The sequence below is a fragment of the Miniphocaeibacter halophilus genome (assembly GCF_016458825.1).
GTDB classification, from domain to species: Bacteria; Bacillota; Clostridia; order Tissierellales; family Peptoniphilaceae; genus Miniphocaeibacter; species Miniphocaeibacter halophilus.
Genome location: NZ_CP066744.1, coordinates 1,043,087 through 1,100,251, shown reverse-complemented (window position 1 = coordinate 1,100,251; position 57,165 = coordinate 1,043,087). Strand labels below are relative to the sequence as shown.

The 57,165-nt window shown below is 27.9% G+C and carries 65 protein-coding genes and 1 pseudogene (2 of these 66 only partly in view); 30 read left to right on the top strand and 36 right to left on the bottom strand.

Translation table 11 applies throughout. The features are described from left to right. Window positions 1-371 carry the start of a DUF1846 domain-containing protein gene (locus JFY71_RS05425; RefSeq protein WP_243662027.1) on the bottom strand. The gene continues 1,108 nt to the left of window position 1, outside the view, so 371 of the gene's 1,479 nt are visible here — the first part of the coding sequence; it begins with the start codon at window positions 369-371; its stop codon lies beyond the left edge, outside the window. Between the two features lie 144 nt (window positions 372-515). Here JFY71_RS05425 and JFY71_RS05420 point away from each other — a divergent pair, with 144 nt between their 5' ends. After that, complete coding sequence (locus tag JFY71_RS05420) at window positions 516-1,340, top strand: GNAT family N-acetyltransferase (RefSeq protein WP_243662026.1); 825 nt, start codon at window positions 516-518, stop codon at window positions 1,338-1,340. A gap of 247 nt (window positions 1,341-1,587) precedes the next feature. Here the strand turns inward: JFY71_RS05420 and JFY71_RS05415 are convergent, their stop codons facing one another. Then, window positions 1,588-1,950, bottom strand: coding sequence for a helix-turn-helix domain-containing protein (locus JFY71_RS05415; protein WP_243662025.1), 363 nt, complete (start codon window positions 1,948-1,950; stop codon window positions 1,588-1,590). Between the two features lie 238 nt (window positions 1,951-2,188). Here JFY71_RS05415 and JFY71_RS05410 point away from each other — a divergent pair, with 238 nt between their 5' ends. Beyond that, window positions 2,189-2,998, top strand: coding sequence for a formate/nitrite transporter family protein (locus tag JFY71_RS05410; protein ID WP_243662024.1), 810 nt, complete (start codon window positions 2,189-2,191; stop codon window positions 2,996-2,998). Window positions 2,999-3,100: 102 nt separating this feature from the next. Further along, window positions 3,101-3,613: a GNAT family N-acetyltransferase gene (locus JFY71_RS05405; RefSeq protein ID WP_243662023.1), complete on the top strand. Its 513-nt coding sequence runs from the start codon at window positions 3,101-3,103 to the stop codon at window positions 3,611-3,613. Here JFY71_RS05405 and JFY71_RS05400 read toward each other — a convergent pair. Then, on the bottom strand, window positions 3,560-4,180 hold the full coding sequence (locus tag JFY71_RS05400) for a helix-turn-helix transcriptional regulator (RefSeq protein WP_243662022.1): 621 nt from the start codon (window positions 4,178-4,180) through the stop codon (window positions 3,560-3,562). The genes JFY71_RS05405 and JFY71_RS05400 overlap by 54 nt on opposite strands. A 305-nt stretch (window positions 4,181-4,485) precedes the next feature. Between JFY71_RS05400 and JFY71_RS05395 the strand changes: the two genes are divergently transcribed. Continuing rightward, entirely contained in the window at window positions 4,486-5,079 is a 594-nt protein-coding gene (locus JFY71_RS05395; RefSeq protein ID WP_243662021.1) for a pentapeptide repeat-containing protein, read from the top strand. A 61-nt stretch (window positions 5,080-5,140) separates the two neighbouring features. Next, window positions 5,141-5,938, top strand: a complete 798-nt coding sequence (gene hdhA, locus JFY71_RS05390; protein WP_243662020.1) for a 7alpha-hydroxysteroid dehydrogenase — start codon at window positions 5,141-5,143, stop codon at window positions 5,936-5,938. A gap of 120 nt (window positions 5,939-6,058) precedes the next feature. Here hdhA and JFY71_RS05385 read toward each other — a convergent pair whose 3' ends face one another. The 3 genes from JFY71_RS05385 to JFY71_RS05375 form a co-directional block, all read right to left on the bottom strand. Further along, a complete protein-coding gene (locus tag JFY71_RS05385; protein WP_243662019.1) occupies window positions 6,059-6,271 on the bottom strand; it encodes a zinc ribbon domain-containing protein in 213 nt (70 codons plus the stop codon). A gap of 82 nt (window positions 6,272-6,353) precedes the next feature. Beyond that, window positions 6,354-6,749 (bottom strand): hypothetical protein, encoded by a 396-nt coding sequence (locus JFY71_RS05380; RefSeq protein WP_243662018.1) that lies wholly within the window; start codon window positions 6,747-6,749, stop codon window positions 6,354-6,356. 37 nt (window positions 6,750-6,786) lie between these two features. Beyond that, complete coding sequence (locus JFY71_RS05375; protein ID WP_243662017.1) at window positions 6,787-7,848, bottom strand: hypothetical protein; 1,062 nt, start codon at window positions 7,846-7,848, stop codon at window positions 6,787-6,789. 263 nt (window positions 7,849-8,111) lie between these two features. Between JFY71_RS05375 and JFY71_RS05370 the strand changes: the two genes are divergently transcribed. The 3 genes from JFY71_RS05370 to JFY71_RS05360 are packed head-to-tail and all read left to right on the top strand — an operon-like array spanning window position 8,112 to window position 9,626. Then, window positions 8,112-8,663 (top strand): RNA polymerase sigma factor, encoded by a 552-nt coding sequence (locus JFY71_RS05370; protein WP_243662016.1) that lies wholly within the window; start codon window positions 8,112-8,114, stop codon window positions 8,661-8,663. Next, complete coding sequence (locus tag JFY71_RS05365; protein WP_243662015.1) at window positions 8,656-9,354, top strand: DUF4367 domain-containing protein; 699 nt, start codon at window positions 8,656-8,658, stop codon at window positions 9,352-9,354. Before JFY71_RS05370 ends, JFY71_RS05365 begins: the two co-directional genes overlap by 8 nt. 8 nt (window positions 9,355-9,362) lie before the next feature. After that, window positions 9,363-9,626 (top strand): hypothetical protein, encoded by a 264-nt coding sequence (locus tag JFY71_RS05360; protein WP_243662014.1) that lies wholly within the window; start codon window positions 9,363-9,365, stop codon window positions 9,624-9,626. Between the two features lie 124 nt (window positions 9,627-9,750). Here JFY71_RS05360 and JFY71_RS05355 read toward each other — a convergent pair whose 3' ends face one another. The 10 genes from JFY71_RS05355 to JFY71_RS05310 form a co-directional block, all read right to left on the bottom strand. Beyond that, window positions 9,751-10,440: a DUF554 domain-containing protein gene (locus JFY71_RS05355; protein ID WP_243662013.1), complete on the bottom strand. Its 690-nt coding sequence runs from the start codon at window positions 10,438-10,440 to the stop codon at window positions 9,751-9,753. A 145-nt stretch (window positions 10,441-10,585) separates the two neighbouring features. Further along, window positions 10,586-12,331 carry a DUF4153 domain-containing protein gene (locus JFY71_RS05350; protein ID WP_243662012.1) on the bottom strand — a complete coding sequence of 582 codons (1,746 nt, stop codon included), beginning with the start codon at window positions 12,329-12,331 and terminating at the stop codon, window positions 10,586-10,588. Between the two features lie 107 nt (window positions 12,332-12,438). Then, the gene (locus JFY71_RS05345) at window positions 12,439-14,166 is read right to left on the bottom strand and encodes a DUF4153 domain-containing protein (RefSeq protein WP_243662011.1); all 1,728 of its coding nucleotides are present in this window, start codon (window positions 14,164-14,166) and stop codon (window positions 12,439-12,441) included. Between the two features lie 26 nt (window positions 14,167-14,192). After that, window positions 14,193-14,786 (bottom strand): hypothetical protein, encoded by a 594-nt coding sequence (locus JFY71_RS05340; RefSeq protein ID WP_243662010.1) that lies wholly within the window; start codon window positions 14,784-14,786, stop codon window positions 14,193-14,195. Between the two features lie 9 nt (window positions 14,787-14,795). Continuing rightward, window positions 14,796-15,008 (bottom strand): helix-turn-helix domain-containing protein, encoded by a 213-nt coding sequence (locus JFY71_RS05335; protein ID WP_338041873.1) that lies wholly within the window; start codon window positions 15,006-15,008, stop codon window positions 14,796-14,798. Between the two features lie 8 nt (window positions 15,009-15,016). After that, window positions 15,017-15,499 carry a DUF2975 domain-containing protein gene (locus JFY71_RS05330; protein WP_243662009.1) on the bottom strand — a complete coding sequence of 161 codons (483 nt, stop codon included), beginning with the start codon at window positions 15,497-15,499 and terminating at the stop codon, window positions 15,017-15,019. A 1-nt stretch (window position 15,500) separates the two neighbouring features. Next, window positions 15,501-15,953 carry a hypothetical protein gene (locus tag JFY71_RS05325; protein WP_243662008.1) on the bottom strand — a complete coding sequence of 151 codons (453 nt, stop codon included), beginning with the start codon at window positions 15,951-15,953 and terminating at the stop codon, window positions 15,501-15,503. 11 nt (window positions 15,954-15,964) lie between these two features. Beyond that, window positions 15,965-16,708 carry a hypothetical protein gene (locus tag JFY71_RS05320; RefSeq protein ID WP_243662007.1) on the bottom strand — a complete coding sequence of 248 codons (744 nt, stop codon included), beginning with the start codon at window positions 16,706-16,708 and terminating at the stop codon, window positions 15,965-15,967. 12 nt (window positions 16,709-16,720) lie between these two features. Continuing rightward, window positions 16,721-17,194: a DUF3139 domain-containing protein gene (locus JFY71_RS05315; RefSeq protein WP_243662006.1), complete on the bottom strand. Its 474-nt coding sequence runs from the start codon at window positions 17,192-17,194 to the stop codon at window positions 16,721-16,723. Between the two features lie 17 nt (window positions 17,195-17,211). Continuing rightward, window positions 17,212-17,715: a hypothetical protein gene (locus JFY71_RS05310; protein WP_243662005.1), complete on the bottom strand. Its 504-nt coding sequence runs from the start codon at window positions 17,713-17,715 to the stop codon at window positions 17,212-17,214. A 300-nt stretch (window positions 17,716-18,015) separates the two neighbouring features. Here JFY71_RS05310 and JFY71_RS05305 point away from each other — a divergent pair, with 300 nt between their 5' ends. The 10 genes from JFY71_RS05305 to JFY71_RS05260 all read left to right on the top strand — a co-directional run bounded on the left by JFY71_RS05305 (window position 18,016) and on the right by JFY71_RS05260 (window position 27,000). Next, window positions 18,016-20,547, top strand: a complete 2,532-nt coding sequence (locus JFY71_RS05305; RefSeq protein WP_243662004.1) for a ribonucleoside-diphosphate reductase subunit alpha — start codon at window positions 18,016-18,018, stop codon at window positions 20,545-20,547. Between the two features lie 9 nt (window positions 20,548-20,556). Then, window positions 20,557-21,600 carry a ribonucleotide-diphosphate reductase subunit beta gene (locus JFY71_RS05300; protein ID WP_243662003.1) on the top strand — a complete coding sequence of 348 codons (1,044 nt, stop codon included), beginning with the start codon at window positions 20,557-20,559 and terminating at the stop codon, window positions 21,598-21,600. Between the two features lie 73 nt (window positions 21,601-21,673). After that, window positions 21,674-22,717: a hypothetical protein gene (locus tag JFY71_RS05295; RefSeq protein ID WP_243662002.1), complete on the top strand. Its 1,044-nt coding sequence runs from the start codon at window positions 21,674-21,676 to the stop codon at window positions 22,715-22,717. Between the two features lie 59 nt (window positions 22,718-22,776). Further along, window positions 22,777-23,055: a DUF4190 domain-containing protein gene (locus JFY71_RS05290; RefSeq protein WP_243662001.1), complete on the top strand. Its 279-nt coding sequence runs from the start codon at window positions 22,777-22,779 to the stop codon at window positions 23,053-23,055. Between the two features lie 231 nt (window positions 23,056-23,286). Beyond that, on the top strand, window positions 23,287-23,673 hold the full coding sequence (locus tag JFY71_RS05285) for a hypothetical protein (RefSeq protein ID WP_243662000.1): 387 nt from the start codon (window positions 23,287-23,289) through the stop codon (window positions 23,671-23,673). A 165-nt stretch (window positions 23,674-23,838) separates the two neighbouring features. Next, the gene (locus JFY71_RS05280) at window positions 23,839-24,825 is read left to right on the top strand and encodes a pirin family protein (RefSeq protein ID WP_243661999.1); all 987 of its coding nucleotides are present in this window, start codon (window positions 23,839-23,841) and stop codon (window positions 24,823-24,825) included. Between the two features lie 36 nt (window positions 24,826-24,861). Further along, window positions 24,862-25,446 (top strand): NADPH-dependent FMN reductase, encoded by a 585-nt coding sequence (locus tag JFY71_RS05275; protein WP_243661998.1) that lies wholly within the window; start codon window positions 24,862-24,864, stop codon window positions 25,444-25,446. Between the two features lie 12 nt (window positions 25,447-25,458). After that, window positions 25,459-25,995 (top strand): NADPH-dependent FMN reductase, encoded by a 537-nt coding sequence (locus JFY71_RS05270; protein ID WP_243661997.1) that lies wholly within the window; start codon window positions 25,459-25,461, stop codon window positions 25,993-25,995. An 82-nt stretch (window positions 25,996-26,077) separates the two neighbouring features. Continuing rightward, a complete protein-coding gene (locus tag JFY71_RS05265; RefSeq protein ID WP_243661996.1) occupies window positions 26,078-26,590 on the top strand; it encodes a GNAT family N-acetyltransferase in 513 nt (170 codons plus the stop codon). Between the two features lie 8 nt (window positions 26,591-26,598). Continuing rightward, on the top strand, window positions 26,599-27,000 hold the full coding sequence (locus tag JFY71_RS05260; RefSeq protein WP_243661995.1) for a GNAT family N-acetyltransferase: 402 nt from the start codon (window positions 26,599-26,601) through the stop codon (window positions 26,998-27,000). A 70-nt stretch (window positions 27,001-27,070) separates the two neighbouring features. Here JFY71_RS05260 and JFY71_RS05255 read toward each other — a convergent pair whose 3' ends face one another. From JFY71_RS05255 to JFY71_RS05245, 3 genes are all read right to left on the bottom strand, one after another. After that, window positions 27,071-27,667 carry a hypothetical protein gene (locus tag JFY71_RS05255; RefSeq protein ID WP_243661994.1) on the bottom strand — a complete coding sequence of 199 codons (597 nt, stop codon included), beginning with the start codon at window positions 27,665-27,667 and terminating at the stop codon, window positions 27,071-27,073. A 129-nt stretch (window positions 27,668-27,796) separates the two neighbouring features. Further along, complete coding sequence (locus JFY71_RS05250) at window positions 27,797-30,697, bottom strand: insulinase family protein (protein ID WP_243661993.1); 2,901 nt, start codon at window positions 30,695-30,697, stop codon at window positions 27,797-27,799. A gap of 10 nt (window positions 30,698-30,707) precedes the next feature. Further along, window positions 30,708-31,301 (bottom strand): hypothetical protein, encoded by a 594-nt coding sequence (locus tag JFY71_RS05245; RefSeq protein ID WP_243661992.1) that lies wholly within the window; start codon window positions 31,299-31,301, stop codon window positions 30,708-30,710. Window positions 31,302-31,562: 261 nt separating this feature from the next. Between JFY71_RS05245 and JFY71_RS05240 the strand changes: the two genes are divergently transcribed. Next, window positions 31,563-32,714 (top strand): glucosaminidase domain-containing protein, encoded by a 1,152-nt coding sequence (locus JFY71_RS05240; protein ID WP_243661991.1) that lies wholly within the window; start codon window positions 31,563-31,565, stop codon window positions 32,712-32,714. Window positions 32,715-32,843: 129 nt separating this feature from the next. Here the strand turns inward: JFY71_RS05240 and JFY71_RS05235 are convergent, their stop codons facing one another. The 5 genes from JFY71_RS05235 to JFY71_RS12030 form a co-directional block, all read right to left on the bottom strand. Beyond that, window positions 32,844-33,623: an HAD family hydrolase gene (locus tag JFY71_RS05235; RefSeq protein WP_243661990.1), complete on the bottom strand. Its 780-nt coding sequence runs from the start codon at window positions 33,621-33,623 to the stop codon at window positions 32,844-32,846. Window positions 33,624-33,756: 133 nt separating this feature from the next. After that, window positions 33,757-33,891: an HAD family hydrolase gene (locus JFY71_RS12185; protein ID WP_243662136.1), complete on the bottom strand. Its 135-nt coding sequence runs from the start codon at window positions 33,889-33,891 to the stop codon at window positions 33,757-33,759. 14 nt (window positions 33,892-33,905) lie between these two features. Further along, on the bottom strand, window positions 33,906-34,520 hold the full coding sequence (locus tag JFY71_RS05225; RefSeq protein WP_243661989.1) for an HAD hydrolase family protein: 615 nt from the start codon (window positions 34,518-34,520) through the stop codon (window positions 33,906-33,908). Window positions 34,521-34,857: 337 nt separating this feature from the next. Next, the gene (locus JFY71_RS12035) at window positions 34,858-35,466 is read right to left on the bottom strand and encodes a transposase (RefSeq protein WP_263457754.1); all 609 of its coding nucleotides are present in this window, start codon (window positions 35,464-35,466) and stop codon (window positions 34,858-34,860) included. Next, on the bottom strand, window positions 35,457-36,161 hold the full coding sequence (locus JFY71_RS12030) for a transposase family protein (protein ID WP_263457753.1): 705 nt from the start codon (window positions 36,159-36,161) through the stop codon (window positions 35,457-35,459). Before JFY71_RS12030 ends, JFY71_RS12035 begins: the two co-directional genes overlap by 10 nt. A 192-nt stretch (window positions 36,162-36,353) precedes the next feature. On the opposite strand from JFY71_RS12030, the gene thpR reads away from it, so the two are divergent. From thpR to JFY71_RS05205, 3 genes and pseudogenes are all read left to right on the top strand, one after another. Next, window positions 36,354-36,875, top strand: coding sequence for an RNA 2',3'-cyclic phosphodiesterase (thpR, locus tag JFY71_RS05215; RefSeq protein ID WP_243661988.1), 522 nt, complete (start codon window positions 36,354-36,356; stop codon window positions 36,873-36,875). Window positions 36,876-36,884: 9 nt separating this feature from the next. Next, window positions 36,885-37,352 (top strand): HAD family hydrolase, encoded by a 468-nt coding sequence (locus JFY71_RS05210; protein WP_243661987.1) that lies wholly within the window; start codon window positions 36,885-36,887, stop codon window positions 37,350-37,352. Window positions 37,353-37,530: 178 nt separating this feature from the next. Continuing rightward, window positions 37,531-38,267 (top strand): annotated as a pseudogene (locus tag JFY71_RS05205) (IS30 family transposase). 172 nt (window positions 38,268-38,439) lie between these two features. Here JFY71_RS05205 and JFY71_RS05200 read toward each other — a convergent pair. The 3 genes from JFY71_RS05200 to JFY71_RS05190 form a co-directional block, all read right to left on the bottom strand. Beyond that, window positions 38,440-39,132: a FadR/GntR family transcriptional regulator gene (locus JFY71_RS05200; RefSeq protein ID WP_243661986.1), complete on the bottom strand. Its 693-nt coding sequence runs from the start codon at window positions 39,130-39,132 to the stop codon at window positions 38,440-38,442. Window positions 39,133-39,239: 107 nt separating this feature from the next. After that, window positions 39,240-40,160, bottom strand: coding sequence for a ketopantoate reductase family protein (locus JFY71_RS05195; RefSeq protein ID WP_243661985.1), 921 nt, complete (start codon window positions 40,158-40,160; stop codon window positions 39,240-39,242). A gap of 12 nt (window positions 40,161-40,172) precedes the next feature. Beyond that, the gene (locus tag JFY71_RS05190; RefSeq protein WP_243661984.1) at window positions 40,173-40,871 is read right to left on the bottom strand and encodes a cyclase family protein; all 699 of its coding nucleotides are present in this window, start codon (window positions 40,869-40,871) and stop codon (window positions 40,173-40,175) included. Window positions 40,872-41,129: 258 nt separating this feature from the next. Here JFY71_RS05190 and panB point away from each other — a divergent pair, with 258 nt between their 5' ends. From panB to JFY71_RS05175, 3 genes are read left to right on the top strand one after another with little or no spacing between them, the layout of a single operon-like run. After that, the gene (gene panB, locus JFY71_RS05185; RefSeq protein ID WP_243661983.1) at window positions 41,130-41,960 is read left to right on the top strand and encodes a 3-methyl-2-oxobutanoate hydroxymethyltransferase; all 831 of its coding nucleotides are present in this window, start codon (window positions 41,130-41,132) and stop codon (window positions 41,958-41,960) included. 27 nt (window positions 41,961-41,987) lie between these two features. Next, window positions 41,988-42,956, top strand: a complete 969-nt coding sequence (locus tag JFY71_RS12180) for a bile acid:sodium symporter family protein (RefSeq protein WP_420846430.1) — start codon at window positions 41,988-41,990, stop codon at window positions 42,954-42,956. 40 nt (window positions 42,957-42,996) lie between these two features. Continuing rightward, window positions 42,997-44,085, top strand: coding sequence for an iron-containing alcohol dehydrogenase family protein (locus JFY71_RS05175; protein ID WP_243661981.1), 1,089 nt, complete (start codon window positions 42,997-42,999; stop codon window positions 44,083-44,085). Between the two features lie 656 nt (window positions 44,086-44,741). On the opposite strand, the gene JFY71_RS05170 is transcribed toward JFY71_RS05175, so the two are convergent. The 9 genes from JFY71_RS05170 to rpmH form a co-directional block, all read right to left on the bottom strand. Next, a complete protein-coding gene (locus JFY71_RS05170; RefSeq protein ID WP_243661980.1) occupies window positions 44,742-45,119 on the bottom strand; it encodes a DUF6483 family protein in 378 nt (125 codons plus the stop codon). A 118-nt stretch (window positions 45,120-45,237) separates the two neighbouring features. Further along, window positions 45,238-45,945 carry a 16S rRNA (guanine(527)-N(7))-methyltransferase RsmG gene (gene rsmG, locus JFY71_RS05165; RefSeq protein WP_243661979.1) on the bottom strand — a complete coding sequence of 236 codons (708 nt, stop codon included), beginning with the start codon at window positions 45,943-45,945 and terminating at the stop codon, window positions 45,238-45,240. Further along, window positions 45,938-47,836, bottom strand: coding sequence for a tRNA uridine-5-carboxymethylaminomethyl(34) synthesis enzyme MnmG (gene mnmG, locus JFY71_RS05160; RefSeq protein ID WP_243661978.1), 1,899 nt, complete (start codon window positions 47,834-47,836; stop codon window positions 45,938-45,940). Before mnmG ends, rsmG begins: the two co-directional genes overlap by 8 nt. Before the next feature lie 8 nt (window positions 47,837-47,844). Then, complete coding sequence (gene mnmE / locus JFY71_RS05155; protein WP_243661977.1) at window positions 47,845-49,215, bottom strand: tRNA uridine-5-carboxymethylaminomethyl(34) synthesis GTPase MnmE; 1,371 nt, start codon at window positions 49,213-49,215, stop codon at window positions 47,845-47,847. Window positions 49,216-49,319: 104 nt separating this feature from the next. Continuing rightward, the gene (gene jag / locus JFY71_RS05150) at window positions 49,320-50,186 is read right to left on the bottom strand and encodes an RNA-binding cell elongation regulator Jag/EloR (RefSeq protein ID WP_243661976.1); all 867 of its coding nucleotides are present in this window, start codon (window positions 50,184-50,186) and stop codon (window positions 49,320-49,322) included. After that, on the bottom strand, window positions 50,187-50,990 hold the full coding sequence (locus JFY71_RS05145; protein WP_243661975.1) for a YidC/Oxa1 family membrane protein insertase: 804 nt from the start codon (window positions 50,988-50,990) through the stop codon (window positions 50,187-50,189). 16 nt (window positions 50,991-51,006) lie between these two features. Then, window positions 51,007-51,219, bottom strand: a complete 213-nt coding sequence (yidD, locus tag JFY71_RS05140; protein WP_243661974.1) for a membrane protein insertion efficiency factor YidD — start codon at window positions 51,217-51,219, stop codon at window positions 51,007-51,009. A gap of 4 nt (window positions 51,220-51,223) precedes the next feature. Then, the gene (gene rnpA, locus JFY71_RS05135) at window positions 51,224-51,556 is read right to left on the bottom strand and encodes a ribonuclease P protein component (RefSeq protein WP_243661973.1); all 333 of its coding nucleotides are present in this window, start codon (window positions 51,554-51,556) and stop codon (window positions 51,224-51,226) included. 33 nt (window positions 51,557-51,589) lie between these two features. After that, complete coding sequence (gene rpmH / locus JFY71_RS05130) at window positions 51,590-51,724, bottom strand: 50S ribosomal protein L34 (protein ID WP_243661972.1); 135 nt, start codon at window positions 51,722-51,724, stop codon at window positions 51,590-51,592. 516 nt (window positions 51,725-52,240) lie between these two features. Between rpmH and dnaA the strand changes: the two genes are divergently transcribed. The 5 genes from dnaA to gyrB form a co-directional block, all read left to right on the top strand. Further along, window positions 52,241-53,635 (top strand): chromosomal replication initiator protein DnaA, encoded by a 1,395-nt coding sequence (gene dnaA / locus JFY71_RS05125; protein ID WP_243661971.1) that lies wholly within the window; start codon window positions 52,241-52,243, stop codon window positions 53,633-53,635. Window positions 53,636-53,874: 239 nt separating this feature from the next. After that, complete coding sequence (dnaN, locus tag JFY71_RS05120; protein ID WP_243661970.1) at window positions 53,875-54,975, top strand: DNA polymerase III subunit beta; 1,101 nt, start codon at window positions 53,875-53,877, stop codon at window positions 54,973-54,975. Next, the gene (yaaA, locus tag JFY71_RS05115; RefSeq protein ID WP_243661969.1) at window positions 54,975-55,181 is read left to right on the top strand and encodes a S4 domain-containing protein YaaA; all 207 of its coding nucleotides are present in this window, start codon (window positions 54,975-54,977) and stop codon (window positions 55,179-55,181) included. The genes dnaN and yaaA overlap by 1 nt, the downstream gene beginning before the upstream one ends. A gap of 9 nt (window positions 55,182-55,190) precedes the next feature. Further along, entirely contained in the window at window positions 55,191-56,303 is a 1,113-nt protein-coding gene (gene recF / locus JFY71_RS05110) for a DNA replication/repair protein RecF (protein ID WP_243661968.1), read from the top strand. Between the two features lie 16 nt (window positions 56,304-56,319). Beyond that, window positions 56,320-57,165, top strand: the beginning of a protein-coding gene (gene gyrB / locus JFY71_RS05105; protein WP_243661967.1) for a DNA topoisomerase (ATP-hydrolyzing) subunit B. Its footprint extends 1,068 nt past the window's final position; the window shows 846 of its 1,914 coding nt (coding positions 1-846); it begins with the start codon at window positions 56,320-56,322; its stop codon lies beyond the right edge, outside the window.

The window sequence follows — 57,165 nt, the reverse complement described above, 5'->3', positions numbered from 1 at the left end:
AGGTCGGCACTTTGTTGACCGGTATATTGGGTAATTACAACAGAACTAACATATAGTCCATTATTTTTAAAAGCCTCAATAAGCCTTAAAACATCAGTATCATATGTTATTCCCAAATCTCCTCTAACCTTGTTTTTTTCTATATCCTTAGCATTAATAGTTATAATAATTTCTATTTCTTCAGACAATTCCTTTAATAATTTCAATTTACTATCCGGTTGAAATCCAGGCAAAACCCTTGAAGCATGGTAGTCGTCAAATAATTTACCACCAAATTCCAGGTACAATTTATTATCAAATTGATTTATTCTCTCTCTAATATGAGATGACTGTAATTCTAAATATTTTTGGTTGTCAAATCCAATTTTCATCTTATAACTCCCTTATGCAAAATAAAATATATACCTATAGCATACTACAAAATATACTTAAATTTAAAGATATTTTTTTAAAAACATTAAAAATTTATTTATTTTAGTATAATATAATTATAGAACTGAAATAAGGAGAAAATAATGGATATAATTACTAGAACAATTACTGATTCAGACAGAGAAGAATGTATATATGTTGAAAAAGGTGCTATGCCCCATAATCGTTATATAAATGACGTTTGGAATATGTTCCTACATGAAAGTGATGGCGATTTAATTGGCGCCTTTGTAGATGGAAAACTACAGGGAATGGGAAAATTAACCAGACTCTATAAAGATTATGGATGGCTTGAAACATTAAGAGTACATCCGGATTTTCAAAATTTAGGTATAGGACAAAAAATCTATGACGCTTATTTTGAACATATAGAAAAATTAAATTTAAAATCTGTTGGTATGTACACTGAAATGTACAATACAATTAGTAAACATCTAGCTGAAAAAAATGGCTTTGAAGTAAAAGCAGAATACACAGAAATACTTAAGCCAATTAGAAATATAAATACAAATCCTGAAAAATTCAAATTAGTTTCAAAAGAAAATGGAGAGGAGTTTTTATCTCAATATTATGACTATATGGATGACTATATAGTTATAAATAGGACATTTTATCCAGTTAATAGCGGTTTAGGTGAGTTTTTAGCTAGTAAAAATTGGATTTATACCGATGACAAAGAAAATGTTTTAATAGGTGGATATAGATTTCAACCTGAAAAGGCCTTTCATATTCCTTTTATAAAAGGCGATATCGATAAAATCCTTGACTTTGCTAACTATTTAGGCTGTAAAGCAGGCAGTAAAAATTTATCTATGTTAAAACCTGCAAATAGCACCTTAATAGACCTGTATGTAAATAAGGGATTTTCTATAGACGATAATTATATGACCTTGTGGATAGATTTGTAAAGGATAGCCTTACAATAACCATGGGAAAAATTAAAAAAATGTTAAGGACCTGCTTTTCATCAGGTCCTTTAATAATATTATCCAGTTATAAAAAATATTATTCTTACATCTATTTCATTTTATACAAGAAAAAACATATTACAACTCAAAATAAAATTTAACATCAAATGCTCTTTTAAAGCCAAAGAAAAATATATAGTACTCTTACAAGGATGATTTTTCTAGTTTAAAAGACACATTTTCCCTTTTATTTATTTAAATATATATTAGTATCCACTTGCCTTAATAATTCTTCCAAGCTTAAATCAAAAAGATTTGCCAGTAATATTAAATTACCCATAGTAGGTTCAGAATTTCCATTTTCCCACTTTGACACTGCCTGCCTACTGACTCCCAGTTTTTCTGCAATAAATTCCTGAGTCATTTTATTTTTAATACGATTTTCTTTAATTACCTCATTAAGTGGCTTTTTATCCATTACTATATTATCTTGAAAATATTTAGGTTTAATATATTTTTCAAAGAACTTCTTAAAAGATTTCTTAATTAAAAAAATAATTCCTACTATAATTCCTATGGAAATAATTAAGTAAGTCATAGAGCCTGTCATATTTCTACCTCCTTTTTATTTATTATAAGTCTATTATATTTATCCAAAATAAGCCACCAACTATTAGGCAACTATAGGTTGCTTTCAGTTGCCTATATTGAAATTTTCCTTTTCCACTTAAATAAAGCAAATGTGACTCACTTAACTGATAATCTGTTTCAATTAGAGTAAAATGTGTATATATAGAAAGAGTAGATTTTTATATAAAATATAATAAAATAATTAAGGAGTATTTGTTATGAATTTCTATCAAGGAAATGAAACAATTGATATATTATCTAAAAAGGCAGAAGAAAAAAATAAAATGTCTTTTATTAGATTATTTTTACTAGGCATACTTGGTGGAGCCTTTATTGCCTTAGGATATTTAGCCTACTTAAGAATAGTAGGTGCAATGTCAAAAGAATTAAATGGAATAGGACTGTTCTTAGGAGCATCTATATTTCCTATTGGATTAATATCCATATATTTAATGAATGCAGAACTTGCAACAGGAAATACCTTAACAATGACTTTGGGATATTTAGACAAAAAAGTAAAAATATCCCAGGTTGTTTATAACTGGTTAGTAGTAGCCATAAGTAATATTTTAGGAGCTGTATTAGTCGCTTATTTTTTTGGCCATATTGTTGGCTTAACAGAAGGAGCCTATTTAGAAACAACTCTTAATATAGCTAACTCTAAAATAGAAGCCTCTACAATGTCAGCATTAATTTCTGGACTAGGCGGAAATATATTTGTATGTACTGCTGTTTGGATTGCAACATCAGCTAAAACGTTAGCCGGAAAAATATTTGGACTATGGTTTCCGGTAATGATATTTATAGTTATTGGATTACAACATGCAGTGGCTAATGCTTTTATAATACCTGCAGCAATATTTTCCGGACAAGCAACAATAACAATTTTAGATTTTTTAACTAACTTCCTAACGGTCTTTCTTGGAAATGCCCTTGGTGGAGCAATAGTAGTTGCAATACCTGTGTTTATGTCAAATAGAAAATGTAATTCCTTAAATACCTGCGAATTACCATATTCAGGGGACTAATATATATCATATTTTAAGTATTTAGCTACTATATTATTTATAAATATAGTAGCTAATACTTATAATTAAATTTTGCTATAATCTATATAAGGAGAAATACATATGACTATAAAATTACTACCTTATACAAGAGAAAAAGCCCATGAATTTTATAAAAATTACATATCAGACCCTGCTATATTTTCTTCCAATGAAAAATATAAATCCTATGAATATAAAGCCTACCAGGTAGATGATTTTTTTAATAGCCATGTAGGACTAAAAAGCAGAAAATATTTTGCTATCGATTTAAATGGTAGGACCATAGGGGAAATCTCTTTAAAATTCATTAATAAAAAAGAAAAATCAGCCACCTTGTCTATTGCCTTAATAAATGACTCTGTAAAAGGATTAGGCTACGGGACAGAGGCAGAAAAATTAATTATTGAATACGGCTTTACTAGCTTAGGCTTAAATATAATCTATGCCGATACAATTTTACGAAATAAAAGAAGCCAACATGTACTGGAAAAAGTCGGCTTTAAATACATAAAAACAGATAAGGACTTAAAATATTATGAACTAAAAAAAGAGGCTTGGTTTTATACTACTAACTTTAATATTAGAGTTCTCTGAAGAAATTATCGGGTCCCACTGTACACCCTTTTTATATCCTTCGTTAAAAGAGCGTACAATACTAGGCATACTTGTTACTATTGAAATCATAGCTGAAATTACTATTACCTTCAAAATTTTATTAGCCTTTTTAGTTAATTGAATACTATCTTTTTTTAATTGTCCAGATAAAACCATACTGCCAATTATTACAATAATAACAAATATCTCTGAAAAATAATCTAAAAAATCTATCATATTATCCTTACCTCCTATAAGTCCTGTTATTAAAACAGCCATTGCTAAAACAGAAAATATTATCAAATTTGAAAAAGTTGTACTACGTCTAACTTCATCTTCCATAGACTCCTGTAACTTTTTAGTTTCTTCAATATTGTTTTTTAAGAGCCCATCTAAAGAAATATTATATAGTTGAGACAGCAAAACCAAATTCTCAATATCCGGGTAGCTTTTTCCATTTTCCCAATTTGATATTGTCTGTCTTGAAACCATAATTTCCTTTGCAACTTCCTCCTGAGTTAAATTTAATTCTGTTCGTTTTTCCTTTAAACTTTTTCCTATTTCCAAACTTACACACCTCTTTCTTACAAGTACCATTCTACAGAAAAATTACAATTTTTCTAGAATAAATGCTTTTACATTTAGTTTTTTAACCTAAAATTCCATGTCTAAAGTCTTTTACATAAGATTAAAGCCTTGAAATTTAGCCATTTATTAAAATCTATTTTAAACATGAAATATTTCCAATATATTTTTATAAAAATTTATTATGAATTTGTTAACTTGTTTTTCCATTAGTTTTCCTTAATTTAAAATATAATTTTCTATTTGCTGTATACTATATTATAAATCAAATAATTATAGGAGTAGTTATGAATGAAATAATAGAATTAATAGATGATGGATTAGTATCCTTTGAAAACTTTAATAATTTAGAAATTACAGACTATGATTTTTCTAAAATAGAATTTGAAAATATAGAATTTAGGAATTGTATTTTTAATAACTGTAAATTTAATAAGGCTTATTTTTATCAAACAGAATTTTATAATTGTGACCTTTCCAATAGTGACTTTAAGGACTCTTATTTTAAAAATGTAAAAATCGTAAGTTCTAAGGCCGTTGGTACAAATTTATATAATTCTATATTTAGAAATTTACATATAGATGACTCCGTTTTCAAATACTCTAATTTTTCAAGCAGTTTGTTTGAAGATTCAAGACTGGAGAATACAGATTTTTCAGAGTCTATTTTTTCCAGCTGTAAATTTAAAAAATCCAAAATAAAGGAAGTCAATTTAAAAAGAGCTGAAATATTTAAGGCAAAATTAACCAACTTAGACTTTTCCGACTCAAATATTGAGCAGTTAAGAATTTCTGAAGATTTAAGGGAATTTAGGGGAAGTAAAATAAATTCATTTCAGGCTATAGAGTTAGTTGGTTTGCTGGGAATAAGGGTTATTTAAAAATACTTACGATTTTTTATTTAATTATGGTAAACTACTACTATAGAAAGAAGGGGGTATTATGAATTTACAAAATAAAGTAGCTATTGTAACTGCAAGTACTAGAGGAATAGGTTACGCTATTGTAGAACGTTTCGCTAAAGATGGTGCTTTAGTTTATATTGCAGCAAGAAATATGGAACTTGCTAAAGAGAAAGCCAGTATACTTAATAATCAGGGTCTTAAGGTTAAAACGGTATACAACGATGCTTATAAAAACGAATCCTATGTTGATATGATTGAGGAAGTTATAAAAAATGAAGGTAAAATTGATATTCTTGTAAACAATTTTGGAACAAGTAATCTGAAAAAAGATTTAGATATTGAATCTATTTCCTATGAAGACTTTATTAATACTGTAAATGTAAATCTAACAAGTGTATTCCTATCATCACAAGCTGTTATTCCACATATGAAGAAACAAGGTGGTGGAAGTATTATTAATATTTCAAGTATCGCTGGTCTTGTTCCAGATATTTCACAACTTGGATATGGTACAGGAAAAGCAGCAATTAACTATCTTACAAAAGAAATGGCAGTTCAACTTGCTAAATATAATATTCGTGTAAATGCTGTACTTCCTGGTATGACTGCTACAGATGCTGTTAAAGATAATTTAACACCAGAATTTAAAGAATTTTTCTTAAAACATACACCAATTAAACGTATGGGAGATCCTAAAGAAATAGCAGGCACAGTTGCTTATTTTGCTAGTGATGACTCAGCATATACAACAGGACAGATAGTAGATGTATCAGGTGGCTTTGGACTACCAACTCCAGTATATGGCGATATGCTTTTAATGAAAGAAAAAAGATAATTTCAATATTTTCAAATAAATACGATTCCGAATAATATAAGAAAAATTAAAACAAGCAGGTATTATATCTGCTTGTTTTAAAAATATTTTACTTATATTAAAAAATATATAAATCAGTATTTAACCTCCTATTAAAAAGTCTAAAATATTCCAGCCGTCTGATGTTTCTGACTTGTAAAGCTCCGTATAACCACATCTGGAACAACTAACAGTTACAAATTTCTTGTTTTGAACATCAAAAATCTTTGCAAAATTTCCACCGGTAGCTTGAAACTGGTCTGAAATATAATGTTCATTACCACATTTTTCACAAATATATTGTTTCTTTTCCATAATTTCTCCTTGTATAATAAAATTTATTCCTTTACTATATTTTAGTATATATTAGGCAAATAGTATATTATAAAATAATTTTTCAATTTTCTATTTTCTTATTATAGCCTTTGTGGGCACTGTACCAAATTAACAATATATTTATTATTATATGGGGGACAAAATATAAAAAATCCTTTGCTGTAGTCATTCCCATAATAACAACCATTTGATAAAAAGCATTAATTACCAACATAATATAAAATATCCATCTCATAATAAATTTATTGTAGGTTAGTATGAAAACAAAAAATAATACATATAATATATAAGGTGCTGTAATAATTATATTTATATGTTTTCCAACATAAATATTTCCAAGAAAGGTATCATAAATATCAATATTAAATACCATTGCTATTATAAAATCAACTAAATAATATAGTGTCGGAATTATAAAACAAATTGTTCCTATAATTCTTTTATTTTTATTGCTCATAATCTTCTCTCCTTGTATAATGAACCAAGTCAACTTATTAATTTACAAAAAAACTAGAGGGGTAAAACTGTTCCTCAGTTTGGCTTCTAATATTAACTTCTTCAAGTTTTTCTACTTTATTTAAAGATAATAAATACTTACTAATAGTTTCCCCACTAAAAATATATAAAATATCATTTTTTATTTCTATTTGTATACTAGGGCTCTCTGTAGAAATTTCCTTAATAGAACCATTTTTTATATCGATAATAGAAACCTTTGAACCACTACCATCTACTAAATCTGTATGGGTTACATATAGATTATTCTTATAATAGGCCACATCTCCAAGTTTATTTTCTTTTGTAACAATTTTTGAAAAATCCTTACTTTGAAAATTATAAATTCCTATAATGTTATTAAAATTATCAAATTTATCTGTTGAATTTAAAAAATATATACTACTATCAATGACGATAGATTTATGCCTTGAAAAACCATATTCTGTAGTATCGATTTTTTCTTCTATTTCTAAATTATTGCTTAAAATATACATGTAACTTTTATTATACAAATCATTGTTAATTGTAGCTGTAAATAATATTACTTTACTTTCATCATTTTTTTCATAGTTATTTATACTTTCGATAAATTCATCTTTTAAATTTAAGGTGTTTGTTTTTTGCTTATCTTTACTTATTTGAGTAAGAGTAGAAACCCCATTAAAAGTATTAGATACATAATAATTATTTGAGTCAAATGAAAACGAAACAGGTGCTAAGATTCCTGTTTTATATTCAATAATTTCTCCAGAATTAAGATTCAAATTTATCAATTTGCCTAAATCTTTTTTCTTAAATAAACCTCTCGGTATCATAATTAAATTATCATTATCTATCTTTGCATTTTGAAAATAGTCAGATGAATCCCCATAGTCTAATTTTTTTATATTTACAATATGGTTATCTTCATTATAAAATGTAATTATAGTTTTATTTTTGTCACCTCTTGTTTCAATAACTCCACATTCGAAGTTCTTGTCAAAGTCTCTTCCTTTACAACTTGCTAAACTAAAAAAGGTAAAGATACACACTACTAGTAATAAATAATTCTTTCTCATCTTCCCTCCTTAACTATAAGTATAATTCATATATATTCTTGTAGACTAACAGTTTTGTTAGTTTGAATATTAAAACCCTTCATATTTCTTCTAATACATTTATCCCATAATCTTTTTCATATCTTACTCCTTCATACAGTCCTATAAATTAATACAAATCCAATATGACTTTTGTTACAAAAGTAAATATTTTTTATTTACTACTATATAGGATTATTTTTTTAATATATAATGAAGTCATAAGGGAAGTTTGGAGGAAGTTTATGTTTATTTTATTGTCTTTAGCCGATGAGAATGGCATAGATATAAAACAATTTGAAAAGGTTTATAAGCAATATAAAAATTTAATGTTTTCTGTTTCCTTTTATATTTTAAAGGATAAAATGCTTGCTGAAGATGCTGTTCAACAAGCCTTTATAAAAATAATTGAAATATTTAATAAAATAGAATTTGAAAATTGTAACAAAACAAGAAATCTATTTGTATTAATTTGTAAGAACATTTCTATTAATATGTATAATTCCAGAAAAAATAAGGCTGCTATAAATTTAGAGGAAAGTATTTTTAACAATTTAAAAGACCCTAAGAGCCAACTTGACTACGACAATATAGAAAATGAAGTAGAAGGTGCTATAAAAAGTCTTCCTAGTATTTATTCCGATGTTATATATTGCAAGTATGTTCTAGGCTACAGTAATTCTGAAATTTCCAAATTATTAAATATATCAGTTGGAAATGTACGTCAAAGAATAAGTCGGGGAAAGGAAAAGTTAAGGAAAATATTAATAGAAGAAGGAGTTGAAATCTATGAATAAAAAAGACTCCCTAGATAGTTTACTCTACCAATATGCAGAAAAAGCCTTAGATGATAAATATGAAAGTGAAATAGACCATTATTTAAATAAGCTAGAAGAAGAAAATCTTAGTATGGATATTTCCTTTAAGGAGTTTTGGGAAAATAGGAGTAAGTATGAAAATAGTCCGACTATAATAAGAAAAAAGAGAAAGAAACTGGCCTTAACCCTAGTAGCTTCCTTAATATTTGCTGTAATTCTTATTGGTCCAAGTAGGGTAGCTACTTATGCCGACTATATATACAATAAAATAGTAACTGTCTTTAAGGAAGGAACAAATATTAACTACAAGGATGATTTTTCAAGTAAGAAATTTATTGTACAGAAATTAAATTATATTCCAGAAGGATTTGAATTAGTTGAAGAAAACAATATTAAAGAAATTCCAAGAGAATATGATGCATATTATATAAACAAAAAAACCGAAAAACATATTTCCTATATTCAAAGAATTGTTAGTAAAGATAGCGTAACTTTAGATACCGAGGATGCTAAAACTTATGAAAAGAAAATAGACGATAAAAAAGCTTTTATTATTGAAAAAGGAGATTTTAATACTATTTTAGTTGAATATAATAATTATATATACCTACTAGATGGAAACATTCCCCTAGAAGAACTGGAAAAAATGTTTATAAGTATATTTGAATAGGAGAAAAAATGAAGAAAAATTTAAAATATTCAAAGGGCCATGTTTTGTATGTCTTATTTAATATTATATTAGTAATATTACTAACAACCTTGCTATATGTTTATAATAATATTTACTCTAATATAATTATGGTCTTAATTCTGTTAGCTATTCTTTTATCTTCCAATTTTATAATGGAAAAATATTTGTATAAAAAATATAAGCTTAAAATTAAGGATAAAAAACCATATAATTTTTTAATTATTATTCCTAATATTTTACTTAACCTATAATAAAACTTGACTCTTAACCTTATATGCTGTAATAATAATTGCCATATTTTTATATATAAGCTACAAAAGTATTCTTCAATACAATAAATAAGAAAAAGCTATTCTCTTACTTGAGAGTAGCTTTTTAAAATATAAATCCAAATAGACTTTGTACTCCATACCATACTATTGGAATAAACATAGCCGGCAGGTAGTCCAGGGTTTTAAAATCCTTAATTTTCATAAGTCCTAGTCCCATTCCTATTAAAAGAACAGAACCTATTGCTGAAAATTCGTTTATAACTTCCGGAGTTAAGAAGTTCCCTAAAATATTTGCTAGTAAAAAAATTGAACCTTGATAGATAAATAGGGCAAAGGCTGCAATATAAATAGAAACACCATAAATAGAGGCAAAGATTAAACCGCTAACTGAATCCAATATAGTCTTAAATTGTAGTAAACTAGGATCCCCCTTTAAGCTCATATTCATTGCTGCTAATATACTTAAGGAACCTGAACATTGAATAATAATTATAGTAATTGCATTTTTTATAACGTCGCTATTAACCTTAGCTGAAGAAAATTTATTGGCTAAATTTTCAGTTCGGTCATGTATTTTTAAGCTAGTTCCAATAAATGTACCTACTGTTAAGGAAACCAACATTAACAACATACTGTTAATTTCTAAGGCTCCTTGAATTCCCATTACTATTATTACTAAACCTAAAATTAAAATAAGGGACTCCCCTTGTTTTTTTGAAATAAATTTATTTAATATCATACCAAAAGTACCGGCAATAGCAATTCCTACTGCATTAATCAGTATCCACAACATTTTACACCTCAAAAAATATATTACTACTACTATATTGCTAATATTTTACACTGTCAACTTAAAACTATTTATATGTTTTTATTTATATGTTTTAGCTAGATAAATTAAAAACCGCCGGTCTTAATCTTAAGACCGGCACTTCTAATTAATCTGTAAATAAAAGTAAGGTTGCCATAAAGCTTTCAGGCTCATTTGATGAGGCATTTATCATATAAAATAATATTTTTATTTTCCCATCTGAAAATTCCAATTCAAATTCTAAGGATGAAATACTTGTATTGATTTTCTCATTTATTTCATCAAAGGAAATAGCTTGTATTTCTTCATTTTTATGAATTTCTAAATTATCATCCTTAACAACAAAGGTATAATCTCCAATAATACTATTGTTAAAAACAGTCTGTAAGTCCATATGCTTATATTCTTCAATATTGTCCACTTCTACCTTATCCGGCTGGTAGCTTATTCCTATTCCGGTTTCCGGTTCCGGATTTTCTTCCATTTCATATTCATAGGAGTAGTAGAAATCAAAGCCTAAATACTTACCTGTATCTAGCGTAAAATCATCGCCAATTTCTACAATATAAGGTAATTCTTTTTCATCTTTATTATAAATAAAATACTCTAAAATATTTGTTATTTCAAGTTTATCTTCCTTGGAAACATCACTATTTGGAACCAGTTTTTCATCTTGTAACATGTTATTTTTATTTAAATAATATTCCAGTCTGGACTTTTGACTCCTTGTTGAAATATTATAGGCACTTAATGGTCCAACAGTTCCAATTAAGGTAAGTAGGGAAAATACCATTAAAACGGGCAAGTTATTTTTATATTTATTAACAATAAAATAAATCGATGAAAACAAGAGCCATAATCCTATTAAAACTACAAAGTATCTGTTTTCTGTTACACCATAATTATTTATTCTTCCTCCCATTGAGTAAAACAACATTCCCAATAGTGGAATTATGGATATTGGCGCTATTTTCATATAGGTCGTTTTAAATTTATTATTATCTACAATATTTAAAAGCATTAAGGTTCCTATGGTAAAACCACCATAAACAATTACTAGGTATGCAATTTGCCTTACTAAAATACGCCTTTGAATTAAAATCATTGCAAAATAAATATATAAAATTAAACCAAATATTATTAACAAAACAACTACTATGTTAATTAATAGTTTTTTAAAAAATTTAGGTACAATATAGTCCTCGTATATGCTTGCCTTTGGATAATTAGACAAAAATACTATTAAGTTAACTAAAATCATAATTAAATTAATATTGGACATAAAATACCTATAGTCTATAAAATCAAAAAACAAGATAGATAGGGCATAGAGTATTAGCTGTGTTCCTACTAGTATAACTATAGAAAATATTACAGATATACCAATTGCCCTTATAATCTTATAAATGTAAATATCAGTTCCCCTTGGATTATTTAGCTTTTCTATGTATAGGGATGAAACTATAAAAAAGACTATTAATCCATACACTATGGTTCCAAATTTTTTAGTTAAGTATAATAAGTCTATAAAGAATACACTAGGGTATATATAATTAGTTAAATTACTATTTTTCCCAAAATAATATAGCCCTATTAATATTACTATTCCTAGTAAATTAGTTAAATACTTATAATATGCCTTGTTGAAAACAGTCTGTAGAAAACTATTTAGTAGGGATATAAAAATAAAGAGAAATATTCCCACAGTAAAAACAGCTAGTAAAACTGTGTATCTGTAGGTAATCTCCTCTTGGAAATTACCATAAATCGTTACAATAGTAAGGAGTATAGCCGATAATATAGCTAGGGGAAATCTTAAAATTGTATATTTTAAATCTGAAAAATTATTTTTCAAAATATCTTTAATAGTCATATTTGCTCCTTATAAGCTTAATATATTTAAGCAAGTTTAATATATTTTTTGTAAACAGATAATATTAATTTTTTTATTTATAATCAGAAAAATAATTCTTCCAAGAACTATTTTTCAAATATTTTTATTTTAGCATCAAGTCTTGTGTTACCAAATTGTACATACAAGGATCTTATAGCTACTTTAATATCTTTTCCATCTATAATTAAGTCAAAATCAATGGTATAATCATTATTTCTTTCCAGTAACTTCTTTTCAATATCCTCAAAACTAATATATTTTTTATCTCCATTTTTTTCTACAAACAAATTATTGTTTTCAACATCTATATAATAACCATCAACACTATCTCCTGGAATACTTATTTCTATTGAGTTTTTAAATTCTTCAATATTTTCTATTTTAAAATATTCATCACCAAATTCTATGTATCTTTGAGCATGATTTTCCTCTACTGTTAAATCAGGGTCATAATAAAATATATCAAATCCAAAATATTTTAAAGTATTTTCGTAAAATTTTTTATCAGTATTATAAATTAAATCTATATCCTTAATATCTTTATTAAACCAATTATCAATACCATAAAAATAAAACAAAATATTTCTTATTTCTCTTATATATTCCATAGAGGTAATATTATTAGATATAATTTTTCCATCTTTAATCATATTGTTTTTACTTAAGTAATGCTCAAGTCTTTTTTCCTGACTGTTTAAAGAAATATTATAGGCTGAAGCTGGTCCAATAGAACTTATTAATACTAAAATAGACGCCATTATTATTATTGGGATATTGTTTTTATATTTATTAAAAATAAAATATATTGCAGAAAATAAAATCCAGATTCCTATTATAATAAGAAAATATCTATTTTCAATTACTCCAAAATCTTTAATTTTTGTCCACATTGAAAAAAGCAATAATCCAACTAAAGGAATCATAGTTATTGGTAGAATTTTAGAATAAAGGTTAATTTCCCTATTACTTTTTTTAAGTCTAAACATCATTAAATTTAATATTGCTAGAATGCAATAAAATATTATAAAATAATTAGTCGTCTCCATGGAAATTTTTTTCTGTATTAAGTCTATTATAGACCTAAAATACAGTATAATTCCAAAGATTGTAATAATAATTGGAACTATAACTCCTACAATTAATTCTATATAGTTTGGAATATTATATTCTTCATATTTTTTTGCCTTGGGAAAAAAACTTAAAAATATAAATAAATTTACTGTATTCATTATTACAAAACATGCTATATCATAAGGTGCCCAAGTAGGTTCGAAAAATAATGAAATTATAATGTATGCTATTAATATTGTTCCTATTAAGATTATAATAGAACAATACATTGAAATACAAAAAGACCTAATAATTCCATATAAATATACATCTAAACTTTTTGGGTTATTTAAAATTTCAATATATAAGGAACTTAGTATAAAAAATATTACAATACCCGAATGTATCAAATAAATTTTAGTTCCATATACATGCCCCTGTCTCCTTGTTATAAAAAATAACCCTATAATAAAAGCAATACCAACTATATTAGTTATAAATTTATAATAGGACTTTTTAAATATAGACTCCAAAAAACTATTTAATAAAGCTATAAATATAAACATAAATACAGCTATAAAAAGTACCCGCTCCAATAAAAGTGACATACTGCTTCTACTTGCCATAATTCCTCCACCACTTTTAATTGTGCCAATAGCATAAACAGAACTTAAAAGTATTGAAGAAATTATTGACAAGGGAAATCTTTTAAAGATTAACTTAAAATTATCTAAACTGTTTCTCAAAATATCTTTAATAGTCATATTTGCTCCTTGCAAGTCTATTAGCTTTATTTATTATTAGTTTCATGTATTTTTTGCCAATCCTTCAAGCTATATTCCTTATTATAAAGTAATCCATGAGTTACTCTAAAATCTTCTGGAGAAAATCCTCCATGAACAATAATTAAATTTTCATTATTGTTGAATAAATACATAAATTCTATATTTGAATAATCACCCATTTTTGCATCGTAAATAATATAATCCTTATTTTCATATAAATTTAATCTAACATATTGTTTATTTGAATCCTTAACATCATATTCAAGGCCGATTATAATCTCTGCAATTTCAGATTCTTTATTTTCATAGGCTTCTAATAAATCCGGATAATCCTTTTTTAGAATTTTTTTAAAATCCTTTAATTTTATTATTTCCTTATTATCAGAATCATCATCTGATGCAAAAATCTGCATAGTATGCCCGGCTATCATTCCATCCTGATTTTTATCCCCTGAAGATGGATAAAGGCTTAAGGCATTCCATTGTAAACTTAAATCATTATTAATTTCTTCTTTAGTATTATTTTTACAAGCAGTTAAGGTAAAAGCCAACAACAATATTAGTAATACAAAGCTTAATTTGAAATTTTTCTTTATCATAAGGTCCTCCTATTCTTCTTCATCGGGAATATATTCTAAAATATCTCCCGGCTGACAGTCTAAGGCTTTACAAATTTTATCCATAGTTTCAAAACGAAAGGCCTTTGCCTTGCCATTTTTTAAAATGGATATATTTGCCATAGTAATTCCTACCCTTTCAGAAAGTTCCGTTACAGACATCTTTCTCTTTGCCAACATTACATCTATATTAACTCTTATCATATTATCACCTATACCGTTAAATCCTGGTCTTCTTTTAATTCCACGCCATTTTCCATTATTTCAATTACTATTTTTAGCACCAGGTGAACAATAAGAAGTATTAGTAAATAGGCAAGGTGTAAAATTATAAAACCTATGTTGTAGACTAGGTAGAAATATATGGACAAAATATTGGCAAGTAGAACTATTAAAACTAAAATAAAAACTATTTTATCTATTAGTCTTATTAATCTAAGATTTTCCCTTGTAAAAATCTCGTTATTTCCAATATTTTCATATAACTTAATACAAATTAATCCACATAGAACAATTGGCAATCCTTCAACCCAAAACATTATAAGCCAAGGATAAATAAATTGTTGAAATTGTTTATAATCAGCAACTATTTGAACGGAAATTCTAGGTGCAAAGTTAAAAAGAATATATATTATAGCCAAACATAGAATAACTGAAACAACCTGTAATATATTTGTAAGTTTTTTAAGTTTCATCTTACACCTCTTTATCTTCATATTCAACAATATAAAGCAAATTATCATATTCTATAAAATATGAAAGAACTATTTTTCCCTTACTATCCTTTGGAATGTAGTATGTCCAAGTATGGGCAATTGTATAACTTGTAGTAAGTTCATTATCACCAACGGCTAATAAATTCCTTTCTAAATCATCAAAAACTTTATCCTTACTATGTTCTTCCCACTGAACCCAATCCTTAGACTCTAAAATCTTTTCAGAACTATCATCTGTTGTTTTTATTTTATATGCCTTTAAATTTTTATTATCTAATGAAAATTCTCCATATTCTGTAGAGTAGTCTAAAGGACTAAGCTCAAGATAGACATATTCACTATATTTATTGTTTCTTGTATAAAATACTGCAAATAAGCTAATGGCAAACAGAATAAAAACTACTCCTAAAACCATTAATTTTTTATTTTTCATAATCCGCTCCTTTAATTGCCATTACTACTTTCTTCTATATCCTCTAAAAATTTCTTTTCGGCCATCTTTGAATCAACAATATATTCTAGATAATCTTCATAGGTAAATGTACTTTCTAAAGTCCCCTCTTTAACTAGGTCTTTATATAGTTCTCTTAAATTATTATATGTTTTTATTTCATCTACTTGACCATCCTCATAATAATAGTCCATTAAATCATTAGTATCCTGTATAAATTCTTGTACCTCTTCTGAATTTTCATCGTATTCATAATCCTTTATCCATGGTAGTTCTGTCAATAAATTACCACTTTTATCCAATTGACCTTCATGTATTTTTTCTTCTTCCTTGCCAAATTCCCCAAATATAATTTCACCTTTATAGTTTAAATTATAAAAATTAACTCCCTTATACAGATTAGGGTTCTTCTCTATGTTTGATTTATAATCTATTAAATTAACCAGTGGTAGTGCCGGAAATCTTCTTCCTGAAGTTTCATAGACAAAATGGGTTCTAAAATTTTCCGTATATATAATTTCCCTTTTTAATTTTCCTCTTAAAAAGAAATTATCGTTAGTTAATTCAGGTTTTTCAGTTGTAGCTTCATTTTTTAAACCTTGGGCCTCTACATATTCATCAAAACTAGCATTAACAAATTTCCTATAAAAATATAAATCTACAAGTAATAAAATAATATATGTAAACATTAAAATTATTATTATTTTAATTTTATTGTTTTTTAAAAACTTTTTCATAATGTACTCCTCTTAATCTTTCCAAGGTATTTCTCTTAATAATTTCCCATTTTTGTCCAAATCTCCCTCAGATATTTGATTTTCATCTATTTCCAATTCTAAGGTTTCCAAATTTATTACGGAAAACATAACTTCTTCATAAATATTTGAATTTAATAAGCGTATAGTGTTCTGAAATGGTATTAATATAAAAGGAAGATACTTAAATCTTCTACCTAAAATTGAATATTCATACTCTTCCTTAGGATTATTTTTAAAAATTATAGTCCTCCTACATACATTAACATAGGCGAATAGGTGGTCATCACTTAACCCTGTATCACTTAAAACCTCTTCATTTTTTAATCCTTGCGTTTCTATATACCTGTCTATAGCATTATTTGCTAGATGCTCATATATAGGTTTTTCTATAATAAGTAATACAAGATAAACTAATAAAATCACAAAAAATATTTTTGTCTTTTTATATTTAACTTCCTTTTTCATATTTTACTCCTTCACTTCTAACTATCAAATTGGAAAACATATATGTAATTTTCTTCACTATGGAAAAAAGTAAAGGTAAAATTCCTTATAGTATTATCTTCCCCAATATTTTCAGTTCTATTTTCAAATTTCCAGTAACTTTCTTTCATTATTTCAATAATAGAATTACCAAGTTCATAAGTTAATATAGAAAGTACATATTCCTTATTCTCATCTACCTCACATGGACTTTCCCATGAAGAATCATTTTTTATATATTCATATATTTCTCCATCTACTTTAATTTTTATAAATACATCTCCATCTCCTAACCAGTTATCTTTAGTGTTTATTAATTCCTCATAATCTACATAAAAATCATTTAATTTTTCTTTTGCTATAGTCCTATTAACTAAGTTTTTTGTATGCTCACTATTTGGTACATTTGAAAATGTATTCCCTAATGACGATAATAAAATAATGGGTATGAAAATAAATTTAATTATATTTAAAAATATAACTTCAAATAATTTTATAAACATTAGAATAGTTCCTCTCTTTTATTATAGTATAACAATTATTTATCGTAAGTCAATAAATATTTATTGTTTTATCTATTAATAAAAATATTTTTATTGTTTATATAATTGTTATAAAATAGATAATGGAAGAATATTACTGTAATTTGTTTTTTAAAAACTTGAAATTTAGTCATTGCTTTAAAAATATTTTTTTATTTTATAAGATTTTTACTAATATTGTTTTATAAAAGTACAATATGTTTTATGAACCTTTAAATATGGTACTATATATAGTGTATTTTAATTAGTTAGGAGAAAAGAATGGAAATTATAAAAAGAGATGGCAGCCATGTAGAATTTGACATTGAAAAGATAATTCGTGCTATGGAAAAAGCCTTTAATTCTGTAAATAAAACTATTTCTCGTCAAGAGTTGGAAACAATGGCAAATATTGTGGAAAATACTCTTAAAACAAAATATCCTAAGGGACATATTCCTACGGTAGAAGAAATTCAAGACTTAGTAGAGTTAACTTTAATTGACCACAACCATTATGCTGTTGTTAAAAGCTATATTCTTTACAGGGCTCAACATAGTATGGACAGAAAAGTCGTTGAACAATTTGAAGATTATATTACAGATCAAAATATTTTAGAAATAATAAAAAGTATTCAAGACGATTATGATAGAACAAGATATGAAATTGAACAATTATATATAAAATTTACTTCCTTTGTTAAGTCAGGAATGAATAACAAGGATTACTTAAAGGTTTTAATTAGGGCTTCTTCTGAATTAACCAGCAAGGAAGCACCGGATTGGGAATATATTTCTGCCAGATTTTTTTGCTATGATTTAAATATTTCCATTGAAGAAGAGTGTATAAGATACGATATTCACGATTTTAAAGGAAAAATTAAATTCCTGGAAGAAGAAGGTCTTTATGGAAAATATATAAGAGAAAATTATACTAATGACGAAATAGACATTCTCGACAAATATATGAACAGTTCAAGAGACAGCTTGTTTACCTATAGTTCTATTGAGTTAATTTCTAAAAGATACTTAATAAAAACTCACGATAATAAAATTATGGAAACACCTCAGGAGATGTTTATGGGAATAGCAATGCATTTAGCCCTTCCGGAAGGTAATAATAAGGTTGAATGGGCTAAAAGATTTTATGATATATACAGTAAATTACAAGTTACTGTAGCTACGCCTACTATGAGTAATGCTAGAAAGCCATTCCACCAGTTAAGTTCATGTTTTATTGACACTGTACCTGACAGCCTTACAGGAATTTATCGCTCAATTGATAACTTTGCCCAGGTTTCAAAACACGGTGGTGGTATGGGAATGTATTTCGGAAAAGTTCGAGCTACCGGTTCGGATATTAGAGGTTTTAAAGGTGTTGCCGGCGGTGTTATTCGTTGGATTAAACTTGCAAATGATACTGCTGTAGCTGTAGACCAACTAGGGGTTAGGCAGGGTTCTGTTGCTGTTTATTTAGATGTTTGGCATAAGGATATACCTGAATTTTTACAAATTCGTACAAATAGCGGTGATGACAGATTAAAGGCCCATGATGTTTTTCCTGCTGTCTGCTATCCGGATTTATTTTGGAAGTTAGCTAAAGACGATATTAATGCTAATTGGTATTTAATGGACCCTCATGAAATTATGACAGTTAAGGGTTGGTCTTTAGAGGATTCCTATGGTGATGAATGGGAAGAAAAATACTGGTCCTGTGTAAATGATCCAAATATAGATAAGAGAATAATATCTGTTAAAGATTTAATAAGACTGGTAATTAAATCCCTATCGGAAACAGGAACTCCTTTTGCCTTTAACAGAGATACTGTAAATAAAATGAATCCAAATAAACATAAGGGAATAATTTATTCCTCAAACCTCTGTACAGAAATTTTACAGAATATGAGTGAAATAGAAACAGTTTCTCAGGAAATAAAAGATGAAAATGGCGACACTGTTGTTGTTACAAAAACAAAGTCCGGTGATTTTGTAGTATGTAATCTAGCTTCCTTAGTCCTTGGCAATATAGATGTAAATAATCAGAAAGAATTACAATACATTGTTGAAACAGCTGTAAGAGGATTGGACAATGTTATAGACTTAAACTATTATCCTGTTCCATATGCTAAAATAACAAATAAAAAATATCGTTCCATTGGACTGGGGACTTCCGGTTACCACCACGCCTTAGTAAAAGAGGGAATTATGTGGTCCGATATTGATAAACACACAGAATTTGCCAATGAATTATATGAAAATATAAATTATTATGCAATAGAAGCAAGTATGAAAATAGCTAGGGAAAAAAATTCTTATGAATATTTTGAAGGATCCGACTGGCAAACAGGAGAATATTTTTCAAAAAGGTCCTACACATCTAAAAGATGGAAGGAGCTGGAAAGTAATATAGGAAAATATGGACTTAGAAATGGTTATATAATGGCTGTTGCTCCTACAGGCTCAACATCTATTATAGCCGGAACTACTGCTGCAGTAGACCCTGTTATGAACAGGTATTTCCTAGAGGAAAAAAAGGGTTCCATTGTTCCAAGAGTTGCACCGGGACTAAACCCTCACACTTTTTGGACCTATGAAAATGCCCACGATATTGACCAAGGTCTAGTTGTAAAAGCAGCAGGTATAAGACAAAGACATATTGACCAAGGTCAATCTATTAATCTTTATATAACAACGGATTTTACAATGCGTATGATTTTAAACCTTTATATTAAGGCTTGGGAAGAAGGAGTTAAAACCATATATTATGTAAGAAGTAAATCTTTAGAAGTAGAAGAATGTGATTCTTGTTCAGCATAGGAGGAAATAATGGCAGATTTAAAAAGAAAAGGTCTCTTTAATGAAAATGGAGACATAGAACTTAGTAAAAGAAGAATGATAAACGGAAATACAACTAATCTTAACGATTTTAACAATATTAAATATACTTGGACTTCCGATTGGTACAGACAGGCTATGAATAATTTTTGGATTCCTGAAGAAATAAATCTTACTCAAGACATTAAGGACTACAGAAAATTAGACGAACATGAAAGAAGAGCTTACGACAAAACCCTTTCTTTCCTTGTTTTTCTAGACAGTATTCAAACAGCTAACCTTCCTAATGTTGGAGAATATATAACAGCTAATGAAGTTAATTTGTGTTTGACTATACAGGCCTTTCAAGAAGCTGTACACAGCCAAAGTTATGGCTATATACTAGATACTATTTGTTCACCTGAAGAAAGATCTGAAATATTATACCAATGGAGGGATGACCCTCATCTACTGGCAAGAAATAAATTCATAGGCGATTTATACAATGAATTTTTAGACAATAAGTCAAAAATTTCCCTAGTAAAGACCATGGTAGCAAATTATATACTTGAAGGTATATATTTCTATTCCGGCTTTATGTTCTTCTACAGCCTTGGAAGAATTGGGAAAATGCCGGGAACCGTTCAGGAAATAAGATATATTAATAGAGATGAAAATACACATCTATGGTTGTTTAGGTCCATACTATTGGAACTGAAAAAAGAAGAACCTGAAATATTTACTCCTGAAAATATAGAAATGTTTAAAAACATGATTAAACAAGGAGTAGAAGAGGAAATTGCCTGGGGACAATATGTTCTAGGTGACAATATTCAAGGAATTAATATGAAAATGATAGAAGAATATATTAAATACCTTGGTAATTTACGCTCAACAGGTTTAGGTTTTGGGGTAATATATCCTGGATTTGAAAACGAACCGGAATCTATGAAGTGGGTAAGCGAATATTCAGACCCTAATCAAGTAAAAACAGACTTCTTTGAAGGTAAAGTAACAGCTTATGCAAAAAGCTCCATAATAGAAGATGATTTATAATCTTAAGAACTGGAAAAATCCAGTTCTTTTTTATATTAAATATATTATATAATTAAATAGGGAGGTTACATATATGAAAAAATTTATTTTAGTTTTAATTCTTATATTTTTAGTAGCTTGTTCCTCTAAAGAAAATTCCTTAACTACTAGAAATATAGATATTTCAAAGGAAACAATAAAATCACAGGAAAAATCTACAGAGTTAGAAAAAAATGACTTATTAAAAAGAATATATTTAGCATTTTTAGAGAGTTATCCTGAATATGAAAAAGAAAATATTAATGACATAAGGATTTATATCGAAGATAAAAACTACTATTTTAAAGGTAGAATCGACTCTTTGAATGGTGGAGCAATAAACGCTTTTAGCCTTATTGATTTTGAACTGGAAAACAATGGAAATATTAGGTTTTATGTTGAAACCAACTCTCCAATAAGCTTAGATGGCACCGAAGAAACTGCAAATATTTTTTCAGTTGATAGTAGTAAACTGAGTAAAGTAAGAAATGGCTTAGACGATTTAGTCTATGATTTAAACAGCGAAGACAGAGTATCCTATTTTATAAATACCATTACAGAAAAATATAATATTAAAATGTCCGTTGTGGAAGGACCTAGCTATGTTTTTGAAATATTAACTCCAGATAAAATGGACGAATATCAAAAAGAATATATTGATACTGGATATGATTTCGATTATATTGCTCAAATTGGTACAGTTTATTTTGGAATTAAAGATGGTCAAATTTACAATGGAAGTTTTACTTTCGTTTATGATGATCCTGTTGTTTGGAATTTTAATGAAGTTTATACCGCTGAATTAATGGTGTTTCTAAACAGGGATACGGTTTTAGAAAATCCTGAGGAAATTTTAAAAAATATACTAAATAAAAGATCGGATTTAGACCAGGACCTTAATAATTGGACTATAACTCAAAACTTAGAATTTGAATATAATACTTATGACTATGGATTTTTATGGAGTGATTCCAGTTATTCAATAGCAATAGATAATAATGGAGTATATACCTATGTCGTTAATCCTTATGAGGATAGTGGAACTATTTTTTTAATAAACTATGACTTAACTAAATATTTCTTAGAAGAATTAAAATAAATATATTAATCTTCTTTGAGGTATAATTAATATACTATTAACTGAAATGAGGAAGGTAAATGAATAATCGTGGTGGAACAAATACTAAGGCAACTATCTCCATGGTTCTTGGAATAGTATCCCTAATCTTTGATATTACTTTTATTGTAGGGATTATTGCAATAGTTCTTGGGATTATGGCAAAAAATGAAATAAAATATTCTAATGAAGAAGGTGACGGCTTTGCAACTGCCGGAATTATCACCGGCATATTAGGCATAGTAGGACATTTAATCTTTTGGATATTAATGCTTGTTTTTGGAATTTCATTTTTTTCTATATTTAATTTTATATTTTAAATCGGTATTTATTACCGATTTTTTTAATGCAGATTTTACATAGTCCTAATATGGATTTAAACAAACTTAGAGATAATATAGTAAAGATAAGGGAACTGTTTAAGCTATGAAAGGAGAGTATATTATGAAGGCTTTTAAATTAACTTTAAAGATTATGATTCCCTTTATTATATTATTAATAATTTTAAAACTATTAATGATTAATTAACTAAATCTATAGAAAGGAAATGTATGATAGAAAATTTAAATAAAATAAAAAAATTATTAGAGGTGGATTTAATATGTCATTCTCTAAATGGCAGAATTAAATACGAGTTTTCTCGAAATTTAGAGAATGACAATTTAATTAGCATTACAATTTATGCCGATAATGAAAAAATTACTGAAGAATTTATACCTAAGGATTTAAATTTACAGGAGTTTATTAAAAAATACTCTAGAAATAATATTCATTATAAAATAAATTCTACTAACTCTTTAGAAAAAATATTATTATTGCTGAATAATGATATTGGAAAAAACAGTATTAAGAAAATTAAAAATTCAATGAATGAAGAACCTGAGTGGATACAATATTTATATAAATTAAGGGTAGAAGCTGAAGGATTTACTCTTTAATAAATTTAGCAGACTAGTGATAACACTAGCTTTTTTTATTTGTAACAATATGTTTGTTATTACTAACTAGGGGTATAATCTTTATGTGAATAAGTTAACTACACTAACTATATTTATGGATAAAATCAAATATATAGTTAGCTTTTTAATATATTGGAGGCATTGATGAAAATTTTACAAAGAGGTGAGTTTAGTAGGCGATTAGAAGTCCAAAGTCCTTTTATATTGGCTGCTTATCATGATGATAGATACCCTAAGGGCAATGGAAGTCTTGGTCCAATTGAAGATAATACAGGAAAATGGAGCATGTATTATGGAAAAAATGTTCCCGGTTTTCCTAAACATCCCCATAGGGGATTTGAAACTGTTACCTATGTTGAAAGAGGTGTTGTCGACCATTCCGATGGCCTAGGTTCAAATGGAAGGTATGCCAACGGCGATGTTCAATGGATGACAGCCGGCAAGGGACTTCAGCACTGTGAAATGTTTCCATTATTTAATACAGATAGGGATAATCCTTTAGATTTGTTTCAAATTTGGCTTAACTTAGATAGCAAGAACAAAATGGTTGAACCTGATTATAAAATGCTATGGGCTGAAGAAATACCTGTTATTGAAAAAAAGGATACTAACAATAAGAATATAAAAATAGTTTTAGTTGCCGGAAGTGAAGATAATATTGATGCACTAAAACCAACAAAAAATTCATGGGCTTATGAGCCGGAAAACCATGTAGGAATTAAATTCATCACTTTAGAATCAGGGGCAGAATATTCCCTACAAAAGAAAACCAACACTTTAAATAGAGCTATATATTTCTATTTTGGCAATGAAATTACTCTTGATGATGTTTCATTTTCAGAAAGGGAATATGCTTTTGTAAAAGGAAATGAAACTCTTACAATAACTAATACCGGAAAAGAAGAGGCTAAAATTCTTCTATTGGAAGGTGAACCAATTAAGGAGCCAGTTGTTGCTTACGGACCTTTTGTTATGAATACAAGGGAGGAAATAAAGCAAGCCTATTTAGACTACGAAAATACTGAATTTGGTGGCTGGCCTTTTTATGATGACGAAGTTGTTCATAGTATAAATACTAAAAGATATGCAAAATATTCTGATGGAATAATAGAATATCCTAAAGAAAAATAATTTAATAGTTACTAAATATAATATGAGAGGTAAAATATGTTTAATGTAAGTAAAAATGAAAATGTAAAAATACTATTAGTTGTTGGTAGTAGTAGAAAAGGCTCCTATAACCAGCTAATAGCTGACTATTTAAGGGATAAATACGGTAATATTGTAGACTTTAGACAAGCTGATTTAAAATCACTGCCTGTTTATTCTGAAGATATTGAAAACGAAGACTTTCCTTCTGTAACTAAGTTACGAGAGGATGTTAATTGGGCTGACGGTGTTTTATTATTAACTCCTGAGCATAATTTTACAATGTCGGTTTTAATGAAAAACTTTATAGATTGGTGTTCCAGAGTAGAACATGTCCTAAATGGAAAACCAACAATGGTAACCGGTGCTACTCTAGGTCATTTAGGAACGGTAATGGCTCAAAGTCATTTAAGACAGGCCTTGCTTTCACCTGGTGTTAAGGCAATAGCTGTTCCAAATACAGAAGTCTACATTAATGCAATTCAAGACAGAATTAAAGATGGAAAACTATTAGAGGATAAGGCAGAATCTTTAAATACTGCCTTTATAAATTTTATTGACTATATTAAACCAGGCAATGGTTATTGTTTTAGTTGTAATTAAACAGGAGGTTTTATGAATATTTTACTTGTAGTAGGTAGCACAAGAAAAGGGTCTTATAATCAAATGATAGCAAATTATATTATGGAAAAATATAAGGATGATTATACCTTTAAACAGGCTGACATTGCTACAATACCAATGTTTTCAGAGGATATAGAAAAGGATGATTGGCCTATTGTAGACAAGGCTAGAGAAGATGTTGAATGGGCTGATGGCATAATTATAGTAACTCCGGAAAACAACTATTCCCTTCCTTCTGTCTTAAAAAATTACCTTGACTGGTGCTCCAGAAAGAAAAGGGTATTTATTAATAAACCTGTTATGATAACAGGAGGTTCCATGGGCCATTGGGGAACTATTAGAGCTCAAGGCCATTTACGACAAGTATTAAGATCCAACGGACACAAAGCGATAGTTGTGCCGGGAATAGAGGTTTATTTTCCAAAAGTTCAAGACAGTGTAGAAAACAATATGCTAAGGGAAGATAAGGCCGGTTCTTTAAATAAAAATTTTGCTATTTTTGTAGATTATATAAATAAAATGAATTAATATTAAAATAAGAGCAATTTGTAAATACAAAATGCTCTTATTTTAAAAGCTACTATTAAAACAAATTAAAAGAGGGAGTTTTATGAATTACACAATTGATAGGGCAAAAGTTGAAGATGCTAAGGATTTAATTGAATATTTGAAAATAATTACAGGAGAAAGCAACAATTTAACTATAACTCCTAAACAAGTAAAGGAATTAAATGTAAAAGATGAAGGGTTAATAATTGACTCCTATAACCATAGTCCTACAAGTATAATGTTAGTAGCAAAATTAAATAAGGAAATAATAGGAATGGGAAGTTTAAAGGGTTATAATATTGATTCTATTATAGGTCATAGGGTTTCTTTAGGGGTTTCCGTAAAAAAAGATTATTGGAACAAGGGTATCGGTAGGGAAATAATCGATGCTCTTCTTTCCTATGCAGCAAATAATGAATATATTGAAATAGTAGAACTTGAAGTAAAGTCAGATAACTACGCAGCCATTAGCCTATACGAAAGATTCGGATTTGAAGAAATAGGATTTTTTGAAAATTATTTTAAATATGAAGATGGCTATGGAGACGCTATTTTAATGACTTTACAGTTTTAGAGGACATTATGGAAATACTATTTACTAAACCAAGTGCCTCTGAATATATAAATTTAAGAAAAAGTTCCGGAATGGGTGGAGAAAAAAGCCTTAACCGTACGGAAATAGCTCTGAAAAATTCTCTCTTTATTGTATCTATCTATGATAATAATAAATTAATAGGCTTTGGACGAATTGTTGGCGACGGGGCAATAACCTATGTAGTTTCCGACATTATGGTTGACAAGTCCTACCAAGGAAAGGGCCTTGGCAAAATAATAATGGCAGAAATCGATAAATATTTTGAAGAAAATTGTAATGAGGAAGCTTATATTTCATTAATTGCAAATAAACCTGCCGATAAACTCTATTTTAAATTTAAATTCGATTATTTAAAGGACTTTGAAGTAGCTATGAAAAGGAAAAAATAATTACTTTACAAGTGAAAATAGATTTATAAATATGGATAAAGAAAAAGCCTGCTTTATTAAACAGGCTTTTTTAATTAATACTATACTTTTCCATTAATTCATCGATTTTCTCTTTTGAAACATCATATTTGAAATTCTTTAAATTTTCCATTTCTTCTTCTAAGGTTATTTTTTCTTCAGGTAAATGTTGATTACTATGTAATTTTTCAAAATCCTCCTGCTTTAAAAACATTTCTTCCCAATTTCCATGGTCTGAATTTAATTGAAGAACTTTCCAACTGTTATTATCTTTTTTTAATAGTGCAGAACAATTCGATGAGTAGGCTGAATTATCATTTAATTCTTCTATTGTATATTTATAATTTACCAATACATAATCCTTTTGGAAATAAATATCCTGAAAATCAAATTTACTTTTATATTTCATACCTTTTTCTATATACTCTTTTAAATTATTACCTGCAATTTCATTTCTAGCTTCTAACATATTTCTTAAGTTGTCACCATCTTTATGTATTAAAGAATAATTCGGGTTTTTTATAGATAAGAATATATCAAAAGTATTTAAGGTAAAATCCTCAGTTGCTTTCTTTACTTCCTCATCACTACTTTTTCCACATGATGTTAATGTAATTATTAGTAATAAAATTAATAAGATTTTTTTCATAAAAACCTCCTTTAAATATATTATATCTAAAATAAGACCTTTAAATAGATACAAAAATTCAAAGTTTCTTCCCATATAAAAATACATCTAAAGTAAGTTTTTAAAACCTATTTTAGATGTATTTTTAATTTATTTCTTCAATTGTCTTATTTCTTCAAACAGTTCTTTGTTTTCCTTTATTTGTTCTGTGTTTCCGATTGTTGCCATATAATTTTTCTCCATTGCATAATCAATATCCTTTGCAAATTCCTTTAATTCATCTAAATTGGTATTTATAGCTTCTTCCAAGTTCTTTCTTAAATCATCGGAAGTCTGTCCTGATATATACATGGTTAAGGCTACTTTTCCCTTTGTAGGATTTGTTGCAGGTGGGTCAAATTTAGTAACTGAACCAATAATAAATTGTGTTAGTTCTGTACTGTCTAATTCCAAATTCCTTAAAAATTCCCCTGTTTTATTATATACATCAATTGTATTTTTTATATTAGGATCCCTGTAGGAATAGAAGAATATGTTTCCAGAATTATTTACTCCCATTCCTGTTCCATAAGCTCCACCTTGTGCTCTAATATTGTTATATAGGTAGGAACTGGAAATAATATTGGATAAAACTACATGACTACCATTATATTCATAGCCTATTTCTTTTAAATTATATGATTTAATTACATAGTTAACATTTGAAGATGTCATTATTCCCTCGTTTTTCTTTTCTAAGGTAAATACTAAATCATGTTTTTCCAATTTTTCTTGAGATAATTTAGAAATTAAATTTTCACTTAATTCTATTAGCTTATCCTTTTCTTCTTCATCTGTAGTAATATTAAAAATCATATTATTGCTGTTAAATACTTTTCCACTAATGGCTTTTAATTCTTCTTGTAGGGAATCGAATTTATCTTCTAAGTTTTTCTCTAAGTCTACAATAAAGTCATAATAAGTTATTCCATTAAGGTTTTCATTGTATTTTCCCTGTTGTGAATAATAACTATTAGTTAAGTTAATACCGTATTGGTGGCCATTTTCCACTATATCGGATTCAAACTTCAATTTAATTATCTGTAAGATTTCTCTAATTCTCTTTATATTATCGAACTTAGAATTGAAGATAATCTCCTCAATTAAATCAAACATCTTTTCAGTTTTATCAACAGTGGCCTTACTTGAAACCATTAATTTCTTAAAGTATCCGCCTTCTTTTCTAAAATTATATATTGAAGAAGCTGTAATATTAATTCCACCGGTATCTAAGAAAATTCTAGTATCCAAGTCAGTATAAGGATATTTTTTTGTATCGACCATTGTTAGTAAATCACATAATAAGGCTAAATACTTTATTTCTTCTTCCTTTATAAATTCTAAATCAAAAACCAAGTCTATATAGTTGATTTTTCCTGTAAATAGTGGGTGATATAGGATAGTATAATTGTCCTTCTTTTCTTCAATTGAAGGAATTTCCAATACATTTGAGTCTATATCCGATAATTTTAAGGAAGGAATTGTGTCCTTCTCCTCTTGACTATCCTCTCTGTTTTGAAACTCTACAAGAGCCTTGTTTTCTTCAATTAAATTATTTAACTCTTCTTCTGATAGACTTTCCTTGTATTCCTTTAATTTTTTTGCAACTTCCACATCTTTTTTTGCATTTAATCCCGGAGTTGCCTTTAATGAAATAATAACTTTATTTTTATTGTTTAAAATATTTGTTTCAACAAATTTTTCATAATAATCGGTTTTAATATTTTCCCTTAGTTCTTTTAATACATCTTCATATTTAAATTGAATTGTAGGGTCTTCATCATAAAGCCAGGTATCTAGGGATGAAATGAAATATATTATTCCCTTAGTTGGAAAATTACCATTTTCCCTTAAATTGTATTCCATTTTATTTAAGGCAGCTTCTAATTGCTCCTTATCTATTCCCTTGTCAATTACCTTCTTTAATTCCTCTTCTATAATTTTTGTAAACTCCTCTACCTTATCTGTAGAAGTATTAATTGCTGTAATTCCCAGTCCAAGTTCTAGGCCATCTGTAGAAAGATCGTCTATATCCTCACCAATTCCCTCTTTTAATAAGGCTAACTTCAATGGGGAGCCATCGTTGGAAAATAAAACAGAACGCAGTATTTCATTTGTATAGGCTTCTAGAATATTGGATTTTTTACCACTTCTTACACCATAAATCAAAATATCCTTATTTTTAGGGTCTTCTTCTGAAGCTATGGAATACTCTGTTTTTAATTGCCTTGGTTTTTCAAATTCCTTTTGTAGTTTTATAGATGAGTCCAATTCTATCTTATTAAAATTACTTAAGTATTCATCATTAATAAATTTCAATTGCTCCTCTAAATCCATTTTCCCATATAAAAATATATAGGAATTTACCGGATGATAAAACTTATTATAAAAATCTAAAAATTCTTCATAACTTAGTTCAGGAATATTATAGGGATTTCCACCGGATTCATTTCCATATATGGAGTCAGGGAAAAGTCCCTTAGCAAACTCGTAATACATTATTGCATCTGGTGATGAATAAGCACCTTTCATTTCGTTATAAACTACACCCTTATATTTTATATCTTCTTCTTTACTGTTTATTTCATAGTGCCATCCTTCCTGTAAGAATATCTCCTTTTTAGTTTTCACTCTAGGAAAGAAAACAGCATCTAAATAAACATCCATTAAATTATGAAAATCCTTGTCATTTCTACTTGCTACCGGATAGATGGTTTTGTCTGAAAATGTCATTGCATTTAAAAAAGTCTGTAAGGAACTTTTTAATAAATCCATAAAAGGTTCTCTTGTTTTAAATTTTCTTGAACCATTTAAAACAGAATGCTCTAATATATGGGCCACCCCTGTTGAATTATTAGGTGGTGTTCTAAAACCTATACCAAAAACCTTGTTATTATCATCATTTTCCATTGCCATTAACCTTGCACCGGATTGTTCATGTTCAAATATTTTAATATTGGAATCTACATCTTTAATATATTCTTCTTTAATTAATTTAAAACCATGTGTCATTTCATTCTCCTTAATATCTATTTTTTTTAATATTTTTAATACTCTTTATTTTTTTACTATATTTAAATCTTTCAAGTTCACAACTATTATAATTCTTTAATACTTGATAAATATTTCCTGGAACAATAACTGTTTCACCGCTGTCAAACTTTATAATATAATTAGCTGAAAATCTTGAATTTGTTTTAATGCTTTCATAATTACCTTTTATTACAAGGGTATTTCCCTTTAAAATATCTAAAACCAATATAATAAAGTAAAGAAGGCATATTAAATTCAATAAAAACAATATAATAAGTAAAAGCACATTAATACTCTTACCCATACTCTTTATTAAATAAATAGTCATGACAAAAATAAAAATAAAAAGCAAGCCTACTACTAGGGAAGAAAATACTATTTTCTCATATCCTATGTTAATATCTTTAGCAAATTTACCATTGCTTATATCTATATTGTTTTCATTTATATATTTATGTAAATATTTTAATGCTTCTTCGTCAGAAATATTTAAATTATCCCTAATATAATTTTTTGCAAAATTAAAATCTCTATTTTCTATAAAAGCATTGAGTTTTTTTAAGTTTAAATCATTTTTTTTCATAATTACCTCTTTTACCCATTAAAATATATTATATCATTTTAAAATTTTTAATATATAAAATATTAGACCAAAAAATAGATATTGATTTAAAAATTATATAAAAAAACTGTAACAAAGTTAAAAAATTGGCTTTATTACGGTTTTTTTATTTTTTATAAAATATTAACTATTTACTATTAAACTATTATAAAAAGCTAATTTCCTTTTATTTATTTACATTCTATGGTATACTAACAACTTGTAAAAGATTTGGGGGAATTTATGAACAAAAAAATTACGGCGTTATTATTAGCATCTGCTATTTTCTTTACGCCTGTTGTTTCTAGTGCAGAAAATAGTGAAGAAAGTTTTGCTAGTAATACGGAAAATATTGAACAAAATATAGAAAAATCAGAATATACAGCTGAACAATTTATAAATATACTTGGAAAAGAAGCTCGTAGAATTGGTCAAGAAAAAAACATATATGCTTCTGTTATGATTGCTCAAGCTTGTTTAGAATCTGGTTTTGGTAAAAGTGGACTATCACAAGATCCAAATAATAATCTATTTGGTATAAAGGGCGATTATAAGGGCAATTCTTCAGATTTCCAAACATGGGAAGACTATGGCGGAAGAGTAGATATGGTTGATACTTTTAGGATTTATCCTTCTTTTAAAGAATCAATGGAAGATTATGCCGACTTATTACTTAAAGGGTCTGAATTTGATGAGAATTACTATTCAGGTGCTTGGAAGTCAAATGCTTCTAGCTACCAAGAAGCAACAGCTGCTTTAACCGGAAAATATGCAACAGATAGTCAATATGCTGATAAGCTTAATAAAATAATTGAAGATTATAACTTAGCTGTTTTCGATTATCCTATTGCTTATACAGTTGAGGAAAAAAACAAGGAAAACTTAGTTTCAATAAGTAAGGCTACAGGTATTTCCTTAGAGGAATTAAAGGAACTTAACTCAGAAATAAAAGACGAAAATAAGTTTCTAAGAAAAGACAAAACAATAATTTTAAGAACTGAATACTATAAAGAAAATTTTAATGTACCTGTATCTACTGAATTTAATATTTTAAACGACTATAATAAAAATACTACTGCAAATAAATTCAAGGGATTGGATTTTGAATTACCCTATAACACATATATCTATTCTGCAAATAGGGGAGAAGTAGTTGAAGTATCTGAAGATAGTGTTAATGGAAAATTTATTGTAATACAACATGAAGATGGATTATTTTCCCACTACTCTAATTTAGATAATATATACATGACTGTAGGAGATAAGGTAACAGAAACAGATATTATAGGAAATATAAAGGGAGATAAGGAGTCTAACAAAGCCCTATTGAATTTTTCAATTGCTGCCTCTGTAGGTTCAAACTTTGTAAATCCTAAATTATTCCTAGATATTTAAACCATTGTTGAAAAACCAACAATGGTTTTTTTATATGGAAAATATAAAAAACTTCCTGTTAGAAAAATATATGAATAGTATTAATTCAATAATATAAATCTAATATTTGAAAAATTCAATCGGTATCCATTATATTAATCTACGCTCTAAACAAAAATTATATATACCTTCATCTGCCACATGTCCTATAACCTCATCGGCAATTGATTTTAATTCATTAGAAGCATTATCCATAGCTACGCCCCATCCTACAGCCTTCAACATTTCAATATCGTTGTTGCCATCACCAAATGCTAATGCTTCAGATTTATTTAAACCATAATATTTTAGAATTTTTTCAATTCCTTTACCTTTTCCACTACTAGAAGGAATAATATCAATAGCACGATCCCACCATGCTGCAATCTTTGAATATCTTGTATTTTTCATTATTTGAGAATAATCCTCTTTTCGAGAACTTAACATTAATTGGAATACTTCATCATGGTTTATAATTTTATCAAATTCATCAGCAACAATAACCTCTTGGTTTGCAAAAGAAAAATATTCAACTAAGTCCTTATCCTTACCATTAGCAATTATTTTATTACTTGTGGCAACTGCAACTGGACGATTCAATTCGTTGGAATTTTCAATTATCCTATAAACATCACTAGTTGGAATAGGATTCTTATAAATAGTATCTTCTTCACTAAAGCAATAAGAACCATTAAAGGTCAAAAAAGCATCAAATTCAACTTTTTCAAAGTGAGGCAATGCAATTGGACTTCTTCCTGTAGCAATACAAATAATAATATTTTGCTTTTTTAATTGTTTAAGTGTTTCTAACATCCTATCTGTAATCTTTTTTTTATTCATATCTATTAATGTTCCATCAATATCAAAAAAAATAATTTTTATATTATCCATACTTTCTCCTTCTTCTATGTCCTTCATATAATAAAAAAATTTTAACTTAAATTTACACCAACTATTTAAGTTTCCCTTATTATTTTATGGGAAATAACTTATCTAATGTAACTAGAACTCCATCCTCATTATTTTATGGGCAAATAAAATCTGCAACCTCTTTCACCTCACTAGGTGCATTATCCATAGCATAACTTCTTCCACAATATTCCAGCATCTCAATATCATTTCCTCCGTCACCAAAAGCAACACATTGCTCAGGAGTAATACCCCAACGCTTAACTATTTTTTTAAACCCGATGCCTTATGACAACCTGGAATAATCAAATCAATTGAGCCATGGCCACTAGTTGTGGGAGCCAGCAATCCATTTAATTCATCGCGAAATAGTTCATAATAATACATTGTTTTTTCTACTGGAACCGTTGGAGCAAACTTCAAAATTTGATCATTAACCTGTGTAAAATCATCTACCCATTTTAATCTATGATAATAAATATTTGTTAATTTAAAAAATTCATCACTTACCCTTCCTCGCTGACAATAGGCACTCTTTAGTCCACACATGACATTTTTTATTTCAGGATGTTTTTTACATAGCTCAATAGTCAACATAATGGCTTCTTTAGAAATATTGGCAGAAAAAATAAGCTCCTCTTTATTCTTTACTAAGGCACCATTTTCTGCAATAAAGCTAAATTCATTATGGTCATCAGGAAAATGAGAACGTAATTGGTAATACTGATTTCCACTGGCAACTACAAATTGACATTCCGCCTCTTTCATTCTAGATAAAATAGCCTTGAATCTTGGTATGTTGTAAGTATAATCACTTCGTACAAAAGTTCCATCCATATCTACCGCAACTAACTTAATATTATGAGGATTGGTGTTCATTATATTCTCTCCATTCTACATCGTATTTTTTAGGAGGCTTTTTAGAAAACCTTTCCTAATAGTATTTAATTAATCATAACATATACGTACAACTTTTACATCTATCTTTACTTTTTCTTTTATCTTGTATTTTATATTAAATAAATATTTACTAGTAAGTAGTAGTTTGTAATAAGATGATTTTGGACATATTTTCCTATTTCTGTTAGCTTTCCTAGCTTCAAACTTTATAAAGCCTAAATTATTCCTAGATATTTAAACCATTGTTGAAAAAATGGTTCTTTGTCAAATGGTGTTGGTATACAATAAAATAACAAACTACTTTTATATCAGGCAGCTATATAGCTGCCTGATAATTCTTTATTGGCTTCATTAAATTTTTAATTATAAAAACTCTATTTCTAAAATTATAAAATGACCTATATCCAAAAGCTATTCTTTTTATACTTTTAATAAGATTATTAGTACCTTCCAAGGGGCCATTTGTAATGTTCGTACTTAATGTGTTTTCCACATATTCAAAATATTCTAACAAAGTGTTTATAGCTACTTTCATTTGCTCACTTACTGTATCCTTAAATAAAGTTAAATGTTCCCTTAATCCTTTAGAATTTTCACATCTAATATCAGATAAAAGAATTTGATAAACCTCATATGTTTTCTTTAAATTATCATCAATAGCTATAGTTTCATTTACTACATCAGATGTGCTTTTCCACTTACTAAAATGTGTCCATTTACTAAAGTGGATTATATCAAGTTTAGAAGAATCCTTTTGAATTAGCTTCCAATATCTTTTTAATCTTTTATATTCAATAGAGGAAGTACTAAAGTTTTTCATTATTTCAATCCTTGTTTTTAACAAAGCTCTGCCAATAAGATTTACAATATGAAACTTATCTAAAACTATTTGAGCATTAGGAAAAACATCCTTAATTAATGACATATAAGGTTTATATATATATATATACAAATATATTTAACATTTGCTCTTGCTTTATAGGTAAACTTTCTAAAATATTTAGTTAAATAAGGAAGAGTACGATTTTCAACAATATCTATAATATTAAAATTCTTCCTATCACCATTACAAAAGATAAAGCTCATATTGCCCTTAGCATCTTTAGTGGATTTGAATTCATCAAAACACAAAGTTTCAGGCAGATATGACTTGTTAACTCTAAAAGCCTTATAATTAGCCTCTAAAGAACGACTAACAGTATTAGAAGATACGTAATCTAACCTAGCAATATCCTTTTGACTTATTTTCATAGTTAGATTTTCAGTTATATGTAATTTTACCCTATTTGAAATAAAACAATTTTTCTCTACAATATTGGTTTTTGCTGTAAAAGTATGAGAGCATTCTTTACAAAAAAATCTTTGTTTTCTTAATTTTAAAATAGTAGGATCTCCATTTAGTGGAAGAAGTTTAATATTTGATATTTTATTTCCGTGCTTAATAATTGCATTCTTGTCCATATTCCCACAAATTGGACAAGCATTAGGAGTATAAGAAAGTTTAGCGTCTATAACTTTATATGTTACATTGTTCTTTCTCATGTTATTGCTGAATTTAATAAATTTAATATTCTTATCTTTTATTCCTAAGAAATCTAAGATATAATTACTTGTAGACATAATGACCTCCGATTGGTATTTTGTAGTGAATTTATTGTATCGGAAAAATGGTTGTTATGTCTCTTTTTTTATAAAAAAATGGTGCTGGAGAAGATTTTCATTTTTCTTCACCAACACCATAAATTATAGAACCGAAAAAATCAGCAATGGTTTTTTTATATGGTATAATATAAAAAATTGAAAGGAATAAACATGAGACTATTTATTGCAATTAATTTTAACAAAGAAACAAAAGAAAAAATCCTTAAAGTTCAAAAGGACTTAATAGGTTTATACTCTAAGGGCAATCCGACAAAAATAGAAAATATCCATTTAACCTTAATTTTTTTAGGGGAAATAGAAAAGAAAAAACTTCCTCCTATAAAAAATATAATGGATGGTATTAAATTTAGTAACTTAAATCTGGTCTTTGATAAAATCGGAAAATTCAATCGTAGAAATGGTGATATTTACTGGCTTGGTATAGAAGAAAACAAAAAGCTTTTAGATATACAAAATAAGCTCTATAAGGATTTATTAAAAGAAAATTTTATCCTAGATAAAAAACCTTTTTCACCTCATATTACACTAGCAAGAAAAGTTGTTATGCCTTCTAATGAAAAACAAATACTAAGTTCAAAATTCTCTACAAATATAAATCATCTTAGTTTAATGGAGTCTCAAATAATAGATAGAAAAGTAAGTTATAAAGAAATATATAGAAATAATAATTAAAGGTGGATTATGAAAATAAATATTCCAGGTTATAAAAAATTAAATATAGATAAAATAATATTCGATTACAATGGTACTTTAGCAGTTAAGGGAAAAATAGATAGTTCTACAAAATCTAAATTAATAGAACTTTCAAAAAATTATGAACTTTATATATTAACTTCCGACACCTATAAAACAGTGGAGAAAATTTGCGAAAATCTGCCGGTAAAAGTACATACTTTTAATGGCGATAATGCTTCAATTTCTAAAAGGGACATAGTCCTAGAATTAAATCCCGATACTTGTGCTTGTATTGGCAATGGAAGAAATGATATGGAAATGCTAAAAATCGCTGCCCTTTCCGTTGGAATAATAGGACAGGAGGGGGCCTATGGAAAAATAGTAAATATTTCAGATATTTGTGTAACCTCAATACTCGATTCCATGGACTTATTTATATATACAGACAGATTAATTGCCGATTTAAGAGGGTAAAAATAAACGCCCATTCTTTCTAAGAGTAAAATAAATATATTTATTGTCACAAATTTAAATATTGATTTATGTGATAGATTGTAAAATTAAATGCAACAATTGAATAAAAAATTTATAACAAATTCTTTTTCGAGTAAAATGTTAATTACAACAAAAACAATCACGAAAGGAACCTGTTATAAGTCATAAATATCTTACCATAGATGAAAGAAGCAAAATAGAAATTCTTAAAAAAGAGTACTACTCCGATAGAAAAATAGCTAAAATATTAGTGTTTAATAACTAAACAATTAGTAGAAAAATAAATAGATGCAACGGAGAGTATTCAGCTAAAAAGGCTCAAGAAGACTATGAATTAAAATCCAAAAACAAAGATCGAAAGCTAAAATATACACAAACTTTAGGAAATATCATCCGAGATAGATTAAATAAATCATGGTCTCCGGAGCAAATTGCTTATAGAAATTTACAAGGAATACTGTCTTTTAAAACCATCTATAATTGGATATATTCAAACATTCTATCTGTTAAATTAAAAGTATTACGTAGAAAAGGGCACAGCAGGAACCCAAAAGAAAATAGAGGGAAATTTAATGTTGGTAAATCAATTTCTCAACTACCTAAACATGTAAAAGAACGAATAGAATTTGGTCATTGGGAATTGACACAATAGTATCTTCTAGAGTTAAAAGTAAAGGTTATTTCGCAGACCCATATAGTGCTTGGTAGAGAGGTACTAATAAAAACAGCAATGGATTATAAAGGGAATATTATCCTAAGAGAACAGATTTATAAAAAGTAGAAGATGAATAGCTGAATGAAGTATTGCTTGAATTAAATTCTAGACCAAGGAGATGCCTAGAATTTAAGACACCTTTCGAAGCGTTTTTATACGAATTAAATAATTCGAAGTAGTGTTGTAATTATTATTGCAATTCAACATAAATAATAATTCTATACGTATTTTAAAACTAGCAATATGTAAAAAACAGAACTTTTTTAATTGTTAAAAGTTCTAAAAACAATTTTTTATACCTACTATAATGGTACACATATCCTCTTAGACTAAATATATCTGGTAAATTTTTTATTTTACATCATTTATTGCCGTAATTAAGTGATATCTCATAGCCATCTCAGCTCCTTCACCATCTCTATCTTTTAAAAAATTAACTATTGATGTATGATTGTTAAAAGCGTTGTTTTGCATTTTCACCTTCAAATTTTTTTGATTTTTGGCTATCAAGTAGTATGACCATTCCCACACCTTATTTTCATACATTGTTTTTATCAATACATTATTGTGCGTTGCTAAAGTCAATTTTTTATGAAATAAATAATCCAATTCTAAAAAACTTTTATCTTGCTCTATCAAAATCTTTATTTCATTTTGTATATTTTCTATTTCTTCTATTTCTTTATCTGTTGCTCTCTCTGCCACAAGCGACATAGCAGGAACTTCAAATAGAATCCTCATTTCATACCAATCTTTCAATAAAATTCTCTGAATGTCTTCTACTTTTAAATTTTTGGTATCAAGTCCAAACCCAAAATCCTTAGATACAAAAGTTCCTACTCCTCTTTTTATCTCTAATATTCCTTTAGATTCTAAATCTTTTATTCCTTCTCTTAAAGCTGTACGACTAACTTTTAATTTATTTGCTAATTCTTTTTCTACTGGTAATTTATCCCCAGGTTGATATATTTCATGTATAAATATATCATTTTTTATTATAGAAGACACCACCTCCCCTAGTGATTTATCCTTTTTGTCAATCATAAAATATTATTCCTCCTAATTTTATTATATGTATATTGTACAATATAAAAAGTCAATCAATAGATATTATACCTACTGATTGACTTTAAGTACATAGAATATTTAAACTATTTTCTATAACTTGTCTCTGTGGCTATCATTAAGTTTGTAAGAACTAAATTTATCGGTGTATCAATATTTATTGAATTACCGTAATCAACAATCGCTCCATTTATAGCTCTTATTTCTGTTAAATTTCTTTTTTCTACATCTTGTAACATTGAACATTTATTTGTACTAGTTGTTATAGTTACATCAACAACATGGTCATATAAAGAATTATAATCTAGGTCTATACCTTTTTTCTTAGCAACTTTCATCAGTTCCTCAACTGCCATTTTTTGAATTATAGAAGCCGATTCAATGGAATGTGTTTCTCCGTTGCTAATTCGGCATAATGCTCCTATTGCATTAATACCTACATTAACTGCTAATTTCGTCCAAACCAAACTATTAACATCATTTACTATATTTACAGTAAAACCACCACTTCTAAGTATTTCTGCAATATTTTTAATTCTTTCACTACTTCCACCTTTATATTCACCTATTGAAATTTCTCCAGTTTCACTTCCTCTAGTACATCCAGGTGCATACTGTGTAGCACCAAATGTTGTTGTTCCTATTACTGTATGTTTTTCCCCTAATATATTGGATATAGTTTCATAATTCCCAATACCATTTTGTAATGTTAACACTATAGTTTCTGGTCCTATTATTTTCAAACAATCATAAGCAGCAGTTATATTATCATATGATTTTACAGCAAATATTATTAAATCAGGATTTTCTACATCTATAATATTATTAGTTATATCAATCTCAAAAACTTTTTCCGAATCCCCTCTAGTTACTTTTAAACCATCTTTATGTATTGCTTCAACTATCTCGTTTCTAATTTCTACTAATGTAACATCCATTCCATGTTCATATAAGATAGAGCCAAACAAAGTACCAACTGATCCAGCTCCCACTACTACTATTTTCATAATTTTAGCTCCTTATTCATCACTAATTTTAACTACTAAATTGCAAATACTAGCATCTCCTCCTACTATTCTTAGAGGAGTACAGCAAGCACTTATCAATTTCTTATCTATTATTGGAGCCATATTAATATCTTCATATATTAAAATGGTATCATTTTTTAATTTCGGATTTAAAAATGCTTTATGGGTTTTAAATCCGTTTTCTTTTCCATTGCTTATATTTTCTATACTTAAAGTATCAATTGCCACAGCTTTTACATTAGGCAAATTTTCTCTAATATAAATTGCAAGCTCTGGACTTATGGCTGGAAAATTTGTAGCATAACTCATAAAATCATCAGCTCTTTTTAAATATGAATGAGTATTGAATATCAATAAGTCAGCTTTATAAATTTCTTCACCATATGACTCTAATTGCTCCACGGTTACTAAATCATTAGGTTTACTTGCAGGCACATCTATAATTAAAGGATAATCATAGAAAAATTTTTCTATAGGAATTTTATCGATTCCAGGCGCGTCCCCACCCATATAATGCCAAGGAGCATCTACATGAGTTCCTGCGTGTAGATATATAGATAATACACTTCCATTCCAGTCATCATTTTTTAATATATCTTCTCTTAACTCAATTTTAACTTCTGGTAATCCAGGATAAACTTTCATATCTTCACTGATAGGATATCCTAATTCAACATACTTAGTATTCATAATTCCCTCCTTGTTAAATAGATATTCAAAATAGAGATAGTATTTTATTATTTTAGAGATAGTATTACTGTAGTTATAATTTTATCTTTATTTTTGTTAAATGTCAATATTATATTAATATTCCTCTATATTTCAAGATTTATTTCTTGACAACAAGTGTGTGTAGTTATATACTAATGATGAAAGATAATATTACTGTAGTTATTTTTCTTAATTAGATAGTATTTCTTTAATTATTAAAATTTGGAGGATATTAAAATGACAAAGAAAAAATTTACAATTGCCGACTTTCAAAAATATAAAAATGAAGGAAAAAAATTTTCATATGTTACAGCATATGACTATACAACTGCTAGTATCGTTGATGAAAGCGATTGCGAGGTTATTTTAGTTGGAGATTCTTTAGCTATGATAATGCTTGGAAGAGATACAACTGTAGGAGTAACTCTAGATGATATGATTCACCATATTAAGCCTGTAGTTCTTGGTGCCCCTAATACATTTGTAGTTGGAGATATGCCTTTTGGTTCTTATAATGCTAGTATTGAACAAGCCATTAATAGTTGCAGCAGAATACTTATGGAGACTAATTGTGACTGTATTAAATTAGAGGGAGGGGTAGATTATGCACCCACTATTAATGCTCTTGTTAAAGCCGGAATCCCTGTAATGGGTCATATTGGTCTAACTCCTCAAACTGCAACATCTTTGGGTGGATTTAAAGTACAAGGAGGTACTCCCGAATCTGCACGTCAACTTATTGAGGATGCTAAAGCTATCGAAGAAGCAGGAGCCTTTTCAATAGTATTAGAATGTGTTCCTACTGTTGTTGGAAAAGCACTAGCTGAAGAAATAAAAATTCCAATTCTTGGAATAGGTGCTGGTAAGTATGTAGATTGTCAAGTTTTAGTGACACAAGATTTATTAAATATGTATGGTGATTTTAAACCTAAATTTGTTAAACATTTTGCTAATATAAGACAAGAAATGGTAAATGGATTGAATAAATTTCATGAAGAAACTGTTAATGGAACCTTCCCTTCTGAAGAATATTCTTTTAATAAAGAGGTAAAAATATCTAAATTATAATAATCTTTTACAGGATGGTATTAATGCATGGAAAATATTAAAAAACTTTCAGATTTTTTAAACAAAAACCTTACAATTTTTATACTATTTGTAACAGGCTTAGCTTTAGCTATTCCAAATATATTTATTCCTATTGCTAATGTTAAAATAGCTAATCTATCCATTCCCAGTTTGCTTTTAGCTATTATAATGTTTGGGACTGGAATAACTTTAATACCTAAAGATATAATTATAATGTTAAAAAAACCTAAATATATTACAATAGGTGTTATTGCAAAATATACTTTTATGATTTTTGGTGCTTTTTTAATAGCCAAATTTTTAAAATTGAATAATAATTTAGCCTTTGGCTTAATTTTATTGGGTTCTATGCCTCCTGGAACAGCTGCAAGTGTTATTACCTTCTTAGGTGGAGGAGATATTACTTTCTCTGTAGCTATAATTATTTTTTCAACTTTTTTAGCACCAATTGTTACCCCTTTTTTAACTTTTGTTTTTGGAGGACAATGGATTGAATTTAATTTCATATCTATGTTTATCAATATTATTATAATTGTGTTGTTACCTATACTTTTAGGAATGTTCGTTAAACATATTTTTAAAGATAAAGCTAATACTTTCCAGAAACTTATAGGATTAATTTCTATAATTTCATTGCTTTTAATAGTTTCTGTGAGCACTGCACCAAATAGAGATACTATTTTAAGTACAAATTCTATAATTGTCATAATAGCTGTAGCTCTCAACTTTGTTTTTGCAGCTTTAGGAAATGGAATTTTAGCTAAATTGTTAAAATTAGATCAAAAAAAAGCAGTATCATTAATTATTACATCTTGTGAACAGAACTCAGCATTATCAGTTGGAATAGCTTCTACTCTTACAACTTTACACTCTTCGGTAGCAATTCCTTCCATAATAGCGGTTTCGTTAAATTTAGCCTTAACTACGATTTTAGCTAATATTTTTCAACGAAAAGTACGAAGAAATAAAATGTAAGATACTCAATTTAACTGATTTAATTTAAGGGGATAGTATTATGAAAGACACTAATTTATTTTTATCAAATTGTAGTATTGGAGAAAATATTTATGATTCTATTTTGGATATAGTTTCAATGTACACATCTATTATAAATAAAAGTATTATTGTAATAGGTGGAAAAACTGCTATTAGCATTTTTAAAGAAAGAATCCCCCAAAATTTAAATTCATATATCATTGATTTTATCATTTATGGAGAAGATTCTACATATCAAAATATAAATCATTTAACAAGTAACGAATTAATTAAAAATAGCAGTATAATATTTGGTGTAGGAGGTGGTAGAGCTATTGACACAGCAAAAGTAGTAGCTGATAAATTGAGTAAACCATTTTTCAGTTTTCCTACATTAGCTTCTAACTGTGCTGGAAGCACCAGCCTTTCTGTTATTTATGAAAATAGCGGAGTATTTAAAGAATATTATAATTTAAAAACTTGTCCCCTACACGTTTTTATAAATACCAAAATAATAGCTGAATCACCTTACCAATTATTTTGGGCAGGAATAGGAGATGCATTATCAAAAGAATACGAAGTTGAGTTTGCAAGTAGAAATAAAGTTTTAAATAATAAGGCTTTATTAGGAGTAACTCTTAGTTCATCCATAAGTAAGCCATTGTTTGAATATGGTAAATCTGCATTAGATGATTGCATGAATAATAAGGTAAGTTATGAATTAGAACAAGTTGTCTTCGATATAATTATGACTACTGGTTATGTTTCTAATTTAACAATTGATAATGATTTTTATTATAATAGTAGCTTAGCTCATGCATTTTATTATGGAGTAACCATCATTCCTGAGGCTAGCAAACATTTACACGGTGAAATTGTAGCTTTAGGAGTTTTATATCTTTTGGCATATGATAAAAAATCTAAAATTTTTTATAAAACTTTAGATTTTTATAAAAAACTTAAACTACCGATTCTATTAGAAGACATTGATGTAAAATATTCAAATTTGGAGAAAATTGTGCAAAAAGCATCTACAGTTTTAGAATGGTCTTGTAGTCCTTTCAACATCTCTCAAGAGAAATTTATAAAAACTATATTAGAAGTTGAAAGTTTTATTAAGGATAGGTAAATATAATCTATCTAAAAATAATATTTCCCTTAGAACCGCTAAAATAGCTTAAAACCACACTTTTTATAGTAAATTCATTTATTTCATAAAGTGTGGTTTTTTTATAATTTTATTATTTAATTTTTAGTTTTTTTATTTTATTAAACTAATTTTCAACTTTTACTATTTTATATATCTGTGATTTTCTATTTGTTCTCAACTATCTTTATACCTATCTAGTATCTTTTTTATATAAAATATCTAATTTTACAATAAACAGATAAATAAAAATATCTAAAATAAATATAATTATAGAGTCTAGGTCTTTAAATTAAATATGTTAATAGTCTTCTTTTTAATTTTACCTTAACTTATACTCCTAAAGTTTACTCAAATTCGATTGTACTCATTACACTTTTAATAGGAACATGCCTTTTAATATACATAATTTATTTTTTCTTTAGAACATGGGGAGGAGTTATTTTTGACCCTAACTATTCAACACAAGTATTATATGGATTTAAATTTTTATTAATACGCTCTTTTGTAGATATTATATCAACAATTTGGATATATTATATATTAAAAAGTTTAAGCTATATTCTAGAAAAAATTGAAAAATAAGTATCCTTATTAAAAAATCACTTACAAATATGTAAGTGATTTTTTTTAATAATTTATAAACTAGATTTAAGAAATAATTTTTTTACCGACTCAATTCCTTCCATTATTTCCTTCCTTGAAAAGTTCTTTTTATCTAATTCTTCATCTGACAATTCATTAAGCTTGTAATAAAACAATAATGCAAGAAGAGGAGTTTCCGATTGTTCTTCTTTTTCCATATTCTTAAGGACAGAAAATAGTAAATTTTCCGCTTTATTAATATCACCGGTTTCTACTAATTTAAATACTTTCTTATAATATTCACTATAGGAAATCTGTAATTCCATATCCCTTATGGATTCAGATGTAAGTTTTTTCCCTGTAAATAGTACTGCCAATGTATTTATAACTGTATTTATCTGTCTTAATAGCCAATCTTCTTGGTAATGCATTTTAACCTTCTCCTCTAATTATTCTATATAATAATTATTTACACCCAATTAAAACTGTAGATTCTTACCATATATTTATTCCCAATTATCTAGGTCACTTCATATTATAAGTGATTTTTTATAGTGGTTTAGATTTCGGTTTACCACCGGCTCTAGGGTATTTCTTATTTGTGTTTTTTATCTTCTTAATTATTATTAATGTTCTTTCAGAGTCCTCGTAATCCAGATTGTAATCAATAATTTTTTCTAATTTTCCACCTAGGGTTTCAATAGCCTTTTTTGCTTCTGCATATTCTTCATGGCCTGATGGGCCTTTCATAGATATAAAATATCCACCGACTTTTACAAAGGGTAGGCAATATTCTACTAGGGTATTAAGTCTGGAAACAGCTCTTGAAATAGCATAGTCATATTTTTCCCTGTATTTTGCATTCCTTCCCATTTCTTCCGCTCTACCATGAATTGCTTCTATTTTTTCTAGTTTTAATTCTCCTATAACCTTATTTAAGAATTTAATTCTCTTATTTAATGAATCCATTAAAACAATATTAAGGTCCTTACGGACAAATTTAATTGGTAGTCCCGGCAGTCCTGCTCCTGTTCCTATATCTATTAAGGAAGAATTTTCCCTTATATCAACATATTTTAAGGGAAGAATGGAATCTAAAAAATGTTTGTAGTTTACTTCTACTTCTTCTGTTATAGAGGTTAAGTTTAAAACCTTGTTGGTCTCTACTAATAAGTCCCTATATTTTTCGAAATTATCCAATTGGTTTTCATCTATTTTAAATTCATTTTTTACAAATAATTCTTCTAATTTACTCATTGTTCTTCCTTTTTCTAGTTTCTAAATATATTAATATAACATTTATATCCGCCGGACTAACACCGCTAATTCTACTAGCTTGACCTAGGGAATCTGGCTTAATTTGGTTTAGTTTTTGCATGGCTTCATTAGAAAGTCCCTTAACTTCTGAATAGTCTTTTATAAAGTCTATTTTCTTTCTTTCTAATTTTTTAAATTGTTCTATTTGATGTTTTTGTTTAGCAATATAACCTTCGTATTTAATATGGGTTTCTACCTGCATTCTAACTTCCCTTAAAAGTTCCGGTCTTTTTTCATCAAAAACAATTAAGCTTTCATAGGTTAGTTCCGGTCTTTTTATTAAATCATATAGGGTATGGGAGGCCTTCATTGGTCCGGAACCAAGCTCTATTAGTTTTTTATTATTTTCTTCAGTAGGGTTTACCCGTATTTTTTTTAGCCTATCTAATTCTGTGTAGATACTTTCTTTTTTCCTTCTTGTTTTTTCCATTCTTTCTTCTGTAACAAGACCTATTTCATAGCCCTTTTCAGTAAGTCTTAAGTCGGCATTATCCTGTCTTAAGGTAAGTCTATATTCAGCACGGGAAGTCATCATCCTGTATGGTTCATTAGTTCCCTTAGTAACTAAATCGTCAATTAAAACACCAATGTAGGCATCGGACCTGTCTAGAATAAAAGGCTCTCTTCCCTTTATTTTCATTGTAGCATTAATTCCTGCTACTAAACCTTGGCCTGCTGCTTCTTCATAACCGGACGAACCATTTATTTGACCGGCAAAATAAAGTCCATTAATTTCATTGTGCTCCAATGTTCTTTTTAATATTGTTGGGTCTATACAATCATATTCTATTCCATAGGCTGAACGCATAAATTTAACATTTTCAAAGCCTATTATAGTCTTGTACATTTGCTTTTGTATTTCTTCAGGTAGGGTTGAACTTACTCCTTGAATATACATTTCCTTAGTGTCTACACCTTCAGGTTCCACAAATACCTGATGTTCATCCCTTTCATTAAATCTTACAACCTTATCTTCAATAGACGGGCAATACCTTGGTCCAACACCTTTTACTATTCCGGCATACATTGGACTTCTTTCTAAATTAGCCTCTATTATTTTTTTAGTTTCTAAGGTTGTATAGGTTAAATAACAAAGTTCTTGTTCAATATCAAATTTTTTACCGAAGTTCATAAATGAAAAAGGTACTATTTCATCATCACCCTTTTGCTCTTCCATTACAGTGTAGTCTAAACTGTCCCTATGGACCCTTGCCGGTGTACCTGTTTTAAATCTTCTTAACTCTATTCCTAAATCCTCTAGGGATTTAGATAGGTGGGTTGCTGCCTTTAAACCATGGGGACCGGATTCATATTGTAATTCTCCCATAAGAATTAATCCTTTTAAATAGGTTCCCGTTGCAACTATAACGGCTTTTGTTTCGTAAATAGCACCGGACATGGTCTCTATACTTGTAACTTGATTATTTTCTACATTTATTTTTGTAACTTCAGCTTCAACTAAATCTAAATTCTCTTGATTTTCAATAACCTTTTTCATTTCCATATGGTACTTAGGCTTGTCTGCCTGTACCCTTAAAGAATGAACAGCCGGACCTTTTGATGTATTTAACATTCTGGACTGAATAAAGGACTTGTCTATAATTAGGGCCATTTCACCGCCTAGTGCGTCAACTTCCCTTACTAAATGACCTTTTCCTGTTCCTCCTATATTAGGGTTACAAGGCAAGTCAGCAATTGAATCTAAGCTCATTGTTAAAATTACGGTTTTTAATCCCATTCTACTTGTTGCCAAAGCCGCCTCACAACCTGCATGACCGGCACCTATAACAACTACGTCAACAGGTTCTTCTCTATATTTAATAACTTCCATATTTCTCCTTATTTTCCAATACAAAAATCTTTAAATATTTTATCAAGTACATCATCTTCTATAGTTTCTCCTGTTATTTCTCCTAATATTTCCCAAGAATCCCTTAAATCCACTTCTACACAGTCAATAGGAATATTTAATTTCATATCATTTAAAGATGACTCTAAATGATTAATAGCCCTTCCTAAAATATCTTGGTGTCTAATATTAGTTACTAGGGTTTCGTTACTTGATATTATTTCTCCTTGTAAAAACATTTTTGAAATTGTTTCTTCTAATTTGTCTATACCCTTATTATTTTTAATGGAAATTCTAATAACAGGTATGTTTTCATCTATATTTAAACTGTCAATATCCAGTTTACTTTCTAAATCATCTTTATTTAAAAGGACTATAGCCTTTCTTCCCTTTAATAAATCAAGTACAATTTTATCCTCTTCATCTAGTTCTTTAGACAAATCAAAAATTGCAATAATTAAATCTGCACTTTGTGCAAAGTCCAAAGATCTGTCTACTCCAATTTTTTCAACAATATCGTCAGTATCTCTAATTCCTGCAGTATCGCTTATTTTTAAAGCAACACCATCTATATCTATATATTCTTCAATAATATCCCTAGTAGTACCAGGTATATCTGTAACAATTGCCTTGTTTACCTTTGCTAAATTATTTAAAAGAGAGGACTTACCAACATTTGGTTTGCCAATAATAGTTGTATTTATACCGTCTCTTATAATCTTACCTCTATTAGATGAATTATATAATTTTTTAAGACCTTCTAATATTTCCTCCCCTTCCTTAATTATTACAGAATTATCTAATTCCTCTTGACCATCTTCTGTAAAATTAATTGAGTATTCAACATGGGCAAGTAAATTTAAAAGTCCATCCCTATATTTTTTAATATCCTTTTTTAAAGAGCCTTCTAATTGGTTAATAGAAGCCTCATAAGCCTTGTCTGTTTTTGCCTTAATCATGTCGATAACGGCTTCTGCTTGACTTAGGTCAAGTCTTCCATTTAAAAAGGCACGTTTTGTAAATTCACCTTTTTCAGCAATTTTAGCTCCATTTTTCAAGGTTAAATCCAAAACTTTTTTAACGGAAATAATACCACCATGGGTATAGATTTCTACAATATCCTCTCTAGTGTAGGTGTTAGGTCCCTTCATAAAGGCAATTAACACCTCATCTATTAATTTATCGTCATCATAAATGTGGCCATATCTTAAAGTTCTATTTTCTAAATTTTTATCGTCTATTTCTTTTATTGGCTTGAAAATTTTCTTACCTATTTCAAAACTGGTTAAACCGCTCATTCTTACAATTCCTATTCCTGCTTCACCTGTAGCAGTCGATATTGCAGCTATGGTATGTTCCATAATAACCCTCCTAATATTCTTTATAATTATAACATACCTTAATGCTAATATATTTAAGCATTTATACTACATTCTAAAAGAAATAAAGCCTGCAAATGCAGACTTTATTTTTTCTTTCTCTTAATTTTTATTATTACTCTTCTATAAGGCTCATCACCTTCACTAACAGTATATACCCCTGAAACATTTTGTAAAGCGGAATGTATTATTCTTCTTTCATATGGATTCATTGGTTCTAATTTCATATTTCTGTTATACTTCTTAGCCTTATTAGCCATTTTTACTGCCAGTGACTCTAAAGATCTAATTCTTTTTTCCCTGTAATTATTAGAATCTACAGATATTCTCATATATTCCTTGGAATTTCTATTAGCTACTAAATTAACCAAATACTGAATAGCATCTAGGGTTTCCCCTCTTTTTCCAATAACAATTCCAATATCTCCATCATTTTCAGGAACAATATTAAATCTTGTAAAGTTTTCATCATTAAATGTTTCAATATTAGCCTTAATGCCCATTTTTGAAACAATATCATTTAAAAATTCCTTAGTTTTAACTTTAATTTCCTCTTTAGTTAAACTATCTATTTCTAAATCCTTTTGGATAGAATCTTCTTTTTTTCTTTCTTTCCTTATATCTTTTTTTCTTTCTTTTTCAGATATTTCTTCAACTATAATTTCTTCTTCAATTACAGTATTAATTTCCTCAACGATTACTTCTTCTTTTTTCTCTTCTTTCTTCTCTTTAGTAGAGAAGTTAGGGGAAGTAACTTCATTAAGTAATTCTTCAATATTTTCTTCACACGATACTTTTACTACAGCATCTTTAGAACCTATTAGACCAAAAAAACCACTTTTTGGCTCTTCTAAAATTTCAACAATTGCTTCTTCCTTTGTACAGTTAAGTTCCTTTATAGCTAAATTAACTGCTTCTTCAACTGTCTTTGCAACTTTTACCGTTGATTTCATTTAGGCTCCCTTCTTTTTGTTAGCTTTTTTCTTCTTTGAAGCCTGTCCCTCTGAAATTTTTTCTTTACTTGAAGTTTTTTTCTTCTTTGGAACTTCTTCAACTACTTCTTCCTCTTTATTTACTACCTTAAGAACCATTCTAATAGCAATTTCAATAATATTACCAGTTGTCCAATATAATGCTAAACCTGCCTGATAACTTCTTGCAAAGAAGAAGAACATTATTGGCATACCATACTTCATCATAAAGTTCATAGACTGCATAGGATCTGCTTGTCCATCATCGCTTTTCTTAGCACTTGGTGTAAGTAATACACTGTAAAGCATTTGAGAACCGGCCATTAAAAATGGTAAAATTATAGTTGGGTCTTTTGCAGTTAAATCCGGAATCCAAAAAAAGTTTGTTGCAATAGTTTCTGAAAGTCCGGTATATTCCATTGGTGCTCTCATTACTGGAAATAATGCCCAAATAATAATAAGTTGAACTATCATAGGTAAACATGAGGCAAATGGACTAAATCCCATTTCCTTTTGTAATTCCATTACTTTTTGTTGATAAAGTTGTGGGTCATGCTTGTATTTCTTTTCTAATTTTTTCATTGCCGGTTGCAATTCAGCGTTGACTTTTGTCATCTTAGCATTTGACAATGTTACCGGCAGCATTGCCAATTTGTAAATAAGTGTCAATATTATTAAAGAAATTGCAAAATATGATATTGACTTTGGTTCTGTCCCTATTTTGGAAACTGTAGCATATATAAACTCCAGTATCTTTCCAATTATAGAACTTAAAAATTGCGTCATTTTTACTCCTAAATTTTTATTTTAATGGATCGTAGCCGCCTTTACTGAAAGGATTACATCTTAAAACTCTCCATACAGTTAAAAATGTTCCCTTTATTACTCCGTATTTTTCATAAGCCTGTATCGCATATTGGGAACAAGTAGGGTAGTATTTACAACAACCTGAGCCCCAATATGGTGATATATTCTTCTGATAAAACCTAATAAGCAAAATTGGTATTTTTTTCATTTCATCACCTTTTAAAAACAATATTAAGTAAATGTTTTACAGACTTTTCCAATTCTTCATAAGTTAATTTTTTAGTGTTTTGTCTTGGAATTACTACTATATCGTAGCCATCCTTTATTAAATCAAAATTATGTCTAAATATTTCTTTTAATCTTCTTTTTAATTTATTTCTTTCTACGGCATTTCCATATTTTTTTGTAATAGAGAAACCAACACGAGATCCTTGTTTTTTACTTTTTTTTACAACAAAGGTAAAATTTTTATTAAAATATCCTTTACCATGTCTGTAAACAATTCTAAAATCCCTATTACTTCTTAATCTTTTATTTTTTTCCATAAATGTAAAATTTAAAAGGCCATTATTAATGGCCTATGCTGAAATTACTTTTCTACCTCTTTTTCTTCTTCTCTTTAATACAGCTCTACCTGCTTTTGTTGACATTCTTTTTCTAAAACCATGATCTTTACTTCTTCTTCTTCTATTTGGTTGATAAGTTCTTTTCATTTTATTAATAGCACCTCCTTGAGACATTGTTTAAATACAAAACACTAGTTTAAATTATATAAATGGAAGAGCTAACTGTCAAGAAATATTGTAATTTTCATATTATTAAACAATATTTTAGTAGATTTATCCTATATTGATTTATTTTAGGATTTCATTGTTTTTTTATGGATTTTAACTTGCTATAAAGCTTGAAAAATAAACATTTTTACTAGTTTTTTATTTGTATAAATCATCAATATTTGTTATAATAATTGTATTACGAAATTAAAAACACAAAATATAAACATATTACTCCACATTTTGTGGATAAACTGTGGATAAGTATACTATTTAGAGAATAGTCATTATAAAAATGCTTCAATTCTCTATTTTTTTAGGCTAAAATCATAAACTTTGTAAAAATTGTGGATAAGTATGGTGTTTTGTGGATAATTTTACTCATTATGTAATTTACAACTTGTAGACAGTTAACAAATTGTGGATTACTTTGTTGATAACTTGGAGGTTATTTTTATGGACCTAAATTTAATTTGGACTGAATTTTTATCAGGTCTTGAAGTAAATATGTCCGATGTAGCTTTTAATACATGGATAGAACCTTTAGAACCTATAAAATTAATTTCTTCTGAACTAATTATTTCAGCACCTAATGGCTTTACCAAAAAAATGATTGAATCAAAATATTTAAACGATATGATAGGCATTCTAAGTATTATATTAAAGAAGGATGCAACTATAAAAATTATTTTGCCAACAGACAACACTTACAAACAATATCAAGTAAGGACAAAGCCTGGAGGGCAACAATATTTTGCTGATTTAACTGAAAATAACAACGGAAAAAAACCCATTGATGTAGAAAAAATAAAAATGGAACAAATGTTAAATCCAAAATATACTTTTGATACCTTCGTTAAGGGTAAATCCAATGAATTTGCTTTATCGGCGGCCTTAGCTGTATCTAAAAATCCTGCTAGCGCCTACAACCCTCTTTTTATATATGGAGGACCTGGACTTGGGAAAACCCATTTAATGCAGGCTTGTGCCCATGAGATTATAGATCATAATCCTGAAGCTAAAGTCGTATATTTAAGTAGTGAAAAATTTGTTAATGAACTTATTTCATCTATTGGAGACAGAAGTAATAAAAAGAATTCAGCCTTTAGAAATAAGTACAGAAATATTGATGTACTACTTATTGATGATATTCAATTTATTGCCGGAAAAACCGGTACACAGGAGGAATTCTTCCATACCTTTAATGATTTATATGCCCAAAATAAACAAATTATAATATCTTCCGATAAACCACCAAAAGAGATTAAAGATTTAGAAGAAAGACTTATTTCAAGGTTTGAATGGGGTTTAATGGCAGATATTCAACTACCTGATTACGAAACCAGAGTAGCTATTTTACAAGCTAAACTCAATATGGAAAATGCTAATATTTCAAGGGATATTCTCGAGTACATAGCTATGAATGTAAAATCCAATATTAGGGAGTTGGAAGGCGCTTTAATGACAGTTATAGCTCATTCTAAGCTTCTAAATGAACCTAATATAGATTTGGAAAGGGCAAAAATTGCATTACGAAAAGTAATTGCTGAAAATGAAAAAAGACCTATTACTCTTGATTTAATACAGGAAATAGTAGCAGATCAATATCATATAACGGTTTCTGATCTATCTTCTAAGAATAGATCTAAACAAATTGCCTATCCTAGACAGATTGCAATGTATTTATGTAGAAATCTTACGGATTCTTCCTTAATAGCCATAGCAAATTCTTTTAACCGTGACCATACAACTATTATGCATGGTGTTGACAAAATTTCTAAAGATATTTCTAATGATGAAAATTTTGAAAAGGAAATTAACGAACTTATTGATTTGATTAAAAATGAATAATCCACATTTTGCTGTTGACAAGCTTGTGGATAAGTTGTGGATAACCAAAAAATAATTAAAAATTTATTTTTTTTGTTGATAGTGTTGATAACTCAATATTCTTTAGTGGTTTATCCACATGCTTATTGGAACTGATTTTATGAAATTCAAGCTATTTAAAGGACTTATCCACATTATTAACATACACTACTAGTACTACTACTATATTTTATTATAGTTTTTAATATACGGAGGAGACTATGAAATTTGAAATAAATCAAAAGGATTTATTAAAACATATTAATATTGCTCAAAAAGCTATTTCTTCTAGAACGACTATTCAAATACTTGAAGGAATATTATTTGAAACAAAGGACAACTATTTAATATTAACATCTACGGATTTAGAGTTAAGTATAGAAACTAAAATTGAATGTTTAGTGGAAAAAGAAGGAAAAATAGTAATAAACTCTTCTATGATAGGTAATATAGTAAGAAAATTACCTGATGCACCTATTAAATTTAATGTTGTAGGAGATAATATACAAATTATATGTATGAATTCAGAATTTAATTTAATAGGACAAGATTATTCTGACTATCCTCCTTTACCACAAAAGAACAACGATATTTCTATTACTATGGAAAATAATATTGTAAAAAATGCTATAAAAGAAACTGTTTTTGCAGCTTCTTTAGATGAAACAAGACCTGCTTTAACGGGAGTATTAGTGGAACTTTCCAATGATGAAGTCAATTTTGTTGCCCTAGATGGTTTTAGAATAGCTTTAAGTAAGTTTAAAATGAAAAACAATGAAGATGTTAAGGAGATAATTCCTTCAAGAGCTTTAGTTGAACTACAAAAAATACTTGAAGATGATGGGCAAATAGATATTAATTTCATTCAAAACAATGTTATATTCGATTTAGGAAATACTTTAGTATATTCAAGATTATTAGATGGAAAATTCATTAACTATAAGGATATAATTAATGAGGATTATAATTGTAAAATAGAAATTAATAAAAAGGACTTTCAAGATTCCTTAGAAAGAGCATCCCTATTAGCTAGGGAAGAAAAAGCCAATTTAGTAAAAATTAGTATAAAGGACAACAATCTAAATATTAGCTCTAATTCAGAATATGGAAATGTTAATGAAAATATTGTATGTAACAAAGAAGGCGAAGACATAGATATTGCCTTTAATGCAAAATATTTACTTGATGGTCTTAAGGTTATAGAAAGTGAAAATTGCGAAATATTATTAACAGGTTCTTTAAATCCTTGTATAATACATCCAATAGATGAGGAAAAAGATTATACCTATTTGGTTTTACCTGTAAGATTAGGAAGAGATTAATGAAAAAAATAGAAATTACAACTGAATTTATAAAATTAGAACAATTATTAAAATTAGCCAATATAGTTTCTTCAGGTGGATTAGCAAAGGAATTAATTCAAAATGAAGAAGTAAAGGTAAATGGTGAAATAGAGACAAGAAGGGGAAAAAAACTTAGAAAAGGCGACCTTGTAGAATACAATGGTAACCAATTCCTTATTGACTAGGAGATAAAATTGATAATTAGAAATTGTTATCTTTTAAACTTTAGAAATTTCGATAACTTAAATATACAGTTTTCAAATAAAATAAATGTAATAATTGGAAATAATGCTGAAGGAAAGACAAATATTTTAGAAGCTATATATTTTAGTGCAAAGGGAAAGAGTTTTAAATCTTCAAAGGAGTCAGATTTAATTAAATTTGATAAAGAGCATGCTTATATTAGAACAGATATAGAAACTGATGGCGTTGAAGAAAAAATAGAGGTAAAACTTTCAAGGGAAAGAAAGAAACAAATTAGAATAAATGAAAATCTAATTGATACAATGAAAGAACTTCGTACTTTTTTCGATATTGTCACTTTTACACCTGAGGATTTAAAAATTATAAAGGACAGTAAGGCATATAGGAGAAATTTTATTGATGAAATAATAACAGATTTAATCCCTTCATATAATAATTTAATAATTAAGTATAATAATATTTTAAATCAAAGAAATTACTTATTGAAATATGGAAAAAACAAAAGATATTTTAAGGAACAAATAAAAGCTGTTACAAAACAATTAGTAATAGAAGGTTCCATAATTATAAAAATGAGGAATAAATATATTTCTTATCTTAATAAAATTAGTAATAGAATCCACAAGGAGATTACAAATAATAAAGAGTATTTAAATATTAAATACGATGAGATATACTTAAAGGATGGTTTTCAAAATTTAGAGGAAAATCTTTATGTGGAAACTATGAAAAAAATTGAAAAGGATATTGAAATAGGATTTACTACAATAGGCTGTCACAGGGATGACATTATAATAGAAATAGATGAAAAAAATAGTAAGACATACGCTTCACAAGGTCAACAAAGAACAATAATACTAAGTCTAAAAATAGCCCAAATAGAATTATATAAAAAATTAAAGGATATTAAACCGGTTATTTTATTAGATGATGTATTTTCGGAGTTGGATCTTTCAAGAATAAAATATTTACTCAAGGTTGTTGAAGGTTACCAATCAATTATTACTTCAACTAATTTTGATTTTAAGAATATAATAGAAAATAAAAATTATAGATCCTTTGTATTAGAAAATGAAAAAATAAGAATAAAGGATAGTTATTAAGAAAGGGAATGAATAGATGAGTCAAAAAAGACATTATTCTGCCAGTGATATAAAAGTACTTGAAGGCCTAGAACCAGTAAGGTTAAGACCAGGTATGTATATTGGATCTACTAGTAGCAAAGGGTTACACCATTTAGTATATGAAGTTGTAGATAACAGTATAGATGAGGCCTTGGCAGGAGTAGCGAATACAATAGAGGTAATAATTTATGAAGACGGCTCAATTTCTGTTAGGGATAACGGTTCGGGAATACCTGTAGAAAAACATCCACAAACTGGAAGATCTACATTGGAAACTGTATTAACAATTCTTCATGCTGGAGGTAAATTCAACAATGATGCTTACAAGGTGTCAGGAGGTTTACACGGTGTAGGGGTTTCAGTTGTAAATGCTCTTTCAGAATGGTTAATAGCAACAGTTCATAGAGATGGTTATGAATTTACTCAAGAATTTTCCAGAGGAAATGTAGTAACTGAATTACAAAAGGGAAAAAAGGTTTCAGATACCGGAACAGAAATTAAATTTAAACCGGATTTTGAAATATTTGAAACTTTGGATTTTGAAAAAGAAATTCTAATTACAAGATTTAGAGAAATGGCCTTTTTAAATAAGGGTATAAAAATCACTTTAGAAGATAAAAGAGACAATACAAAGGTAGAATTCCATTATGAAGGTGGTATTAAGTCCTTTGTTGAATATTTAAATAGAAATAAGAATCCATTACATTCAGATGTAATTTATATAGAGGGGGAAAGAGAAGGCAGTTATGTAGAAATTGCTTTACAGTACACTGATAGTTATTCAGAAAATGTACTTTCTTTTGCCAATAATATCCATACTTCAGAAGGTGGTACACATTTA

Excerpts from the sequence above, each read along its gene's own strand:
- JFY71_RS05420 (WP_243662026.1), top strand. The coding sequence starts at position 516 with ATGGATATAATTACTAGAACAATTACTGATTCAGACAGAGAAGAATGT.
- JFY71_RS05415 (WP_243662025.1), bottom strand. The coding sequence starts at position 1,950 with ATGACAGGCTCTATGACTTACTTAATTATTTCCATAGGAATTATAGTA.
- JFY71_RS05410 (WP_243662024.1), top strand. The coding sequence starts at position 2,189 with ATGAATTTCTATCAAGGAAATGAAACAATTGATATATTATCTAAAAAG.
- JFY71_RS05405 (WP_243662023.1), top strand. The coding sequence starts at position 3,101 with ATGACTATAAAATTACTACCTTATACAAGAGAAAAAGCCCATGAATTT.
- JFY71_RS05395 (WP_243662021.1), top strand. The coding sequence starts at position 4,486 with ATGAATGAAATAATAGAATTAATAGATGATGGATTAGTATCCTTTGAA.
- hdhA (WP_243662020.1), top strand. The coding sequence starts at position 5,141 with ATGAATTTACAAAATAAAGTAGCTATTGTAACTGCAAGTACTAGAGGA.
- JFY71_RS05385 (WP_243662019.1), bottom strand. The coding sequence starts at position 6,271 with ATGGAAAAGAAACAATATATTTGTGAAAAATGTGGTAATGAACATTAT.
- JFY71_RS05380 (WP_243662018.1), bottom strand. The coding sequence starts at position 6,749 with ATGAGCAATAAAAATAAAAGAATTATAGGAACAATTTGTTTTATAATT.
- JFY71_RS05375 (WP_243662017.1), bottom strand. The coding sequence starts at position 7,848 with ATGAGAAAGAATTATTTATTACTAGTAGTGTGTATCTTTACCTTTTTT.
- JFY71_RS05370 (WP_243662016.1), top strand. The coding sequence starts at position 8,112 with ATGTTTATTTTATTGTCTTTAGCCGATGAGAATGGCATAGATATAAAA.
- JFY71_RS05365 (WP_243662015.1), top strand. The coding sequence starts at position 8,656 with ATGAATAAAAAAGACTCCCTAGATAGTTTACTCTACCAATATGCAGAA.
- JFY71_RS05360 (WP_243662014.1), top strand. The coding sequence starts at position 9,363 with ATGAAGAAAAATTTAAAATATTCAAAGGGCCATGTTTTGTATGTCTTA.
- JFY71_RS05355 (WP_243662013.1), bottom strand. The coding sequence starts at position 10,440 with ATGTTGTGGATACTGATTAATGCAGTAGGAATTGCTATTGCCGGTACT.
- JFY71_RS05350 (WP_243662012.1), bottom strand. The coding sequence starts at position 12,331 with ATGACTATTAAAGATATTTTGAAAAATAATTTTTCAGATTTAAAATAT.
- JFY71_RS05345 (WP_243662011.1), bottom strand. The coding sequence starts at position 14,166 with ATGACTATTAAAGATATTTTGAGAAACAGTTTAGATAATTTTAAGTTA.
- JFY71_RS05340 (WP_243662010.1), bottom strand. The coding sequence starts at position 14,786 with ATGATAAAGAAAAATTTCAAATTAAGCTTTGTATTACTAATATTGTTG.
- JFY71_RS05335 (WP_338041873.1), bottom strand. The coding sequence starts at position 15,008 with ATGATAAGAGTTAATATAGATGTAATGTTGGCAAAGAGAAAGATGTCT.
- JFY71_RS05330 (WP_243662009.1), bottom strand. The coding sequence starts at position 15,499 with ATGAAACTTAAAAAACTTACAAATATATTACAGGTTGTTTCAGTTATT.
- JFY71_RS05325 (WP_243662008.1), bottom strand. The coding sequence starts at position 15,953 with ATGAAAAATAAAAAATTAATGGTTTTAGGAGTAGTTTTTATTCTGTTT.
- JFY71_RS05320 (WP_243662007.1), bottom strand. The coding sequence starts at position 16,708 with ATGAAAAAGTTTTTAAAAAACAATAAAATTAAAATAATAATAATTTTA.
- JFY71_RS05315 (WP_243662006.1), bottom strand. The coding sequence starts at position 17,194 with ATGAAAAAGGAAGTTAAATATAAAAAGACAAAAATATTTTTTGTGATT.
- JFY71_RS05310 (WP_243662005.1), bottom strand. The coding sequence starts at position 17,715 with ATGTTTATAAAATTATTTGAAGTTATATTTTTAAATATAATTAAATTT.
- JFY71_RS05305 (WP_243662004.1), top strand. The coding sequence starts at position 18,016 with ATGGAAATTATAAAAAGAGATGGCAGCCATGTAGAATTTGACATTGAA.
- JFY71_RS05300 (WP_243662003.1), top strand. The coding sequence starts at position 20,557 with ATGGCAGATTTAAAAAGAAAAGGTCTCTTTAATGAAAATGGAGACATA.
- JFY71_RS05295 (WP_243662002.1), top strand. The coding sequence starts at position 21,674 with ATGAAAAAATTTATTTTAGTTTTAATTCTTATATTTTTAGTAGCTTGT.
- JFY71_RS05290 (WP_243662001.1), top strand. The coding sequence starts at position 22,777 with ATGAATAATCGTGGTGGAACAAATACTAAGGCAACTATCTCCATGGTT.
- JFY71_RS05285 (WP_243662000.1), top strand. The coding sequence starts at position 23,287 with ATGATAGAAAATTTAAATAAAATAAAAAAATTATTAGAGGTGGATTTA.
- JFY71_RS05280 (WP_243661999.1), top strand. The coding sequence starts at position 23,839 with ATGAAAATTTTACAAAGAGGTGAGTTTAGTAGGCGATTAGAAGTCCAA.
- JFY71_RS05275 (WP_243661998.1), top strand. The coding sequence starts at position 24,862 with ATGTTTAATGTAAGTAAAAATGAAAATGTAAAAATACTATTAGTTGTT.
- JFY71_RS05270 (WP_243661997.1), top strand. The coding sequence starts at position 25,459 with ATGAATATTTTACTTGTAGTAGGTAGCACAAGAAAAGGGTCTTATAAT.
- JFY71_RS05265 (WP_243661996.1), top strand. The coding sequence starts at position 26,078 with ATGAATTACACAATTGATAGGGCAAAAGTTGAAGATGCTAAGGATTTA.
- JFY71_RS05260 (WP_243661995.1), top strand. The coding sequence starts at position 26,599 with ATGGAAATACTATTTACTAAACCAAGTGCCTCTGAATATATAAATTTA.
- JFY71_RS05255 (WP_243661994.1), bottom strand. The coding sequence starts at position 27,667 with ATGAAAAAAATCTTATTAATTTTATTACTAATAATTACATTAACATCA.
- JFY71_RS05250 (WP_243661993.1), bottom strand. The coding sequence starts at position 30,697 with ATGACACATGGTTTTAAATTAATTAAAGAAGAATATATTAAAGATGTA.
- JFY71_RS05245 (WP_243661992.1), bottom strand. The coding sequence starts at position 31,301 with ATGAAAAAAAATGATTTAAACTTAAAAAAACTCAATGCTTTTATAGAA.
- JFY71_RS05240 (WP_243661991.1), top strand. The coding sequence starts at position 31,563 with ATGAACAAAAAAATTACGGCGTTATTATTAGCATCTGCTATTTTCTTT.
- JFY71_RS05235 (WP_243661990.1), bottom strand. The coding sequence starts at position 33,623 with ATGGATAATATAAAAATTATTTTTTTTGATATTGATGGAACATTAATA.
- JFY71_RS05225 (WP_243661989.1), bottom strand. The coding sequence starts at position 34,520 with ATGAACACCAATCCTCATAATATTAAGTTAGTTGCGGTAGATATGGAT.
- JFY71_RS12035 (WP_263457754.1), bottom strand. The coding sequence starts at position 35,466 with ATGTCATTAATTAAGGATGTTTTTCCTAATGCTCAAATAGTTTTAGAT.
- JFY71_RS12030 (WP_263457753.1), bottom strand. The coding sequence starts at position 36,161 with ATGTCTACAAGTAATTATATCTTAGATTTCTTAGGAATAAAAGATAAG.
- thpR (WP_243661988.1), top strand. The coding sequence starts at position 36,354 with ATGAGACTATTTATTGCAATTAATTTTAACAAAGAAACAAAAGAAAAA.
- JFY71_RS05210 (WP_243661987.1), top strand. The coding sequence starts at position 36,885 with ATGAAAATAAATATTCCAGGTTATAAAAAATTAAATATAGATAAAATA.
- JFY71_RS05200 (WP_243661986.1), bottom strand. The coding sequence starts at position 39,132 with ATGATTGACAAAAAGGATAAATCACTAGGGGAGGTGGTGTCTTCTATA.
- JFY71_RS05195 (WP_243661985.1), bottom strand. The coding sequence starts at position 40,160 with ATGAAAATAGTAGTAGTGGGAGCTGGATCAGTTGGTACTTTGTTTGGC.
- JFY71_RS05190 (WP_243661984.1), bottom strand. The coding sequence starts at position 40,871 with ATGAATACTAAGTATGTTGAATTAGGATATCCTATCAGTGAAGATATG.
- panB (WP_243661983.1), top strand. The coding sequence starts at position 41,130 with ATGACAAAGAAAAAATTTACAATTGCCGACTTTCAAAAATATAAAAAT.
- JFY71_RS12180 (WP_420846430.1), top strand. The coding sequence starts at position 41,988 with ATGGAAAATATTAAAAAACTTTCAGATTTTTTAAACAAAAACCTTACA.
- JFY71_RS05175 (WP_243661981.1), top strand. The coding sequence starts at position 42,997 with ATGAAAGACACTAATTTATTTTTATCAAATTGTAGTATTGGAGAAAAT.
- JFY71_RS05170 (WP_243661980.1), bottom strand. The coding sequence starts at position 45,119 with ATGCATTACCAAGAAGATTGGCTATTAAGACAGATAAATACAGTTATA.
- rsmG (WP_243661979.1), bottom strand. The coding sequence starts at position 45,945 with ATGAGTAAATTAGAAGAATTATTTGTAAAAAATGAATTTAAAATAGAT.
- mnmG (WP_243661978.1), bottom strand. The coding sequence starts at position 47,836 with ATGGAAGTTATTAAATATAGAGAAGAACCTGTTGACGTAGTTGTTATA.
- mnmE (WP_243661977.1), bottom strand. The coding sequence starts at position 49,215 with ATGGAACATACCATAGCTGCAATATCGACTGCTACAGGTGAAGCAGGA.
- jag (WP_243661976.1), bottom strand. The coding sequence starts at position 50,186 with ATGAAATCAACGGTAAAAGTTGCAAAGACAGTTGAAGAAGCAGTTAAT.
- JFY71_RS05145 (WP_243661975.1), bottom strand. The coding sequence starts at position 50,990 with ATGACGCAATTTTTAAGTTCTATAATTGGAAAGATACTGGAGTTTATA.
- yidD (WP_243661974.1), bottom strand. The coding sequence starts at position 51,219 with ATGAAAAAAATACCAATTTTGCTTATTAGGTTTTATCAGAAGAATATA.
- rnpA (WP_243661973.1), bottom strand. The coding sequence starts at position 51,556 with ATGGAAAAAAATAAAAGATTAAGAAGTAATAGGGATTTTAGAATTGTT.
- rpmH (WP_243661972.1), bottom strand. The coding sequence starts at position 51,724 with ATGAAAAGAACTTATCAACCAAATAGAAGAAGAAGAAGTAAAGATCAT.
- dnaA (WP_243661971.1), top strand. The coding sequence starts at position 52,241 with ATGGACCTAAATTTAATTTGGACTGAATTTTTATCAGGTCTTGAAGTA.
- dnaN (WP_243661970.1), top strand. The coding sequence starts at position 53,875 with ATGAAATTTGAAATAAATCAAAAGGATTTATTAAAACATATTAATATT.
- yaaA (WP_243661969.1), top strand. The coding sequence starts at position 54,975 with ATGAAAAAAATAGAAATTACAACTGAATTTATAAAATTAGAACAATTA.